This is a genomic window from Geodermatophilus maliterrae (genome assembly GCF_041018925.1).
Taxonomy (GTDB): domain Bacteria; phylum Actinomycetota; class Actinomycetes; order Mycobacteriales; family Geodermatophilaceae; genus Geodermatophilus; species Geodermatophilus maliterrae.
On record NZ_JBFNXQ010000042.1, the window covers coordinates 1 to 41,601 of the forward strand.

Annotated in this window: 39 protein-coding genes and 1 pseudogene; 23 read left to right on the plus strand and 17 right to left on the minus strand. The window is 73.9% G+C overall.

Annotation, left to right across the window (positions count from 1 at the left end):
* Positions 1-494: 494 nt before the first annotated feature.
* A complete protein-coding gene (locus tag ABQ292_RS14060; RefSeq protein WP_369207364.1) occupies positions 495-2,024 on the plus strand; it encodes an aldehyde dehydrogenase family protein in 1,530 nt (509 codons plus the stop codon).
* A gap of 385 nt (positions 2,025-2,409) precedes the next feature.
* Positions 2,410-3,708: an FUSC family protein gene (locus ABQ292_RS14065; protein ID WP_369207366.1), complete on the plus strand. Its 1,299-nt coding sequence runs from the start codon at positions 2,410-2,412 to the stop codon at positions 3,706-3,708.
* Positions 3,709-4,298: 590 nt separating this feature from the next.
* On the opposite strand, the gene ABQ292_RS14070 is transcribed toward ABQ292_RS14065, so the two are convergent.
* Entirely contained in the window at positions 4,299-4,664 is a 366-nt protein-coding gene (locus tag ABQ292_RS14070) for a nuclear transport factor 2 family protein (RefSeq protein ID WP_369207368.1), read from the minus strand.
* A gap of 545 nt (positions 4,665-5,209) precedes the next feature.
* Positions 5,210-6,376, minus strand: a complete 1,167-nt coding sequence (locus ABQ292_RS14075; protein ID WP_369207369.1) for a LacI family DNA-binding transcriptional regulator — start codon at positions 6,374-6,376, stop codon at positions 5,210-5,212.
* A gap of 227 nt (positions 6,377-6,603) precedes the next feature.
* Between ABQ292_RS14075 and ABQ292_RS14080 the strand changes: the two genes are divergently transcribed.
* From ABQ292_RS14080 to ABQ292_RS14130, 11 genes are all read left to right on the plus strand, one after another.
* Positions 6,604-7,581 (plus strand): asparaginase, encoded by a 978-nt coding sequence (locus tag ABQ292_RS14080; protein ID WP_369207439.1) that lies wholly within the window; start codon positions 6,604-6,606, stop codon positions 7,579-7,581.
* A gap of 68 nt (positions 7,582-7,649) precedes the next feature.
* Complete coding sequence (locus tag ABQ292_RS14085) at positions 7,650-8,540, plus strand: polysaccharide deacetylase family protein (RefSeq protein WP_369207371.1); 891 nt, start codon at positions 7,650-7,652, stop codon at positions 8,538-8,540.
* Positions 8,537-9,919, plus strand: a complete 1,383-nt coding sequence (locus tag ABQ292_RS14090) for an MFS transporter (protein ID WP_369207373.1) — start codon at positions 8,537-8,539, stop codon at positions 9,917-9,919. Before ABQ292_RS14085 ends, ABQ292_RS14090 begins: the two co-directional genes overlap by 4 nt.
* A 159-nt stretch (positions 9,920-10,078) precedes the next feature.
* Entirely contained in the window at positions 10,079-10,819 is a 741-nt protein-coding gene (locus ABQ292_RS14095; RefSeq protein WP_369207375.1) for an SDR family NAD(P)-dependent oxidoreductase, read from the plus strand.
* Positions 10,816-11,562 (plus strand): SDR family NAD(P)-dependent oxidoreductase, encoded by a 747-nt coding sequence (locus tag ABQ292_RS14100; protein ID WP_369207377.1) that lies wholly within the window; start codon positions 10,816-10,818, stop codon positions 11,560-11,562. The genes ABQ292_RS14095 and ABQ292_RS14100 overlap by 4 nt, the downstream gene beginning before the upstream one ends.
* A gap of 48 nt (positions 11,563-11,610) precedes the next feature.
* Positions 11,611-11,946, plus strand: a complete 336-nt coding sequence (locus ABQ292_RS14105) for a hypothetical protein (RefSeq protein ID WP_369207379.1) — start codon at positions 11,611-11,613, stop codon at positions 11,944-11,946.
* On the plus strand, positions 11,943-12,662 hold the full coding sequence (gene pxpA, locus ABQ292_RS14110; protein WP_369207381.1) for a 5-oxoprolinase subunit PxpA: 720 nt from the start codon (positions 11,943-11,945) through the stop codon (positions 12,660-12,662). Before ABQ292_RS14105 ends, pxpA begins: the two co-directional genes overlap by 4 nt.
* Positions 12,663-12,686: 24 nt before the next feature.
* Positions 12,687-12,932, plus strand: a complete 246-nt coding sequence (locus ABQ292_RS14115; RefSeq protein WP_369207383.1) for an acetyl-CoA carboxylase — start codon at positions 12,687-12,689, stop codon at positions 12,930-12,932.
* Between the two features lie 6 nt (positions 12,933-12,938).
* Complete coding sequence (locus ABQ292_RS14120; RefSeq protein WP_369207385.1) at positions 12,939-14,312, plus strand: acetyl-CoA carboxylase biotin carboxylase subunit; 1,374 nt, start codon at positions 12,939-12,941, stop codon at positions 14,310-14,312.
* Entirely contained in the window at positions 14,309-15,199 is an 891-nt protein-coding gene (locus tag ABQ292_RS14125) for a 5-oxoprolinase subunit B family protein (RefSeq protein WP_369207387.1), read from the plus strand. The genes ABQ292_RS14120 and ABQ292_RS14125 overlap by 4 nt, the downstream gene beginning before the upstream one ends.
* Positions 15,189-16,154 (plus strand): 5-oxoprolinase subunit C family protein, encoded by a 966-nt coding sequence (locus tag ABQ292_RS14130; protein WP_369207389.1) that lies wholly within the window; start codon positions 15,189-15,191, stop codon positions 16,152-16,154. Before ABQ292_RS14125 ends, ABQ292_RS14130 begins: the two co-directional genes overlap by 11 nt.
* Positions 16,155-16,497: 343 nt before the next feature.
* Here the strand turns inward: ABQ292_RS14130 and ABQ292_RS14135 are convergent, their stop codons facing one another.
* Together ABQ292_RS14135 and ABQ292_RS14140 are read right to left on the minus strand one after the other, a co-directional pair.
* Entirely contained in the window at positions 16,498-16,767 is a 270-nt protein-coding gene (locus ABQ292_RS14135; RefSeq protein ID WP_369207391.1) for an alpha/beta hydrolase family protein, read from the minus strand.
* Positions 16,736-17,521 carry an alpha/beta fold hydrolase gene (locus tag ABQ292_RS14140; protein ID WP_369207393.1) on the minus strand — a complete coding sequence of 262 codons (786 nt, stop codon included), beginning with the start codon at positions 17,519-17,521 and terminating at the stop codon, positions 16,736-16,738. The genes ABQ292_RS14135 and ABQ292_RS14140 overlap by 32 nt, the downstream gene beginning before the upstream one ends.
* A gap of 598 nt (positions 17,522-18,119) precedes the next feature.
* On the opposite strand from ABQ292_RS14140, the gene ABQ292_RS14145 reads away from it, so the two are divergent.
* On the plus strand, positions 18,120-18,893 hold the full coding sequence (locus ABQ292_RS14145) for an enoyl-CoA hydratase/isomerase family protein (protein ID WP_369207395.1): 774 nt from the start codon (positions 18,120-18,122) through the stop codon (positions 18,891-18,893).
* Positions 18,894-19,053: 160 nt separating this feature from the next.
* Here the strand turns inward: ABQ292_RS14145 and ABQ292_RS14150 are convergent, their stop codons facing one another.
* Entirely contained in the window at positions 19,054-19,503 is a 450-nt protein-coding gene (locus ABQ292_RS14150) for a PGPGW domain-containing protein (RefSeq protein ID WP_369207397.1), read from the minus strand.
* A gap of 403 nt (positions 19,504-19,906) precedes the next feature.
* Here ABQ292_RS14150 and ABQ292_RS14155 point away from each other — a divergent pair, with 403 nt between their 5' ends.
* Entirely contained in the window at positions 19,907-21,100 is a 1,194-nt protein-coding gene (locus ABQ292_RS14155) for an NAD(P)/FAD-dependent oxidoreductase (protein ID WP_369207399.1), read from the plus strand.
* 98 nt (positions 21,101-21,198) lie between these two features.
* On the opposite strand, the gene ABQ292_RS14160 is transcribed toward ABQ292_RS14155, so the two are convergent.
* The gene (locus tag ABQ292_RS14160) at positions 21,199-22,125 is read right to left on the minus strand and encodes a bifunctional helix-turn-helix transcriptional regulator/GNAT family N-acetyltransferase (protein ID WP_369207401.1); all 927 of its coding nucleotides are present in this window, start codon (positions 22,123-22,125) and stop codon (positions 21,199-21,201) included.
* Between the two features lie 139 nt (positions 22,126-22,264).
* On the opposite strand from ABQ292_RS14160, the gene ABQ292_RS14165 reads away from it, so the two are divergent.
* Positions 22,265-22,984: an SDR family NAD(P)-dependent oxidoreductase gene (locus ABQ292_RS14165; RefSeq protein WP_369207403.1), complete on the plus strand. Its 720-nt coding sequence runs from the start codon at positions 22,265-22,267 to the stop codon at positions 22,982-22,984.
* An 88-nt stretch (positions 22,985-23,072) separates the two neighbouring features.
* Here ABQ292_RS14165 and ABQ292_RS14170 read toward each other — a convergent pair.
* Both ABQ292_RS14170 and ABQ292_RS14175 read right to left on the minus strand, forming a co-directional pair.
* Positions 23,073-23,351 (minus strand): annotated as a pseudogene (locus ABQ292_RS14170) (HNH endonuclease); the annotation flags it as partial.
* Between the two features lie 851 nt (positions 23,352-24,202).
* Positions 24,203-24,640 (minus strand): TetR-like C-terminal domain-containing protein, encoded by a 438-nt coding sequence (locus tag ABQ292_RS14175; RefSeq protein WP_369207405.1) that lies wholly within the window; start codon positions 24,638-24,640, stop codon positions 24,203-24,205.
* On the opposite strand from ABQ292_RS14175, the gene ABQ292_RS14180 reads away from it, so the two are divergent.
* The 3 genes from ABQ292_RS14180 (at position 24,633) to ABQ292_RS14190 (ending at position 27,225) form a co-directional block, all read left to right on the plus strand.
* Positions 24,633-24,827, plus strand: coding sequence for a hypothetical protein (locus tag ABQ292_RS14180; RefSeq protein ID WP_369207407.1), 195 nt, complete (start codon positions 24,633-24,635; stop codon positions 24,825-24,827). The genes ABQ292_RS14175 and ABQ292_RS14180 overlap by 8 nt on opposite strands.
* A 274-nt stretch (positions 24,828-25,101) precedes the next feature.
* Positions 25,102-26,331: an aminopeptidase P family protein gene (locus ABQ292_RS14185; RefSeq protein ID WP_369207409.1), complete on the plus strand. Its 1,230-nt coding sequence runs from the start codon at positions 25,102-25,104 to the stop codon at positions 26,329-26,331.
* Between the two features lie 87 nt (positions 26,332-26,418).
* Entirely contained in the window at positions 26,419-27,225 is an 807-nt protein-coding gene (locus ABQ292_RS14190; protein WP_369207411.1) for an IclR family transcriptional regulator, read from the plus strand.
* 55 nt (positions 27,226-27,280) lie between these two features.
* On the opposite strand, the gene ABQ292_RS14195 is transcribed toward ABQ292_RS14190, so the two are convergent.
* On the minus strand, positions 27,281-28,786 hold the full coding sequence (locus tag ABQ292_RS14195) for a PucR family transcriptional regulator (protein ID WP_369207413.1): 1,506 nt from the start codon (positions 28,784-28,786) through the stop codon (positions 27,281-27,283).
* A 143-nt stretch (positions 28,787-28,929) separates the two neighbouring features.
* Between ABQ292_RS14195 and ABQ292_RS14200 the strand changes: the two genes are divergently transcribed.
* Both ABQ292_RS14200 and ABQ292_RS14205 read left to right on the plus strand, forming a co-directional pair.
* Positions 28,930-30,402: a purine-cytosine permease family protein gene (locus tag ABQ292_RS14200; RefSeq protein ID WP_369207415.1), complete on the plus strand. Its 1,473-nt coding sequence runs from the start codon at positions 28,930-28,932 to the stop codon at positions 30,400-30,402.
* Positions 30,399-31,298 carry a polysaccharide deacetylase family protein gene (locus tag ABQ292_RS14205; RefSeq protein WP_369207417.1) on the plus strand — a complete coding sequence of 300 codons (900 nt, stop codon included), beginning with the start codon at positions 30,399-30,401 and terminating at the stop codon, positions 31,296-31,298. The genes ABQ292_RS14200 and ABQ292_RS14205 overlap by 4 nt, the downstream gene beginning before the upstream one ends.
* Before the next feature lie 79 nt (positions 31,299-31,377).
* Here ABQ292_RS14205 and ABQ292_RS14210 read toward each other — a convergent pair whose 3' ends face one another.
* Entirely contained in the window at positions 31,378-31,875 is a 498-nt protein-coding gene (locus tag ABQ292_RS14210) for a nucleoside deaminase (protein ID WP_369207419.1), read from the minus strand.
* 150 nt (positions 31,876-32,025) lie between these two features.
* Between ABQ292_RS14210 and ABQ292_RS14215 the strand changes: the two genes are divergently transcribed.
* Positions 32,026-32,949 (plus strand): universal stress protein, encoded by a 924-nt coding sequence (locus tag ABQ292_RS14215; RefSeq protein ID WP_369207421.1) that lies wholly within the window; start codon positions 32,026-32,028, stop codon positions 32,947-32,949.
* 308 nt (positions 32,950-33,257) lie between these two features.
* A complete protein-coding gene (locus tag ABQ292_RS14220; RefSeq protein WP_369207423.1) occupies positions 33,258-33,509 on the plus strand; it encodes a hypothetical protein in 252 nt (83 codons plus the stop codon).
* Between the two features lie 39 nt (positions 33,510-33,548).
* Here ABQ292_RS14220 and ABQ292_RS14225 read toward each other — a convergent pair whose 3' ends face one another.
* The 7 genes from ABQ292_RS14225 to ABQ292_RS14255 all read right to left on the minus strand — a co-directional run.
* Positions 33,549-34,778: a PucR family transcriptional regulator gene (locus ABQ292_RS14225; RefSeq protein ID WP_369207425.1), complete on the minus strand. Its 1,230-nt coding sequence runs from the start codon at positions 34,776-34,778 to the stop codon at positions 33,549-33,551.
* A gap of 169 nt (positions 34,779-34,947) precedes the next feature.
* On the minus strand, positions 34,948-35,415 hold the full coding sequence (locus ABQ292_RS14230) for an STAS domain-containing protein (RefSeq protein WP_369207427.1): 468 nt from the start codon (positions 35,413-35,415) through the stop codon (positions 34,948-34,950).
* A gap of 22 nt (positions 35,416-35,437) precedes the next feature.
* Positions 35,438-36,730: an NAD(P)/FAD-dependent oxidoreductase gene (locus ABQ292_RS14235; protein ID WP_369207429.1), complete on the minus strand. Its 1,293-nt coding sequence runs from the start codon at positions 36,728-36,730 to the stop codon at positions 35,438-35,440.
* 110 nt (positions 36,731-36,840) lie between these two features.
* Entirely contained in the window at positions 36,841-37,161 is a 321-nt protein-coding gene (locus ABQ292_RS14240; protein ID WP_369207431.1) for a TraR/DksA family transcriptional regulator, read from the minus strand.
* A gap of 953 nt (positions 37,162-38,114) precedes the next feature.
* Positions 38,115-38,750, minus strand: coding sequence for a trimeric intracellular cation channel family protein (locus ABQ292_RS14245; RefSeq protein WP_369207433.1), 636 nt, complete (start codon positions 38,748-38,750; stop codon positions 38,115-38,117).
* Between the two features lie 114 nt (positions 38,751-38,864).
* Positions 38,865-40,019, minus strand: coding sequence for a flavin-containing monooxygenase (locus tag ABQ292_RS14250; RefSeq protein WP_369207435.1), 1,155 nt, complete (start codon positions 40,017-40,019; stop codon positions 38,865-38,867).
* 103 nt (positions 40,020-40,122) lie between these two features.
* A partial coding sequence (locus ABQ292_RS14255; protein WP_369207437.1) for a LuxR C-terminal-related transcriptional regulator occupies positions 40,123-41,601 on the minus strand: 1,479 nt, incomplete at its 5' end.

Here is a 41,601-nt window from a genome sequence, read left to right on the forward strand (position 1 = left end):
GTCGGCCATCCGCGAGCTGGTCGACAAGCACTTCGGCGGCACGGCGCTCCCCGGGGCCGGCGCGACCGGCCCTGGCGCCGGCCCGTCCCGGCCGAACCTCCCGCAGACACCGCTACCAGATGACACCGCACCCTGACCGATCGCAGCCGCACGGTGCAGATGGAGGCTCGCAAGGTCATCACCTCCCGCCACGACGGGAGCCCTCCGGCGCCGACGTGCTGGACGAGGCCGTCGGCGTCCGGGCGACCGGGCGACCGGAACCACCGTCGTCCCGAAGGCGCGCAGCCACGCGGCAGGGACCGACCCGCCTCCTGGCCCGGGGTGACCCCGCCGGGTCGGACTACACGAGCCAGCCGGATCGATCGGGGTGGGCGAGGTGTGCGGGTCCGGGTCGCCGACCGTGGGGTACGCGCTGAGGACGTGACACCCCGTGAACCCAGCCGGACGTCCGGTTCAGCCAGCTGATCCCTCACCACCTACGCGAGGAGAAGACCATGACCGAGCAGAGCGTCCTGAGCACACCCGCCGGCGCCGCGTCCCCTCCTACCCGGCTGATGCTCATCGGTGGGAACTGGGTCGAGGCCGTCGACGGCGAGTGGCGGGAGATCACCAGCCCGGGCCGCCGCGGCCATGCCCTCGCCCGCGTGCCGCGCGGCAACGCCACGGACGTCGACCGCGCCGTCGCCGCCGCCCGGGAGGCCTTCCCCGCCTGGCGCGACCAGCACTTCAAGGAGCGCCAGCGGGTGCTGCTGCGGATCGCCGACGCGCTCGAGGGCCGTGCCGAGGAGCTGGCCCGGGTCACCGCCGCCGACACCGGGAACGCGCTGCGCACCCAGGCGCGCCCGGAGGCGGGGTTGCTGGTGGACCTGTTCCGCTACTTCGGTGGTGTCGCGGGGGAGGTGAAGGGGACGACGCTGCCGGCCGGGGCGTCGCAGCTGCAGTACACCCGGCAGGAGCCGCTCGGGGTGGTCGGCGCGATCCTGCCGTGGAACTCGCCGCTGATGATCGCCGGCTTCAAGGTCCCGGCGGCGCTGGCCGCGGGGAACACCATCGTGCTCAAGGCCGCCGAGGACGCCCCGCTGTCCATCCTGCTGATGGCCGAGATCTGTGAGGAGTTCCTGCCCCCCGGTGTCCTCAACGTGGTCACCGGCACCGGACGGAATGCGGGCAACGCCCTGGTCGAGCACCCCGGTGTCGACAAGGTCTCCTTCACCGGCTCCACCGAGGTGGGCCGTGGCATCGCCGCCCGGGCGGGGGAGCGGCTGGCCCACGTCTCGTTGGAGCTGGGCGGCAAGAACCCCTCGATCGTGTTCCCCGGTGCGGTGACCGACGAGCTCATCGAGGGTCTGGTGCTGTCCTCGCGGATCAGCCGGCAGGGCCAGAGCTGCACCGCCGGCTCGCGGCTGTACCTGCACCGCGACGTCCACGACGAGGTGCTCGCCCGGCTGGCAGAGCGTCTGGGGTCGATGCAGGTCGGGAACCCGCTGGACGAGGCCAGCGACATCGGCGCCGTGATCAACGAGACCCAGTTCGAGTCCATCCGGGACTATCTGGAGGACGGGCTGGCCGATCCCGCGCTGCACGTCGAGGTGGGCGGGTTGCCGCCGACCAGCGGGCCGCTGGCCGAGGGGTTCTTCCACGTGCCGACGCTGTTCTCCGGCGGTGACAACAGCTTCCGCCTGGCCCGCGAGGAGATCTTCGGCCCCGTGGTCGTCGCCATCGCCTGGACCGACGTCGACGACGTCGTCCGCATGGCCAACGACACCGCCTACGGGCTGGGGGCCTACGTCTGGTGCCAGGACATCGACCTGGCGATCACCACCGCGCACCGACTGGAAGCCGGGTGGGTGCAGGTCAACCAGGGCGGTGGGCAGGTCGTGGGCCAGTCCTACGGCGGCTACAAGCAGAGCGGCATCGGCCGGGAGGTGTCCCTCGAGGGCATGATCGCCGGCTTCACCCAGACCAAGCAGGTCAACGTGCGCCTGGGCCACGGAGCCACCCCGGCTCCCCGGACAGGATCCTGAGCAGGCGTCCCACAGCACCGCCACCCAGGCCGGCGGCTCTGAGATCTGCACGCCGACTGATCAGCCGCGCCCGGGCTTCATGGCGTGGTTGGCATCTGCTCCCGACGGAGGCCCTCAGGAGTGGCTCACATGGGGCGGCTCATGCCGGCAGGGGACCGGCCGGCGCCGGCGCGACGTGACTCCGCCGGCGTCGGCTGCTCGGGACCGCCTGCGTGGGGACCGCGCACTCGCGCAGACTCGGTGACGCCGAGACCAGTCTCGGTCGTCCCGGGTGGTCCTGGTGCCAGGATCGTCCGAGGGCTCCGCCCGGCCACGGCCGGGCTCCTCGCGCAGGCGGCGACGGTGCCGAAGGTCCTTGGCCCGGTCCGGGGTGGAGGATGACGAGGTGACCCGTCGCAGCCGGGGAGCCGCGCTGCGCCTCCCGCGCCCGGCGGCGCAGTTCGTGCTCCGCGTGCGTACGCGGGGCCGGTCCGCGGCCTTCCGCGCCGGTCGGATGACCGGCGCCACGGTGGCCGCCTTCCTCATCGCCCAGCGCGTCGGGCTGCACGACCCGCCTCCGATCATCGCCGCGCTCACGGCGCTCCTCGTGGTGCAGGCCACTCTCACCAGCACCCTGCTCAACGGGCTGCAGCGCGTGGCGAGCGTCGTGGCCGGTGTCGCCCTGGCGGTCGCCGTCGTCGGCGTGGTCGGGTTGACGTGGTGGAGCCTCGGGGCGCTCGTCGCGGCGTCCATCGTCGTGGGGCAGCTGCTGAGACTGGGGCCGCACCTGGTGGAGGTGCCCATCAGCGCGATGCTGGTCCTCGGGGTCGGCTCGGCGGGGGTGGAGTCCGTCGGGGGTGGGCGGGTCGTCGAGACGCTGATCGGCGCCGCGGTCGGCATGCTCGTCAATCTGCTCTTCCCACCCGCGGTACAGACCCGGTATGCGGGGCAAGCCGTGTACAAGTTCGCCAGCGAGATCGCCGGCCTCCTCGACGATGCGGCGGCCACCCTGTCGGCCGGACCGGTGACCGCGGAGCAGTCGACGCGCTGGCTGGAGGATGCCCGGCGCCTCAACCGGCACGCGCCACGCGTGGACCGGGCGCTGGCCCATGCCCAGGAGAGCCGCCGCCTCAACGTGCGGGCGCTGCAGACCGCGCCGATCGGCCCGGGGATGCGGCGGGGACTGGACGCACTCGAGCACACCTCGGTGTCGCTGCGGACCCTCTTCCGCGCCCTCGACGACGCCACCCGGGAACGGACCGGAGTGGCGGAGGACCCCGCCTACGCCGAGGCCATCCAGCGGATCACCGTCAGCCTGCTGGCGCGCATGAGCAGCGCAGTGCGCGAGTTCGGGAGCCTGCTTCTCACCGAGGTGGGCGCCGGTGCGGGATGGGAGCGGCAACGACTCGCCGGGGCGCTCGACGCGCTGCGCAGCGGGCGGTCCTTGATGCAGGACCTCCTTCACGACCCGCGCAGCCGCGCCGGTCTGTGGGGGCTCAACTCCGCTCTACTGACGACGGTCGACCGGATGCTCGCCGAGCTCGACCCGGCCGGCCGGGCCCGGACGCCAGAGCCCCCCGCGGACTCCTTCCGCGCCCGACGCGTCGCCTTGCAGGCGTCCGACCGGTTGCGGCTCCTCCGCCGGCCGCCGACCGGAGGGGGAGCCGTCCCCCCGCCCATGCTGGGCCGCGACCCGCGCCGATGACCTGCCACCGGAGCCCGGTCAGCGGGGCGTGGTCACGGCGGGACCGCTACAGCTGGACCGACCGCAGGGCGGCAGTCTCAGCGAGGAGGCGAGGAGGAGCAGAAGCGCTCCAGGCCACGGCCGGGTCGCCCGACGCTCAGCCCTTCAGGGCGACGCCCCTGTCGTAGCCGAGCCGGTCCAGCGTCGCCGCTATGGCCGGTTGGTGCATCTCGCCGGAGCCGAACTCGCAGCGACGGGGGACGCCGGCCACTCGGATCTCGCCGACCGCCGGCGCTGGAAGACCCGCATCGAGATGGCCGACGCGATGTTGAGTACCTCGAGATCTTGCACAACCGGCGACGGCGGCACAGCCGCCTGGGGATGCTCACACCCGTAGAGTTCGAGGGCCGACAACTGATCATCGGACCTCGTGAGTCCAACGGCCCGACTCCGTCGAACCTGGGGCACACCAGAGACTCCATTGAACCCGGGGCGGTTCAGTTGTCCAGTTCGGCCCTGTGCACACTGGGCTCACCGAGGACCCGGACGCCGAGGCCGACCGGCTGCCCGTCATCCCGATCGAGGGCTGAGGCCGTCCGGCTCCACCGGGCTCAGGTCGGTAGCGGGCCGAAGAAGCCGACGATCCGGCGCAGCGTGCCCTCGCCGTCGAGCTCGCCGAAGTCGGTCCCCTCGAGTGCGACCGAGCCATCGGCTGCCAGCATCCGCCAGGCGAACCGGAGGTAGCCGTCGTGCTCGTCAATGCCGCTGACGACGTCGATGCGCGCGCCCGGGTTCTCCTCCTGGAACGACTCGATCAGCGACGACAGCCCGTCGCGGCCCTCGACGCGGTTCAGCGGGTCGCAGTAGACGCCGTCCTCAGCCCAGCACGTGTCCAGCAGCGTCCGGCGCGCGGCGGCATCGGTCTCGCGCCAGGCCGCGGCGTACCGCTCGACGGCGCTCCCGACGGTCAGCGTCACGCCGGGCACGTTACGCGGGACGACCGGCCGCAGGCAGGGGCGAACGACCTGGCACGGAGCCGCTCAGCCGGGGAGGAGCGCGTCGATCCGGCGGGTGAGTTCGAGGTCGGACTCGGTCACCTCACCAGGCGAGGACGCGACCTGGCCTTGTACGGAGCGGGCACGGCGTCCGGGGACGTGCGGCCCGCGTGGACGCCCGGCGCCGAGGCCGGCGCCAGGTCGGTGGGCGTTGTGAGCCGGCCTCCGCCGCGACGCGGCCAACTCACGACCAACGAACAGCCCTCGACAGCAGGCGACAGCTGATGACGTCCGATGAAGCAGCACCCCTTTGACCTGGACGTTCATCGTTGGCCCACTGCTGCCAACATCGTCAAGATCAACTCGCAGGGTCATTGGTTCGAGTCCCATCGGGGAGCAACACCTCAGGTCGGCGGGCTGGTGGGCGATCGGACCCCCGTCCGACGACCAGTGAGCTCCCTCCCGCACGACGCAGCCCGTCTCGGGAGTCCTGCAGGACGGCACGACGGGGCCCGAGGATGCCGCGGTCACCGGGGAGTGGGGGTGCGCGGAGCCGGACGGTCCGGGGTCGAGCCCGGTGCTCCAGCGCCGGACCCCGGCCCGACACCTCGCGCCCCGCTCCACCCCACCTCGACGCCCAGCGTCGAGGCCCGCGGGACCAGCGACGGGACGAGTCGTTCGGACTCCACCTGCTCGCCGCGCAACCGCCGCATGAGCAAGTGCGCCGCGCGGACCCCCATCTCGTGCATCGGCGAGCGCACGGTGGTGAGGCCGACCGGTAGCGAGCCGGCCAGCGGGACGTCGTTGAACCCGACGACGCCGATGTCCCGGCCGACGGCCAGGCCGGCGTCGCGCAGCACCCCCATGGCCCCGACCGCCGCGAAGTCGTTGACCGCGAACACCGCGTCGGGCACGTCCCCCCCGGCGAGGATCTCCACCATGGCCGCACGGCCACCCTCGGTGTCGAATCCGGAGTGGACCACCCGCGCCTCCGGGACCTCGACCCCGGCCTCGGCGCAGGCTGCCCGGAAGCCAGCGGTGCGGTCGATCCCGGTGCTCGCGTAGGGCTCGCCGGCGATCACCGCCAGGCGGCGGTGTCCGAGGCCCAGGAGGTGTTCGGCCGCCAGTCGGCCACCCAGGACGTCGTCGCAGGTGACCGACGGGTGTGCACCCGCACGGCGGGACACCAGCACGAAGGGCACGCCGCGACCGGCGATCTCGTCGAGGAACCCACCGTCGATGTACGCATCCCCGAAGATCATCCCATCGACCCGACGGGCGAGCACCATCTCGGTGCGCTGACGCTGGGCGACCGGATCGTCGCCGGTGTTGGCCACGAACGTGGAGAACCCGTAGGTGGCGGTGGCCTCCTCGATCCCCTCGTAGATGGTTGCCAGGACGATGTCGACCAGGCGCGGGACCAGCACCCCGACCAGGTTGCTGCGGCTGGTCCGGAGGCCGGTCGCATGCGGGTTGGGGCTGTAGCCCACCCGCTGGGCGATCCGCCGGATCCGCTCGGACGTGGTGCGGCTGGCCGAGCGGACGCCGGGGCCGCTGACCTGGTTGAGCACGCGGGACGCCGTCGAGACGTGCACTCCGGCGAGCTCGGCCACGGTGCGCAGGGTGGGCCGGCCGGCGGGGTCGGTGAAGGGCAGGTCACCACCCCCCGCGCCGCGGTGCACGCTCCCCGCCACGACCCCTCCTGCCCTCGCCGGCCGTCGTCCCCGTCAGTTCTTGGACGGTTGCCACCCCGTCCCGGTTCCGCAGGGCCGAGGGTCGTCCACACGACGAGCCCTCCGAGGCTTGACACACCCGCGACACTTGCGCAAACGTTCGGTGCAAACGTTAGCGCGACTCCGGTCACAGCCCCGCCAGGCGGAGCGACACGGAGTCGGATCAGGAGGCGGAGCCGGTGCGGACTGTGGCTGTCCTCGCGACGGGGGGGACGATCGCGACGCGGCGCGGTCCGGACGGAACGGTGAAGGCGCGGGCCGGCGTGGACGAGCTGGTGGCGGACCTGCGCGCCAGGGCCGGCGTCGCCATCACCGTCGAGGACGTCTGCCGCGTCGGCAGTTACCGGATGAACCTCGAGCTGATGGCCCACGTCGCCGTCCGGGTGAACGAGCACCTCGAGGCTCCGGCGACCGCCGGCGTGGTGGTCACCCACGGGACCGACACGCTCGAGGAGACGGCGTTCTTCCTCGACCTCTTCGTCGCCGACGACCGCCCGGTGGTGCTCACCGGCGCCCAGCGCCCCGCCGACGCGGCCGACAGTGACGGCCCGCGCAACCTCGCCGACGCCGTCGCCGTGGCCACCGCGCCGGCCGGCCGCGGCCTGGGCGCCGTGGTGGTCTTCGACGGCGCGGTGCTGCCGGCCCGCGGCATCCGCAAGAACCACACCCTGGCCTCGACCGCCTTCACCGCACCGGACGGCGGCCTGCTCGGCTGGGTCCACCAGGGCGAGGTGCACCTGTCCACCCGGCGCCGCACCCGGGCTCACCTCGACCTCACGGCCTTCGACCCGTCGCGGGCCCGGGTCGACATCGCCGCCTGCTACCCGGGTGCCGACGCCGTCGCGCTCCGGGCCTTCCGCGCGGCGGGTGCCCGGGGCCTGGTCCTGGAGGCCACCGGTGCCGGCAACGCCAACCCCGAGATCTCCGACGCCGTCGCGGAACTGTCCGCGGCGGGCCTGGTGGTGGCGCTCTCCACGCGCGTGCCCGAGGGGCCGGTCGCCGGGATCTACGGCGACGGCGGTGGCGCCGACCTGGTCGCGGCCGGAGCCGTACCCACGGGCCGGCTGCGCCCGTCGCAGGCACGGATCGCACTCGCGGCTCTGCTCGGCGTCCACGCCGACGTCGGCGCCGTGCGCGAGGCGCTCCCCGGCCTCTGCACCGACTGACCCGGGATCACGTCCGCCCACCGACACCCCGGCCACCCCGGCCGGTCACCCGAGAGAAGGAGAAGGCGTTGCCCAAGGAGATCCTCTGCGCTTTCGGCGTCGACGTCGACGCCGTCGCTGGATGGCTGGGGTCCTACGGAGGTGAGGACTCCCCTGACGACATCTCGCGCGGCATGTTCGCAGGCGAGGTCGGCACCCCGAGGCTGCTCGACCTCTTCGGCCGCCACGACCTGCGGACGACCTGGTTCGTCCCCGGTCACTCCATCGAGACCTTCCCCGACCAGTTCCGGCGCGTCGTCGACGAGGGCCACGAGGTCGGGGTGCACGGCTACAGCCACGAGAACCCGATCGCGATGAGCCGCACCCAGGAGGCGGCCGTCCTGGACCGGTGCATCGATCTGATCGAGAAGGAGGCCGGACGCCGTCCCACGGGGTACGTCGCTCCGTGGTGGGAGTTCTCCCCGGTCACCAACGAACTGCTGCTCGAGCGGGGGATCAAGTACGACCACTCGCTCATGCACAACGACTTCACCCCGTACCGGGTCCGGGTCGGCGACAGCTGGACCAAGATCGACTACTCGGCCTCGGCCGAGGACTGGATGAAGCCCCTGGTCCGCGGCGAGGAGACCGAGCTGATCGAGATCCCGGCCAACTGGTACCTCGACGACCTGCCGCCGATGATGTTCGTCAAGACCAGTCCGAACAGCCACGGCTTCGTCAACCCACGCCACCTCGAGGAGATGTGGCGCGACCAGTTCGACTGGGTCCACCGGGAGATGGACTACGCGGCCTTCACCATGACCATCCACCCGGACGTGTCCGGTCGCCCGCAGGTGCTGCTCATGCTCGAGCGGCTCATCGAGCACATCAACGGCCACGACGGCGTCCGCTGGGCCACCTTCGACGAGATCGCCGACCACTTCGCCGCCCGCGCTCCGTGGCAGGGGACCCAGCGGTGAGCGCGCCCATCCCGGGCAAGCCGGTCCCGGCCACCGAGGAGCTCGTCCACCCGGGTCTCCAGCGCCGGCAGTTCGCCCCGTTCACGCGGCGGGAGACCAACGTCGCGATGGTGCTGGCCCTGCTGGCCTGGACCGTCGCGGTCTTCGACTACGGCCTCTTCGGCACCCTGCTCCCGGCCATGCAGGACGACTTCGGCTGGGACGACTCCACCGCCTACCTGGTCAACACCCTGATCGCGATCGGCACCGCGATCGTCGCCTTCGGCGTCGGCCCGGTCATCGACCGGCTCGGCCGGCGCCGCGGGATGATGCTCACCATCGGCGGGACGGCGGTCGCCTCCGCGCTCACCGCTGCGCTGCCCACCAAGCCGGCCTGGGCGGGACTGACCTCGGTCGTGGCCGTCCGATCCCTCGGCGGCCTGGGCTTCTCCGAGCAGTCGGTGAACGCGACCTACCTCAACGAGGTCTTCGCGGTCACCGAGGACGAGCGCAAGCGGGCTCGGCCCGGGCTCTGGTACGCCTTCGTCCAGGGGGGCTGGCCGCTGGGCTTCCTGCTGTCCAGCGCGCTGGCGGTGGTGGCGCTGGAGGCGCTGGGCTGGCGGGGGATGTACCTCGTCGCCGCCGTGCCGGCCCTCGTGCTCATCGTCGTGATCGGCAAGAAGCTGCGCGAGACGCCGCAGTTCCAGCTCCAGCAGCAGCTCAGCCGGCTCAAGTCCGAGGGCAGGGCCACCGAGGCCGACCAGCTGGCCGCGGAGTACGGCGTCGACCACAGCGACGGTGCTCCGATCGCGCGGATCTTCCAGCCGGGTCTGCGACGCAACACGATCGTGCTGTCGGCGGCGTGGATCATCAACTTCTTCGGCATCAACATCTTCAGCGTGCTCGGCAGCTCCGTCCTGGCCAACGCCAAGGGGGTGGAACTGAGCACGGCGTTCTGGATGCTGATCCTGATCAACCTGGGGGCCTACTTCGGGTACCTGTTCCACGGCTGGCTGGGTGACCGGATCGGCCGCAAGCGGACGATCGTCATCGGCTGGATGATCTCGGGCCTGGCGTTCGCCGTCATGCTGGCGCCGTTCGTCGACTCCGCCGCGTTGATCGTCACGACGTACGCCGTCGGGCTGTTCTTCCTGGTGGGCCCCTACGCCGCGATCCTCTTCTACATGGGGGAGTGCTACCCGACGGACTGCCGCGGCACCGGGACGGTGATCATCGGGGCCATGAGCCAGCCGGGCACCATCATCGGTGGGTTCCTCTTCACCGCGGTGGCGGCGGCGTCGGACACCGGCACGGCCGCCCTGTGGATCGGCGCGCTCGGCACCTTCGTCTCCGGTCTGCTGATGTTGTTCGCCAAGCCCGTGGCCGAGCTGCAGCACTGACCGGACGACGTTCCCCACGACGGCATCGAGCACCGCGGAGCGGCGGTGCCGGGTGCGCGGACACCGTGTCCGCCCGGCACCGCCGCCCCGGGTGCGGAGAGGCAGGACCGAATGACGGCAGGAACTCCCGCCGACCGGAACGGACCCGCGGTCGCGGTGGTGACCGGAGCGGCCAGCGGCATCGGCCGCGCCCTCGCGGTCGGCTACGCCCAGGACGGCGGACACGTGGTCATCGGCAGCTACCCCGGTGATCCGCACGACCCACAGGAGACGCTCCGGCTGGTGGAGGCCGCCGGCGGGACCGGCACCGTGGTGGCGGTCGACGTCCGCGACACCCACCAGGTCGACGGCCTCGCGCGGGCGGCGCAGGAGGTGACCGGCCGGATCGACTCCGTCGTCGCCAATGCCGGGGTCCTCCGGCGCGCACCGCTGGAGGAGCTCTCCGACGAGGCGTGGGACGACATGCTGTCGGTGGACCTCACCGGGGTCCTCCGGACGTTCCGCTCCTGCACGCCGTTCATGCCGGAGGGGTCGGCCATGGTGGCGGTGTCCTCCATCGCCGGGGGCGTGTACGGCTGGGAGGACCACGCCCACTACGCCGCCGCCAAGGCCGGGGTGCTCGGGCTGTGCCGCAGCCTGGCGGTGGAGCTGGCACCGCGCGGGATCCGGGTGAACGCGGTGATCCCGGGGCTGATCGAGACCCCGCAGTCCTCCGACCCGGTGAACTCGCTCGGCCCCGAGGGGCTGCGGCGGGCGGGGGCGGACATCCCCTTCGGCCGGGTGGGGCGCCCCGAGGAGGTGGCCGACGTGATCCGCTTCCTCACCTCGCACCAGGCCCGCTACGTCACCGGCCAGGAGCTCGTCGTGGACGGCGGCCTGACGGTCAAGATGCGGGCATGACCACACCGGGTGCGCTCGACGGGCGGACCGCCCTGGTGACCGGCGGCGCGAGCGGGATCGGACGGGCGATCGCCGAGGCCTTCGTCGCCGCCGGCGCGCAGGTGGTCCTGCTCGACCGGGACCGCACGGCGGTGCAGCAGGCGTCAGCCGGGCTGGGTGCCGCGGCCGGCGTCGTCGCCGACGTCTCCGACGAGGCCGCCGTCCGCAGCGCCGTCGCGGAGGCCGAGCGGGCGCTCGGGCGCATCGACGTCCTGGTCAACGCGGCGGGGATCCTGACGCAGTCACCGCTGGTCGAGATGTCCCTGGCCCAGTGGCAGGAGACGATCGACGTGGACCTGACCGGGGTCTTCCTGCTCTGCCGGTACGTCGTCCCCGGCATGGTCGCGCGTGGCTCCGGCCGGGTGGTCAACATCGCCTCCCAGCTGGCCATCAAGGGGGGCACCTCGCTGACCCACTACAGCGCGGCCAAGGCCGGGGTCATCGGCCTGACCAAGGCGCTCGCGCTGGAGGTGGCCGGGGACGGCGTGCTGGTGAACGCCATCGCGCCGGGGCCGATCGAGACACCGCTGGTCGAGGGGATCTCGGCGGAGTGGAAGCTCGCGAAGCAGGCCGAGCTGCCGCTGGGCCGGTTCGGCCGCCCGGAGGAGGTCGCCCCCACGGCGGTGCTGCTCGCCAGCTCACCGGGCGGGGACCTCTACGTCGGGCAGACGCTGGGGCCCAACTCCGGCGACGTGATGCCCTGAGCGACCGGTCCCGAGGAGGACGCCGTGTGCGGAGGATGTGGACGCCAGGTGGCCACCGACGAGTGGTCCGCCTCCCTGGCCGGTCGCCGTGCCCGGTGGGAGGTCGCCCGCCTGGTGAACCAGGTGCTGGAGGACGGCGCCCACCCGGCCCGTGTCTCCTGCGGGCCGGGAGGCTTCGTCGTGCACTCCGGCACCGGGCGCAGCGTCCTCGCCGACACCGCGACCCAGCTGTGGTCGGCGTTGCTCTCGCTGCCGGGCCCTCCGCTGCACCCGCAGGCGGTCCTGGACCGATCACCCCAGACCCCGGTCGCCGCCGCCGCCGCGGCCGCGGCCGCGCGGGCCGCCGCGAAGGCCCGCACCGGAGAGGAGAGGAAGAGATCATGACGGTCAGCATCAACTCGGACATCGGCGAGTCGTACGGCATCCACTCCTTCGGCAACGACGAGGCGCTGCTGCCGCTGGTGGACGCCGTCAACGTCGCCTGCGGGTTCCACGCCGGCGACCCGGTGGGCATCCACCAGACCGTGGCCGCCGCTGCCACGGCCGGGGTCGCGGTCGGAGCCCACCCGGGGCTGCCGGACCCGGTCGGGTTCGGCCGCCGGGAGATGGCGCTCACCGCCGAGGAGGTCCGCGACCTCGTCCTCTACCAGGTCGGGGCGCTGCGCGCGTTCCTCGACGCGGAGGGCCTGGCGCTGTCGCACGTCAAGCCGCACGGCTCCCTCTACGGCATGGTGGGCCGGAGCGAGGAGCTGATGGACGCCGTCTGCGACGTCGCCGTCCGGTACGAGGTGCCGGTGTACGGGATGGTGGGAACGGCCCACGAACGGGTCGCCGCCCGACGCGGCGTGCCCTTCGTCGCCGAGTTCTACGTCGACCTCGGCTACCGGGAGGACGGATCGCTGGTCATCGCCCGGCGCCCCCATGCGACGCCCCCCGACCTCGCCGCCCGCCGGGCCCGGCTGGCGCTCACCGAAGGCGTGGCCGAGACCGACTCCGGGACGCGGATCCCGGTCCGGTTCGAGAGCATCTGCGTGCACTCGGACACCCCGAACGCCGTCGAGGTCGCCACCGCCGTCCGCGGTGTGGTCTCGACGAACTGACCCCGACCGACACCTGGAGGAAACGTGTCCGAGCACACCGTCCGCTCCCCGCTGCCCGGCGTCTTCTACCGCAGGCCCGCGCCCGACCAGCCGCCCTTCGTCGAGGAGGGCGGCACGGTGAGCGCGGACCAGACGATCGGCCTGGTCGAGATCATGAAGCAGTACCAGGAGGTGAAGGCCGGCGCGGACGGCAGCCTGTCCGCCTTCGTCGTCGAGGACCAGGCGGTCCTCGGCGCCGGGGACCCGGTCGCCACCGTCGAGGTCGGCTGAGCCCCGGTGCGGACACTCCTGGTCGCCAACCGGGGCGAGATCGCGGTCCGGATCCTGCGGGCGGCCCGCGAGCTGGGGCTGCGGACGGTCGCCGTCTGCAGCGAGGCCGATGTCGACGCCCTGCACGTGCGGATGGCCGACGAGCACCGGGTGATCGGCCCGCCGTCTGCCACCCGCAGCTACCTCGACGAGGGGGCCGTGCTCGCGGCCGCGGCCGAGAGCGGGGCCGACGCCGTCCATCCCGGGTACGGCTTCCTCTCCGAGCGGGCCTCCTTCGCACAGCGGGTCGTCGACGCCGGGCTGGCGTTCGTGGGCCCCTCTCCCGAGGCCATCCGGCTCATGGGGGACAAGGTGCTGGCCCGGCAGACCGCGGCGGAGGCCGGCGTGCCCACCGTGCCCGGATCCGACGGGCCGGTGCCCGACGTCCACGCCGCGCTCGCCGTGGCGGAGCGCACCGGCTACCCCGTGGCGATCAAGGCCGCGGCCGGGGGCGGCGGCCGCGGGATCCGGATGGTGGAGTCGGCGGAGGTGCTGCGCGAGGCGCTGCCGCGGGTCCAGGGGGAGGCGCAGTCGGCCTTCGGCAACGCCGAGGTCTACCTCGAGCGGTACGTGCCGGCGGCCCGGCACGTCGAGGTGCAGGTCTTCGGGGACGGTGAGCGCTTCGTGCACCTGGGCGAGCGGGAGTGCTCGCTGCAGCGCCGGCGGCAGAAGGTGGTGGAGGAGGCCGGCGCGCCGGACCTCCCGGCCGAGGTGCGCGAGCGGATGACCCGGTCGGCGGTCGCCCTCGCCGCGGAGGTGGGTTACCACGGTGCCGGCACCGTCGAGTTCCTCTACGACCCCCAGCGCACGGAGTTCTACTTCATCGAGATGAACACCCGGATCCAGGTCGAGCACCCGGTGACCGAGCTGATCACCCGCCGTGACCTGGTCCGCGAGCAGCTCACCGTCGCGGCGGGTGAGCCGCTGTCGTTCACGCAGGAGGAGATCCGGCCGGAGGGCCACGCGCTGGAGTTCAGGCTCACCGCCGAGGACCCGGACCTCGGCTTCTTCCCCAGCCCCGGCACGCTCACCCGGCTGAACCTGCCCGCCGGCCCGTTCGTGCGCGTCGACTCCGGGCTCGTCCAGGGCGGCGAGGTCCCGCCGTTCTACGACTCCCTGCTGGCCAAGGTCGTCGTCTGGGGGGACACCCGCGAGACGGCCCTCGCGCGTGGGCGACGCGCCCTGGACGAGGTGGAGGTCGAGGGCGTGGCCACGACCGCGCCGTTCCTGCGCAGGCTGGCCGACCATCCCGGCTTCGTGGCCGGGCAGTACCACACGACGTCACTGGAGGAGTGGATGACCGACGGCAGCGAGGACGGTCTGGTGCGGAGGAGCGCATGAGCACCCGGTGGTCCAGCCGGTACTCGTGGGGTGGTGACGAGCACCTCGTGGTCCAGCTCGACGAGGCGATGAGCCTGGAGGTCAACTTCGCGGCGATGGCCATGACGCGTGCACTCCGCAGCCGCGAGCTGCCCGGTGTCGTGGACGTCTGCCCCGCCAACGCGTCGTTCCTCGTGCGCTTCGACCCGGACGTCATCGCTCCGGACGCGCTGGAGGCGCAGGTCCGGGAGGTCGAGGGGGAGGTGGAGTCGACGCCGTCCCTGGCCCTGCAGACGCGCATCGTCGAGGTGCCGGTCTGGTACGACGACCCCTACACCAACGAGACCGCGGCGCGGTTCCGGGACCGCCACCAGCGCCCCGAGGGCAACGACCTGGAGTTCGCTGCCGCCGAGAACGGGCTGGCCTCCACCGAGGAGTTCATCGCCCGGCACTCCGGCTCCCCGTGGCTGGCCTCGATGGTGGGCTTCGTGGCCGGCCTGCCGTTCCTGTACCAGATGGTCTCCCGGGACCGGCAGCTGCAGGTGCCCAAGTACCTGCGGCCGCGGACCGACACGCCACCGCTGACCGTCGGGCACGGCGGCTGCTTCGCGTGCATCTACTCCGTCCGGGGCGCCGGCGGCTACCAGATGTTCGGCGTCACCCCCGCGCCGATCTTCGACCCGACCCAGACGCTGGCCGACTTCGCCGACTTCATGGTCTTCTTCCGGCCCGGTGACCTGGTGAAGTTCACGCCCGTCGACGAGCGCCGGTACCGGGAGATCGGCGACGAGGTGACCGCGGGCTCCTTCCGTTTCCGGCAGCACCCGGTCGAGTTCCGCCTCGACGACTTCCTCGCCTCGCCGGACGAGTACAACGCCACGCTGCTGGAGGTCCTCCATGGCCGTTGAGATCGTCGCTCCCGGCCTGGCGTCGTCCGTGCAGGACCGCGGGCGGACCGGCTACTACGACGTCGGGATCCCGCCGTCGGGAGCCGTCGACCTGTACTCCGCCGGCGTGGCCAACCTCCTCGTCGGCAACGAGCCCGGCGACGCGGTGATCGAGGCCGCCTACATGGGCCCGCAGCTGCGGTTCACCGAGCCCGGTGTCGTGGCGGTCACCGGTGCCCGCATGCCGCCCCTGCTCAACGGCGAGCCGGTTCCCCAGTGGGAGTCGGTCGCGGTGACGGCCGGTGACGAGCTCACGTTCAGCTACCTGGAGGAGGGAGCGCGGACCTACGTCGGCGTGTCGGGCGGCATCGACGTGCCCGTCGTCCTGGGCAGCCGGTCGACCTACACGCTGGGGTCCTTCGGCGGTCTGGAGGGACGTGCGCTGCGCGCGGGTGACGTCCTGCCGGTCGGGGCGAGCTCGGGCACCGCGGGCCGTTCGGTGCCCGAGCACCTGCGGCCGGTGCTGTCGAGGGAGGTCGACCTCCGCGTGGTGCTGGGGCTCTACGACTACCGGCTCACCGAGCGGGGGCTGGCCACCCTGCTGGACACCACCTGGACGCTGACGCCGGTGGCCGACCGGATCGGCTTCCGCTACAGCGGGGGAGAGCTCGAGTGGCGGGAGCGCGAGCAGCCGTTCGGCGCCGGGTCGGATCTGTCGAACATCGTCGACGCGGGCTACCCGCTGGGCTCCATCCAGGTCCCGGGCGGTGTGGAGCCGATCATCCTGCACCGCGACGCCGTCTCCGGAGGGGGCTACGCCATGGTGGCCACGGTGATCAGCGCCGATCTGGACGTGGTGGGCCAGTCCTCCCCCGGCACGAGGACCCGGTTCCGTCCGGTGTCGCTGGAGGAGGCGCTGGCGGCGCGGCACGAGGCCGCGGCCCGGTGGCGTGAGGCCCGCGACCTGCTCTCCTGAGCCCCGCCGGTCGCCGTCGCGTGAGCCCGAGGCCGGCGAGGCGGGGATGCGGGCGGGCTCCTGCGCTGCGCCCGGGTGCCCGGTGGGCGACTGCGGCTCCGCCTCGGTCGCCCACCGGCCCCGTCGCCCCGTGGTACTCGCCCGACCCGGCCGCTCCCAGCCGCGACGGACGGGGTGACGAGGGGGCCCGGACCCCGCCGTCCGTGGTCTGTCACGACCCGGTCCGGGCCGAGCGGGCCGCCGCGAGGAGTTCTCGACGGCACGTGGCCGGCACCGGGCCCGCGCCCCGGTCGACGGTCCCCGGTTCAGGCCGCATCCGGGGCCTCCCCGCTGCTGCCGGGTGTCAGCCCTCGAGCAGCTCCCGGAGCGCGGCGCCGATGAACCCCTGGTCCTCCGTGTTGAACGGGGCCAGGTGTCCCCAGATGGTCGGGATGGGCCGTGATTCCGCGCCCGGGATGTGCCGCGCCTCGTACTCGCTGTCCACAGGCGGGAAGTGCGAGTCCGTCTGCGCGTTCAGGATGACCGTCCTCGCGCGGATGGCGCCGAGCGCGGCCTCGAAGTCGCCGCCGAACGTCGGGTGGTCACCCAGGTCGTTGTGCCACCACGTCCACATCTGCGCGAGCAGGTCGTTGGCGTCGCACTTGATGAAGGTCGCACTTGATGAAGAAGGCGTCCCAGAAGTAGTCGATGAACTCCTCGACCGTGCTGGCCCCGAAGGCCCGGAACTCCTCCTGGCGGTAGAACGGCTCCGAGAAGCCCCAGCCGGCGTACAGGGCGGCCATGGCCTTGACCCCGCGGATCGGGACCTTGTCGCCGTAGAACCCGTCGTTCCAATCCGGATCCGAGGTGATCGCGCGGATGTTGCCGGCGAGGAAGACCTTGTTGAAGTCGGCCGTGCGGGCGGATCCGGAGATCGGCGCGATCGCCTGGACCATCTCCGGGTGCAGGGCGGCCCAGGCGTAGGTCTGGCAGGCGCCCATGGACCAGCTGCTGACCAGTCGGATGCGCTCGATCCCGAACTCCTCGGTCAGCAGACGGTGCTGTGCCACGACGTTGTCGTAGGTGGTGACGTGTGGGAACCGTCCCCGGTCGAACGGCGGCGGGGTGTTTCTGGGCGAGGACGACACCGCGGCCCCGAAGTGGTTCGGGACGATGATGAAGTACCGACCGGGGTCCAGAGCCCGGTCCGCGCCGGTCATCCACTGAGCGGTGTCCGATGGGGTGGCAGTGAACCACGTCGGGCACACGACGACGTTGTCGCGGGCGTCGTTCAGCTCCCCCAGGGTCGTGTAGCCCAGCTCGGCCCGGGGGAGGACCGAGCCCTTCTGCAGGGGGAAGTCACCCAGATCGAAGACCGCGTGCTCCACAGGTGTCGGCCTCTGCTCGTCGCTGGGAGGGCCGACCGTAACGGCGGTGGAGAACCTGCTCAACACGCCGCCGAGGGCCGGCCACCAGGCCTCCCGGTCGAGCGCGGCTCGGTCCCGCAGCACGTCGAGGCCCAGGAGGGGTCCGGTGGTCCTCATCGGGTGGTGGAGCGGGGATGGGACGGCTGCGGGCGCGGGACGTCCGGGACGGAGGGGCCGTCCGGGGCAGCGCTGCCCGGGGCGACGGTGGACGTGCCGGTAGCGAGGACAGGGAGACGGCGAGCACGGCGGCCACGACCAGGTGCGCGCCGTCGAGGGGGGGCTCACCGTCCTGTTCGAGCCGGGCCCCGTCGACGTGCCGGTCGAGCCCCAGCCGGACGGTCCGTCACCGGCACCCGGTCGTCGACATCCGCCGGACGCGAGCATCGACCACCATCCTGACCACCCTCGTTCCTCGCGTGCGGTCGAGCGCCACGGCCCGCTGCGCTCCGTGTGCTCACCGACCTGCGACGTGCCCTGTCGTTGCGTGGTCGCGAGCCGTACACCTCGTCATGCCGAGCCTGGCCTCTAGGGTCGGTCGACGGTGCGAAGGCGAGGGTCGATGACCGACTTCCTGCGGGTCACGGTGCGCAACCGGGTGGGCTGGATCGAGTACGACCGCCCGCCGGTCAACGCCTTCCACTGGGAGATGCTGCGGGAGGTCCCGGAGGCGTTGCAGCGGCACCTCAGCGACCCCGCCGTCCGGGTGGTGGTGTTCGCCAGCGCCCTCGACGACCACTTCAGCGTGGGCGCTGATCTGCGGGTCTTCACCGACATGGACGACGAGGGCGTGCGCCGCTGGGTCGAGGTGTGCCACGACCTGGTGCGCAGGATGCGCACGTCGCCGAAGCCGCTGCTGGCGGCGGTCCACGGCACCGCGGTCGGCGGCGGCCTGGAGATGGTGCTGCACTGCGATGTCCGGTTCGCCGCGGGCACCGCCCGACTGGGGCAGCCGGAGATCGGCATCGGGTTCATCCCACCGGTCGGCGCGACGCAGGCGCTCGCCCGCTTGCTGGGCCGGCCGGGAGCGCTGCGTCTGCTCTACGACGGCACGCTGCTGAGCGCCGAGCAGGCGCAGGCCATCGGTCTGGTCGACGTCGTGGTGGCGGCCGAGCGGCTCCGCGAGGAGGTGCAGGGCTACGCCGAGGGGCTGGCTCGGAAGCCGGCGCGGGCGCTGGCGGCGATCCGGCGCTGCATCACCGAGGGCGTCGACCTGCCCTTCGAGGAGGGTCTGGCCATCGAGCGGGAGGAGGCGGTGGCGCTCGGTGCGACGGCGGACTTCCGTGAGGGGCTGGCCGCCTTCCTCGGCAGGCGGCCACCGGTCTGGTCGGATTGACCTGGGACCCGATCCGTCGTGAGGGCGTCGGGCGCCGCGATCGGTGTCCGAGCAAGCCGAAGAGGGCGAGAGGGCGCGGGATGAGCCGGCCGTGCAGCACCGGGGACCGGACCCGACCGCCTGTTCGTGAGTGTGCCGACCTGGGATCGAGGAGCGTTGCTCAGTTGCCGTGTGGCGCGGCTCGGTAGGCGCCGGCCGTGCCACGCTCACCCGCCGGGCGGTGCGCCCGGGCCTGCTCGAGCTTCTCCTGGCGACGCGCGAAGACGACCGTCCCGACCAGGAACAGTCCGGAGAGGATGAGCACGACGGCGGTGAACGCGTTCATGAACGGCAGGTCCACTCCCATCAGGGCGAGGACACCGAGCGCGACCAGCACCAGAGCGGCCAGGATGGCTCCACCAGCGCGCCACGGGCTCTTGGCGACCTCCTCGACGCCCTCTTGCGCCTTGTCCTTGGCGTAGTCCAGCGGCTTCTTCGCCCAGGAGAACCGCGTGGCCAGTACCGCCAGTCCGGCGGCGACCAGCACGAAGCCGGGACCGGGCAGCACGAGCAGCGCGATGCCGGCGAGGGTCAGCAAGCCGCCGAGGACGGCGATGACAGCGGTTTTCACCACTGGATGGTGCCCAACTCATCGAGTCGTCATGCGGCACCGCCCCGATTGCGTCCCGGACTCCGCCCGTGGACACAGCGGGACGACCCGGCCGGCCGCGGTGGCCGGCGTGAGGACTGGCGGGTGCATTGCCGCGCGACCTCGCCGTCACCCGCTTCGAGCTGTGGTCGACCAGCTGCCGGGCTGCGGGTTCCAGAGGACGGCCCGGGTCCTGCAGTGCTCCTCCTGCGGCGTAGCGGGCAGTCACGGTCAGAGACGTCGGCGAGAACGCAGGGTCGTCGGCCCGAGTCCGATCGGGGGAGTCAGCGGGCCCCTGACCAGCGGATGACACCGGTCGGGGGCCTTCGTCGTGTCACGGTGGGGGCGCTCACCCGTGACGCGCCCACGTGGGAGGTGGACACGCATGACCCACAGCTCGGTTCCGCTGTGGCTGGACGAGCCGTACCGCCCGCGACCTCCACTGGAGGGAGAGGCGCAGGCGGACGTCTGCGTGATCGGCGCCGGCGTGGGTGGTCTCGCCACCGCCCGGCGGCTGCTCGACGCCGGCCTCTCGGTGACCGTGCTGGACGGGCACGAGGTGGCCTCCGGCGCGAGCGGCCGCAACGGCGGCTTCTTCATCGCCGGTGCCGCCCCGATGTACCACGACACCCGCGGCCTGTGGGGGCGCGAGCACGCGGCGGCCATCCACCAGGCGACGCTGACCGCCCAGCGGGAGATGCTCGAGGTGGCCGAGGACGTCGGGGCGCGCCACCACTTCCGTCTCGACGGACTCCTCAGGCTCGCCGTCGACGCGATCGAGGCGGACGACGTCCGGCTCAACGCCGCGGCGCTCGCCGAGGACGGGTTCCCGGGACAGCTGGTGGCCGGGGGAGACCTCCCGGGCCCGCTCGCCCGGCCGGAACGGGCCGGACTGTTCTTCCCCCACGACGGATCGGTGCACCCCGTCCGCTGGCTCCGGGTGCTCGCCGACGCCCTGGAGTCGCGCGGGACCCGGATCTTCGAGCACTCGCCGGTGGTCGGGCCACCGGCCGCCGACGGGGACGGCGTCCGCGTGCGCACCGCAGCCGGGGTGGTCCGGTGCGACCGGGCGGTCGTGGCGGTGGACGGCGATCTGGCGGCGTTGGTGCCGTCGGCGCGGTCCGTGCGTCCGCGGCGCCTCAACATGGTCGCCACGGCACCTCTCGGCCGGATGGTCCTCCCGTTCCCCGTGTACGCGCGCCACGGCCACGAGTACGTGCACCAGACAGCAGACGGCCGGATCGCGCTCGGTGGCTTCTCCGACCTCGACGGCGTCTCGAGCTGGACGGCCCGAGCCGAGGTCTCCGCGCCGGTCCAGGGGCGACTCGACCGGTGGCTGCACGACGAGCTCCGGGTGGGTGCACCGGTGACGCACCGGTGGGCGGGCGTCGTGGGTTTCGCCGACGACCCCCTGCCCCGGTGCGGACCGGTGCCGGGTACCGCCGGACGCGTGTGGGCGCTGGGCGGCTACAACGGCACGGGCCACGTGCAGGCATGGGTCGCCTCCCGCGTGGTGGCGGACCTCGTCGTCACCGGCGAGAGCCCGCTCGCCGGGCTCTACGCGACCGTCGACGCATGACGATCGATCGCGGCCGCACCTCCTCCCGGCCGACACCCTGCCGGCCGGCGCGGTGGCGACCGTCCACCGGCGGGGCGGGGAGCTCGGGGCCGGTGAGGTCACGCCGGGGAGCGTCCCGGTGACCTACCGGGGTCCCCGCGCTCCGCGGCCAGTTGCTTCTCGAACCAGTGGTCGGCGAAGGGCTCGTCGTTGAAGGCCGGCACCTCGCGGTAGCCGGCCGACCGGTACAGGGTGATCGCCTCGCCCAGGGCCCGGTTGGTCTCCAGCCGCAGCGTCCGGACGCCGGCGGCCGCCGCGTGCTCCTCGACCGCGGTGAGCAGCCGCCGGCCGACGCCGAGCCCGCGGACCGACTCCGCGACCCACATCCGCTTGACCTCCGCCGGCTGCGGCCCGTGCAGCTTGAGGGCGGCGCACCCGACGGGCTCGCCGTGCAGCCGGGCGAGCAGGAGCACCCCGGCCGGCGGGACCAGCTCCTCGTCGGTGGCGGGGAGGCTGCGCCCGGGGTCGAAGCCCCGGTCGAAGCGGCGGGCGAGCTCGGCGAAGTACGCCGCGAGGCAGTGGCGGGCGTCCGGGTCGCGCGGGTCGGCGGGGGCGACGTCGACCATCGAGGCCTGCAGCAGCCGGTCGACCTCGGCCATCGCGGCGAGCAACCGTGCCCGCTGTGGAGCGCTCAGCCCGGTGAGCACTGCCGCGGCCGCGTCGTCGGAGCGGGCGTCCAGCTCGGCGCGCTCGCCGGCGCCGGCTGCGGTGAGCCGGGCGACGCGCACCCGACCGTCGGCCGGGCTGGTGCCGACCTCGACCAGCCCCGCGTCCTCGAGGGCCCGCAGGACACGGCTCAGGTACCCGGAGTCCAGGTCGAGCCGGGACCGCAGCTCGCGCACGTCGGTACCGCTGTCCCCGATCTCCCACAGCACGCGGGAGTGCCCGAGGGGCCGGGACCGCGCGAGGAAGGCGTCCTCGAGGGCCCCGACCCGGTGGGTCACCGTCCGGTTGAACCGTCGGACCTGCGCCACCGCGTCGTCCATCCTCTGACCTTAGTCAGAGAGCCGGGCCGGCGGGTGCGTCCTCGCCGAGCGGGGCACTGCACCTCGCGGCCGGACAGACGCCGTCCGTGCCCGGTCCCGACACCAGGGAGTGCACGTGCCCGCAAGACCGTCATTCGTCGTGACCGGCGCCGCCCAGGGCGTCGGCCGCGCCATCGCCGAGCGCCTCGCCGAGGACGGCGCGGTGGTCGTGCTGGACACCGCCGCGCGTCTGGACTGGTCGCACGAGCAGGTCCAGCTGCTCAGCGGTGACGCGCGGGACCCCGAGGTCGCGGCCCGTGCCGCAGCCCGGGCCGAGGACGCGGGCCCGCTGGTCGGTTGGGTGAACAACGCGGCGGTGTTGCGTGACGCCGGCCTGGCCTCCGTCACCGCCGGCGAGGTGCTGGAACTCGTGAGCGCGAACCTGGCCCTGGCGGTCACCGGCTGCCACACCGCGGTCAACCACCTCCTCGCACGTGGTCGGGCCGGCGCCATCGTCAACGTCTCGTCGCACCAGGCACAGCGCCCGGTGCGCGGCGCGCTGCCGTACGCGACGGCGAAGGCCGCCGTCGAGGGCCTGACCCGTGCCGTCGCGGTCGACCACGGGCCCGACGGGATCCGGGCCAACGCGGTCGCGCTCGGGTCGATCAGCACCGCCCGGTACGAGCAGTACCGGGCCGCGCACCCCGGGAGCGACGCGCAGATGGCCGCCCTGCACCCGCTCGGCCGGGTCGGCACCGCCGCGGAGGTGGCCGACGTCGTGGCGTTCCTGCTGTCGCCGGCGGCGGGCTTCGTCACCGGCGCCGTCCTGCCCGTCGACGGCGGCCGCGCCGTCAACGGGCCCGACCCCGAGGCGCACTGACCTCAGTGCGGTGGCACCTCGACGCGGCGGTCGATCGCGCCGTTCCGGGCGTGACGGCGAGCCGCGCGGAGGCGCCTCACGGCGGACGTCAGAAGGGCGGTGGGTCGTCGTCCGGCGGTGGAGGTGGGGCGGCGGCCGCTGGTGGCGGGTCGGGTGCCGCCGGGGGTGGTGGTCGCAGGCCGGGGGGTCGGGTGGTGCGGGTGACGCCGGAGGGTGTGGTGACGTGCAGGACGCCGGCGGGGTCCATCGGGAAGCGCCAGCCGCGGGCGAAGGTCTTCAGCCGGTGGTGGCTGCGGCACAGGCAGCACAGGTCGGTGCAGTCGGTGGCCCCGCCGCGGGCGTGCGGGAGGACGTGGTCGGCGTCGGCGCCGCGGCGGGCGGCTGACGGCTCACCCGCGCCGGCGCCGCCCTCGGTGACGCCTCGTCGACCGGACGGCTGAGGGCGCGCCGACCCCACGGCGCCGTCCCGGGTGCCGCCGCCGGGGACGGAGGAGGGCGAGGACCAGCAGCCGGGACACGGGGATGCCGAAGACGGCACCGATCTGACCGCTGCTGGCGATCGAGGCGACACTGCCGACGGAGCCGATGCTGGCGACGCTCCCGAGCGAACCGATGCTAGCGAGGCTGAACGCCGAGCCGATGCTCGCGATGCTGCCGGCGGAGGCCAGCGAGGCGAGGGAGCCAGAGCTCGCCCGTGAGGCGACGCTGCCTGCTGAGGCCGTCGAGCTGATCGACCCCGCGCTGCCGACCGAGGCGATGCTCCCGGCCGACTCGGTCGAGCTGACCGATCCGGGGCCCGCGTCCGGGTCGGTACCCAGGGACGGTTCGAGTGCGGGGTCCGGCGTCATGAGCACTCCTCGGGGGTGTGGGCTGCGCTGGGTCATCGCTCCGTGTGCGCCCGCAGCAGAGCCAGGCGATCACGCGAGGGTCCCGAGCGCCTGTCGAGGGGGTGCGGTGGGGGGTCGACGACAGTGGCTCCCGCGTACTCCGGCCAGCTGCCGATCGGCTCGGCGAGCGCCTTCGGGATCCCGGCCTCCCGCCTGGGGCCGCCGGACCGTCAGCGGTGCCGTGCCACGGGGGAGCCGGCGGGTCCAGCGGGTCGGGCCGGCTCGTGCCAGGCAGCGTCGCGCGGTGCTCCTCGAGCAGCTCGCCGAACCGGCTGCGCAGCCGGTCGGTCCCGGTTCCGGTGTCGCACGCCTCCCCGTGCCGTGGCCCTGCTCAGCGCACGCCGTCGAAGAGGTGGGCAACCAGGGCATCGGCGAACTCGTCGGTCAGCGGCTGGTCGGGCAGCAGGAGGCGGTGGTAGCAGGCGCCCCAGAGCTGGTCGACGACGACCTCGGGGTCGACGTCGCGCCGGACCTGGCCGCGCTCCTGCGCACGCCGCAGTGCGGTGACGGCCAGCTCGCGGCGGGGGCCGGAGTAGCGCTCGCGGTGGACCGCGGCGAGGTCCGGGTCGACTTGGGCCTGGCCGATCAGCTCGGCGATCACCCTGCCGGCCGGGGTGTCGCGCAGCACACCCACGAACGAGCGCAGCTGGGTGGTCGGGTCCGCCCGGATGTCGCCGGTGTCGGGGACGGCGAGCGCCAGCTCCATCGCGGTGAAGTAGCCGTCCAGGGCCAGCGCGCCCTTCGACGGCCACCACTCGTAGATGGTCATCCTGCTGGATCCGGCCAGGTCGGCGACCCGCTCGATGGTGAAGCCGGCCATCCCCTCGCGAGCAGCAGCTCATCTCCAGCGTCGACTGCCGGCGGTGCAGCTCGGCGGTGATGGCGGCGTGCACGTCCGGGTCGAGCTCGCTCAGCTCGAGGTCGAGGATGTCGGCCACGGCCGTCCCCTTCTCTGACGGATCCGCCGCGACAGCGTTGCTTTTTGAGAAACGTGGATGCGGCTGCGACAACAGTCAAGAACGCGGAGCGAGCCTGTGACGGTCCCAGGTGAGCCTGATTGTGCATACGGCAGCAGGTTGACACCGGTCCGCGCAACTCCTAACGTCGCAACCACGTTGCTACAGCCGCAACCAGCGCGGCGCGGACTGCGCCGTCGGGACGCCGTCCTCCGGCACCCGGGCCCCGCTGGAACGGCACCCCGCACCGACCGTCAGCGAAGAGGAGAACCCCATGTCCGTCGCCGAGCTCGAGCGCCTGAAGGTGATCCACAACGGCGAGAAGGAGCGGCAGACCTTCTCGGCGGAGGAGATGGAGCGCCGGCTGTCGTCCCTGCGCGAGGTCATGGCCGAGGAGGGCGTCGACGTCGCGCTGCTCACCTCGTACCACAACGTGAAGTACTACTCGGACTTCCTCTACACCTCCTTCGGCCGTCCCTACGCCTTCGTGGTGACGCAGGACGACCAGTTCACCGTCTCGGCCAACATCGACGCCGGCATGCCCTGGCGCCGCACCTTCGGGGACAACGTCGTCTACACCGACTGGCACCGCGACAACTACGTCTGGGTGATCCGGGAGAGCCTGCGCAGCAGGGGCGTCGACCCCGGCGGGATCGGCGTCGAGGACGACACCCTGCCGCTGGAGATGCGCCGGAAGTTCGAGGCGGCGTTCCCCGACGCGGTCCTCGTGGACATCTCCAAGGCCACGATGCGTCAGCGCATGGTCAAGTCCGCCGAGGAGATCGAGCTCATCAAGCACGGCGCGCGCATCGGCGACCTCGGTGGCGAGGCCATCCGCGCGGCGATCACCGAGGGGGTGCCGGAGTTCGAGGTGGCCCTCGCCGGCACGAACGCGATGGTGCGCGAGATCGCCCACACCTTCCCGCACACCGAGATCCGCGACACCTGGGTGTGGTTCCAGTCCGGCATCAACACCGACGGGGCGCACAACTGGCCCACCACCCGGCGGGTGCAGCGCGGCGACATCCTCAGCCTCAACTGCTTCCCGATGACCTCGGGCTACTACACCGCCCTCGAGCGGACGCTGTTCTACGGCGAGCCCGACAAGCGGTCGCTGGAGCTCTGGAACGTCAACGTCGAGGTCCACAGCGCCGGACTGGAGCTCATCAAGCCCGGGATCTCCTGCGCCGAGATCGCGCACCGGCTCAACGAGATCTACACCGGGTACGGCCTGCTGCCCAACCGGACCTTCGGCTACGGGCACTCGTTCGGCGTCCTCTGCCACTACTACGGACGCGAGGCCGGCCTGGAGCTCCGGGAGGACATCGACACCGTCCTCGAGCCCGGCATGGTGGTGTCGATGGAGCCGATGATCATGGTGCCCGAGGGCCAGCCGGGCGCCGGCGGGTACCGCGAGCACGACATCCTGGTCGTGCACGAGGGCGGAGCGGAGAACATCACGAGGTTCCCCTTCGGGCCCGAGCACAACGTCCTGGGCGCCTGAGCCGCGCGGAGGACGGCGATGCCACGCCGTGGACCGCCGTCCGCGGCGTGGCATCGTCGGGGTCGGGAACGACGACATGGGAGCTCGATGACATCAACCGACGGCCAGTCCCTCGCCGAGGACCTCCCCGAGACCGGTGAGGGCCGCGGGATCTCGGTGCTGAAGAACGGCCTCGCCGTCCTCCGCGCCTTCACGGTGGACGAGCCCCTCCTCGGCGTCTCCGAGATCGCCGCCCGGGTGGGGCTGCACAAGAGCACGGTGTCGCGCATCCTCGCCACCCTCGAGCTCGAGGACCTCGTCGAACGGGATCCGTCCACGCGGCGCTTCCGGCTGGGCCTGGGGGTGATCGCGATGGCCGGGCCACTGCTGGCCGACCTCGACGTGCGGCGGGTGGCCCATCCCGTGCTGCGGGACCTGAGCCGGCGCACGGGTGAGACCGCGGCGCTCATGGTCTGGGACGGCGGGGAGGCGATCTGCGTGGAACAGGTGCCCAGCCAGCACCAGGTCAAGCACACGACACCGTTGGGGACCCGCTACGACACGGCCGCGAGCTCGTCGGTCCAGGTCTTCCTGGCCCAGCTCGAGCCCTTCACCGTCCGCAGCCTCGTGATGAAGGGCGCGATCGACCTCCCCGGGCTCACCGAGGCGGCCCTCGACGCCTATCTGGTCAGGCTGCGCGAGGTCGCCGACCGGGGCTGCGCGGTGAACTACGGGGAGACCTCCCTGGAGGAGGTCGGCGTGGCCGCCCCCGTGTTCGACCACCGGGGCGAGCTGGTCGCGGCCGTGCTGCTGTCGGCGCCCCGGTTCCGCATCTCCACCGAGCAGCTCGCGGTGCTCGCCGAGACGGTCAGGGCCGCCGCCGGCGAGGTCAGCTCCCGCCTCGGCGGCGTCTGACGGCGCCCGCGCCGCGGCACGGCCTCGTCCGGCGCTGCGGGAACCGGGTGCGCGGTCAGCCGCCCGGGGGCGGCTCCCGCAGCTGCTCGGAGTGGCGCAGCCGCAGGGCCAGGTGCAGGGCGAGGGCGCGGGGCGTGCCGGTCGGGTCACCGCCGAGCAGGACGAAGGCCCGCTCCAGCCGCCCGTAGAGCGACTGCCGCTGCAGGTGCAGCAGCTCGGCGGTGCGCGTCTTGGTGCAGCCGGAGTCCAGGTAGGTCTCGAGCGTGTGCATGAGCAGCTCACCCTCGTCGGCACGGAGGGCGAGCAGCATGGCGAGCTGACCGCGGACGAACCGGGCACGCCCGAGGAGCGGGTCCTCGGCGTCCAGGAGGGTCTCGACGACGAGGGTCGTCGCGTCCACGACCGAGCCCGGGCCGTAGGCGGTCCGCTGCCGCAGCGACGCCACGGCCAGCTCCATCGACGTCGACACCGCGGCCAGCCCCGGGACCACCGGGCCGACGGCGACGAGGACGGCGTCCAGCTCCCGTGCCCACTCGCCCAGGGCGCGCACCAGCTCGTAACGACGGGCGGGGGCGTTCCTGCGGCCGGCCAGCGAGAGCACGACCCGGCCCTCGGTGTCGGCGGTGTCCATCGCGACGCGGCCGTACTGGCGGAGCAGCCCGTCGAAGCCGGGCAGGCCCGCGCCCGGGGTCGCGGTCGTCACGGACAGGGCCACGACCGGGTCCTCGGGGGCGAACCCGACGATCCGGGCCAGGTGCGTCAACCGGCCCCGGTCCCGCGCACCGCGGCCGGCCAGACGGGCGAGCTCGCTGCCGGCGAAGTCGCGGGTGGACGGGGCGTGTGTCCGCAGCAGTGCGAGCCCCAGGGCCTCGGCGGCCCGCTCGCTGACGATGCCCAGGAGGTCCAGGTCGGTGTCGGCCCGGGGGTGGAAGACGAGGGTGGCCGCGTGCGCCCCGCGGACGGTGATCCGCGTGGTGACACCGTGCTGCGGCGTGGCCGAGGCCGGCTCCTCCGGTGTGGCGGCCGCGCGGACCTCGCTGATCAGCTCCCCGGCGCCGTCGAACAGTGCGGCGGGCAGTCCCGTCCGCTGCACGAGGGCGTCCAGCAGGGCCGCGACGTCGCCCCCGCCGGCGAGGACTGCCGACAGCTCGTGCGCCAGCTCCCCTCCGTGCCGCAACCGGGACACGGAGTCGTTGACCAGCTCGGCGTTGATCGCCTCGGCGACGTCGACGAAGGGGATCTGGCGGCGCAGCTGGATCACCGGGAACCCCAGGACGTCCGCCTGACCGACGAGCGCCGGCGGAACGGCCGGCAGGCGCGGTCCGGTCTCGATCGCCACCGCGGTGACGTGCCGGTCGGCCAGCTCCGTCACGTACCGGCGGAGGTCCGCCGCGGAGGCCCCGGCCAGCATCGACCCGCCGGTGAGCAGCAGCTCGCCGCCGCGGAGCAGCGACGCGATCTCGAGGACCTCGCTGGAGTGCACCCAGCGCACCCGGCGCTGCAGACCCGCGCTCCCGGTGAGCAGACGCGGCTGCCCCGGACGCAGGCTCGGGTGTCGCAACGCCCTGCCCAGGGTCAGCCGCATGACGAACTGTCAGGTAGAACGCGGCTCATGGACGACACTCTGCGTCTTGTCGCACGTGATCCACAACACCCACGATGTGACGACCCCAATCCAGGTCCCCCTGACCCCCGGAGGCCGCCATGTCTGCCGTTGCCGATCCCGAGCCGGCGTCCATCCACGACGTCGAGGAGCAGCTCCAACCGATCCCCGAGAGCTCCCGCACGACCAAGGTCTCCGGCCAGTTCTGGATCTGGTGCGGCGCCAACATCGCGCCGATCAACTGGGTGCTCGGGGCCCTCGGCATCAACCTCGGCCTGGGCCTCGTCGACACCCTCCTCGTCCTGATCCTGGGCAACCTGATCGGCATGGGCCTGTTCGGCCTGTTCGTGCTGCTGGGACAGAAGACCGGCGTGACCGGGATGGTCCTGGGCCGCGCGGCCTTCGGGCGCCGGGGCAACTACCTGCCCTCGATCATCCAGGCAGCGCTGTCCATCGGCTGGTGCGCGGTGAACACCTGGATCATCCTGGATCTGGTCATGGCGCTCCTCGGCAAGCTCGGGGTCGTCGACCCGGCCGCCGAGAACTACGCGGCCAAGATCGGCGTCGCGGCCTTCCTCATGGCCATCCAGGTGGCGATCTCCTGGCTCGGGTACCGGGCGATCTCGGCGTTCGAGCGGTGGACCGTTCCGCCCACCATCGCCGTCCTCGTCCTCATGTCGGTCGTCGCCTGGTTCTTCCTCGACGTCGACTGGTCCTACGCCGGCCCCGAGGGCGCCGTCCTGTCCGGCGGCGAGCGGATCGCGGCGATGACCGCGATCATGACCGCCATCGGCATCGGCTGGGGGATCACCTGGTTCACCTACGCGGCCGACTACTCGCGCTTCGTCAGCACGCGCATGCCCCGGCGCAAGCTCTACCTGGCCAGCACGCTGGGCCAGTTCATCCCGGTCGTGTGGCTCGGCGTGCTCGGCGCGACGCTGGCGACCAAGAACGGTTCGGTGGACCCGGGCCAGCTGATCGTCGAGAACTTCGGCGCGCTGGCCATCCCGGTGCTGCTGCTGGTCCTGCACGGCCCGATCGCCACCAACATCCTCAACATCTACACCTTCTCGGTGGCGACCCAGGCGCTGGACATCAAGATCCCGCGCCGCAGTCTCAGCGTCCTGGTCGGGGTTCTCTCGATGGGCGTCGTCGTCTTCTTCATCTACCAGGAGGACTTCGCGACGGTCCTGGACACCTGGCTGATCGGGCTGGTCGCCTGGGTGGCCACGTGGGGCGGCATCATGCTCGTCCACTACTACCGGATCGAGCGCGACACCGTCCGCGTCGACCGGCTCTTCGACCCCGTCGGGTCGTCGCGTCTGGCCGACGTGAACTGGGCCGGCTTCACCGCCTTCTTCGCGGGCATCTTCGCCACCTGGCTGTTCATGTACGGACTCGTCCCGTTCCTGCAGGGTCCGGTCGCGGTGGCCTTGGGCGGCGTCGACCTCAGCTGGCTGGCCGGCGGGCTCACCAGTGCCCTGGTGTACGCGGTCCTCGGGCCGATCGCGGCGGCGCGGTACAACGGCGTCGCCGAGCCGCGCAGCGACCGGGCATCGGAGGTGTCGGCGTGAGCCTCACCTGGCCGGGTGGCCACCGTGCCGCGGCGGCCTTCACCTTCGACGTCGATGCCGAGTCCTGCCTGCTGGCACACGACCCGTCGGCCTCCTCCCGCATGTCCCTGATGACCCACCAGGCCTACGGGCCCCGGGTCGGCGTGCCGCGGCTCCTGCGGCTGCTGGAGCGGCAGGAGGTGACGGCCACCTTCTTCGTGCCCGGCTTCACCGCGGACACCTACCCGGACACGGTCCGGCAGATCGTCGACGCCAGCCACGAGATCGCCCACCACGGCTACCTGCACGAGCCGATGCAGGGCATCTCGGCCGAGCAGGAGGCCGAGTACATCGACCGCGGCCTGGAGGCGCTCGACCGGCTCGGTGTGCGGCCGGTCGGGTACCGGGCCCCCTGGTGGGAGATGAACTGGCACTCCGCCGACCTGCTCATCGAACGCGGCTTCCGGTACGACTCCAGCCTGCTCGACGGCGACGTCCCCTACCGGTTCTCGGGCGAGAGCGGCCGGGGCAGCCTCGTGGAGATCCCGGTCGACTGGACCCTCGACGACTGGGAGCAGTACGCCTTCTACCCCGGCTGGACCGGCAGCGGCGTCATCGAGAGCCCCGCCAAGGTGCACGAGATGTGGCTGCTGGAGGCGCAGGCGCACCACGCCGAAGGGGGGTGCTTCGTCCTGACCAACCACCCGTTCATCTCCGGGCGCCCGTCGAAGGCCGTCGCGCTGGAGCGGCTGATCGAGGACGTGCGCGCGCTCGACGGCATGTGGGTCGCCACGCTGGGGGAGATCGCCGAGCACGCCGCGGCGACAGTGGAGGAGGTCCGGCGCATCCGGCGGGTCGAGTGCCCCGAGGGCTACTTCGACCGCACCGGACGACCGGGTGCGGTCCCCGCGCACTGACCCGGCCGGCACCCCGAGGGCCCTGATCCGCGGCGACGCGGGTCGGGGCCCTCGGGGTGCCGGTGTCGCCGGGGCCGTCTCACGGCTCCTCGCCGATGTCCTCCCGCCACAGCTCCGGGCGCTCGGTGAGCATCCGCTGCATCAGCTCGGTGCAGGCCGGGTCGTCCAGGACGTCGAGCCGGACGCCGTGCGACCGCAGCAGCTCCTCGGACTGGGAGAAGCTGCGGTTCTCGCCGATGACGATCCGCGGGATCTCGTACAGCAGCGCCGTCCCCGCACACATGAAGCACGGCGAGAGCGTGGTGTAGAGGACGCTGCTGCGGTACACGGACGCCGGCAGCCGGCCCGCGCGCTCCACGCAGTCGGTCTCGCCGTGGCGGATCGCGCTGCCCATCTGGACCCGTCGGTTGCGCCCCACCGCCAGCACGCGGCCGTCGTGGACGAGGGCCGCGCCGATCGGGACGCCGCCCTCCTCCCAGCCGATCCTGGCCTGGTCCACCGCGAGACCGAGGAAGAAGCGGTCCCGCTCGTCGGGTGCGAGGTCCGGGGGCACGGCGGGTGGCTGGTCGGCGGTCACGTGTCTCCTCGGGGTGCTGCCGGGGGCGGGGCGTGACGCAGCATGCACCGCCGACCGGTCGGGCAGGGGATCGGGCCGGGTCGATGGGTAGGGGCCGGTCAGCGGGACCGCGGATCGAGGGCCCGGGAGTGGCCCGGGGAGGGAGCACCGATGGACGAGGCAGCGACGACCACCGAGGTCGTGGTCGGACTGGACGGTTCGGCCGGCGCGCGCACCGCCCTGGCGTGGGGCCTGCAGGAGGCGCGGCTGCGCGGAGGAGCGGTCCGGCCGGTCACCGTCTGGCCGCAGGACCGGCCGCCGCACGTCCACGACGCGGGGATCGGCCGGCCGGACGTCGCCGACCTCGAGCGGGACGTGCGGTCGAGGATGGGCACCGAGGCCGCAGAGGTCGCTGCGGCCACGGGGTGCGAGGCCGTCCCGGTCCGTCCCGAGATGCGGTACGGGCAGCCGGCCCAGCAGCTGATCGACGCCGCTGAGCCCGACGGCCTGCTGGTGGTCGGCTCCCGTGGTCGAGGCCCGGTGCGCGGTGCGGTGCTGGGCTCGGTCAGCCAGCAGTGCGCGCAGCACGCCCGCGGACCAGTGGTCGTCGTGCGCGACGACGACTCCACGCACGGCGCCGTCCTGTGGCAGCAACCCGCCAGCCGGGTGGTGGTCGGGGTCGACGGCTCGGCCGGGTCCGCCGCCGCGCTGCGCTTCGCCGAGGCAGAGGCGCGGCTGCGCGGTGGCGAGCTGCACGTCGTGCACGCCTGGACCGACACCGTTTCCGGTTACGGCGGCCCGCCGTGGGAGCGGCCGGTCACCACCCTGCGGGAGCAGGCCGACGGCGTCCTCCGGGAGAGCCTGCAGAGCGCGTGGCAGAGCGGGTCGCCCGGTGTCCAGGTCCGCGCGGAGACCGTGGAGGGCGTCGAGTGGGACGTCCTGACCGAGGTGGCCGAGGCGGCCGACCTGCTCGTGGTCGGGTCGCGCGGGCGGAGCGGCTGGTCGAGCCTCCTCCTGGGGTCGGTCGGCCTGCGCTGCATCGCCTACTCCCCGTGTCCCGTGGCGGTGGTCCGCCCGTCCCCGGTCGCGGGGTGACCTGCCGGATCCAGGGCCACCGGGGCTCGTGGCGCCCCTGTCCCGGTGCGGCGCGGGGGATGATCGCCGGGTCGTTGCCCGCGGTTGCCGGATCCCGGCAACGACGGGCTGCTGCTCCTGGCCGGTCGGCCCCCTCGTGCACCCGCCCGGTTCTCGTCAGGCTGGGGAGCGGCAGGAGGTGGACGGTGCTCGGTCACGACGAACAGGGAGCCTGGGACGAGATCCGGCGTCGGTATGCGGAGGAGGCCCGGGAACCCTCCCGTCCGGTCCTCGACCCGACGGTCCGCGGACCACGCTCCTCGAGGCCGGTGGACCTCACCGCCGCGGTGGTCGCCGGCAGCCTGCTCGCCATCCTGCTGGTCGTCCTCGGAGCCCCGGTCGCCGGCCTGGCCATCGCCGTCGCCGTCGCGCCCCGGTGGCTGCTGTGGCGTTACTGGTCACTGCTGGACGGCGGCGGCCGGCCGCCCGCACCGTCGACGACCCGCGACGTCCCCCTCGACGGTGCGGGGCACCCGTCGTCGGGCGAGCCCCGGGACCGGCGCACCCCGGGGACGACGTGACGGTGCTCGACGCCGCTCCTCGCCGCCCCGGCCCGGCGGTCACGGGTCGGTCGGCAGTGGCCTCGCCGGCCACTCGAGCAGCCGGGCGCCGAGCACGGCGGCGTGGAGGGAGAACCGCTGGTCCGGGACGGCGACGCTGTGGGCGGTGAGCTGGGCGATCCGGGCCAGCCGGTAGGTGACCGTGCGGACGGAGACGTGCAGCCGCCGGGCGGCCTCGGTCGCGACGTCGCCGGCGGCGAAGTACGCCTGCAGGGTGTCGAGCAGCACCTCCGCGCCGCCGCGACTCCGGCTGAGGGGTCCCAGGACGTCGCGCACCAGGTCGACGAGGGCTGCCCGATCCCGCCCCAGCACCCGGTACACGAGCAGGTCGCGCGCGTGCACGACGTCGGCGTCGAGGTCCAGCCGGTCGGCGAAGGTGAGCGCCTCGCGGGCCTCCTCGTAGGAGCGGGCGACGCCGTAGGCGCCGGGGAAGGGGCGTCCGGCCGCCACCCGCCAGCGCTGACCGCTCCTCAACCGGCCCAGCTCCTGGTGGAGCACCGGACCGATGTCGGCACCGGGCGCGGGCGAGCCGGCCACGGCCGAGCGGGACGGCACGACGACGACCACGCGGCCGTCCTTGGTGGCGACCAGCACGTCCCGGTCACCGAAGCGGTCCACCACGACCCGCTCGAGGACGACGGCCGCGCGGTCCGTGGCGCCACCGGCAGCGCGTGGCGCCGCGAGCGCCACCTGGTGGGACTTGCCCAGGTCGATCCCGAACGGCTCGGCGCGCGCGACCATCCGCGACACGTCGGCGTCCCCGCGGAGCAGGTCGTCGACGAACTCGCGGCGCAGTGCCTCCTCGTGGCGGATCATCTCCCGCCGCTCGGACTGGTGGCCGTCGACGAGTGCACCGACGGCGTCGTCGAGCACACGGAGGACCGCCTCGGCGGCGCTGCGCACCTTCTCCGGGTCGGCCGACCGCTCGACCGTCGGCAGTTCCCGCCACAGGCGCCACGCCGCCGACAGGTAGAGCTCCACCGCGCGGCGGGCCCCCACACCCTGGGCGGCGGCGTGCCCGCCCAGCTCCCGTACCGCGTCGAGCTCCCAGGCGTCGGGGCGGCGCCCGTGGATGGCGGCGTCGGCCAGCATCGGGAGGTACGTCCCGAGCAGGTCGACGGGAGCCTGGCAGGCGGCCGCCGCCGACCCCGCGACCGAGTCGAGCCAGCCGTCGGCTGCTGACGGCCGGTCGGCCCCTCCGGTGGGTGCGCGGTGCCCGCTGGGCGTCATCTGTCCCCTTGGCGCCGGGCGGGTCCGCCGCGCGGCCGATGGCTCGACCGAGTGTTCCGCGCCGACGGTCGGCAGCACCAGGGCACGAGCCGGCCGGACCGGCCCCCGGCCGGCTGCCGAGGCGTCGTCGGCCGAGGAGCCGGCGGTGGCGGTGACCGGCTGTCGCCGCTCACCGGCACAGTGCTCCCCGGCGTCGCGCCGCGGTCCGGTGCGCACGGGCCGGCGACGGCGACCCCGTGCGCGCGACGCGGCTGTCCGCCCTCCCCGCAGCCCCCGGCTCGGAGGGCAGGACGTCCGTGAGCCCGCAGAGCTGGATCGGGCGCTGTACGCTGCGCCGGCCGCCGCGGACGACCACGAGACGTGCTCCGCGCATCCGGCACCGGCGCTGCGCCCGGGCCAGGGCGGAGACCCCGGCGACGCCCAGGAACGTCACCTGCTCCATGTCGACGGTCAGCTCGGAGACACCGCGTCGGCGGGTCTGCGTGGTCAGGCAGGCGTCGAGCAGGGGAGCGGTGTACGTGTCGACCTCGCCCGCCACCTCGACGACCACGTGACCCGGCCGGGTGGGCGGGAGTGCGGTGACGGACAGCAGTTCGGTGCGGTCGGGGGTCGGAGGGCGGTCGGGGGAGTGCGGCACGGGGAGCTCCTTCGCGCAGGCGTCAGGGGGTCTGGCGCAGTGGGTCGAACGGCGTCAGCTCCGGCGGAGCCTCGCCCTTGACGACGGCCTGGGCCAGCAGCTGGCCGGTGGCCGGGCCGAGCGCGATGCCCCACATGCCGTGGCCGCCGGCGACGAACACCCGCGGGGAGGCGGTGGCACCCAGCAGCGGCAGCCCGTCGGGCGTGCACGGGCGGGATCCGACCCACTCGTCGCGCCGGTCGTCGAGGTGCACCCCGCGCAGGAACGGGCGGACGGCGTCGACGACGGCGGTGATCCGCCGTGGGTCCAGCGGCTCGCCGGGGCGGCGGAACTCCATCATCCCAGCCACCCGCAGCCGGTCGCCCAGCGGCGTGCAGGCCACCCGCTGGGCCGGGAAGTACAGCGGGCCGCGGGGGAGCTGCTCCACGGGGACGCTGAAGCTGTAGCCGCGCCCGGCCTGCACCGGCTGCCGGACGCCGTGGCGGCGGGCCAGCTCGCCGAGGTGGGCGCCGGTGGCGACGACGACCGCGTCGTGCCGCTGCCGTCCTCCGGTGCTGGTGACGACGGTGACGCCGCCCGGCTCGTCTCGGACGTCGGTCACGCCGGTGCCCTCGAGCAGCTCGCCGCCGCGGGTGCGCACCGCGTGGGCGAGGGAGGCGAGGAACTCCGGCGGGTGCAGGTACCGCTGGCCGTGGATCTGCACCGCGGCCTCGACCCGGTCGGTCAGCGCCGGCTCCAGGTCCCGTGCCCGTCGGCCGGTCACCGGGGAGGCGTCCACGTCCTGGCCGGTGGCGCGGATCGCCTCCAGCTCGGTGAGCAGCGGCTCGACGTCGCGCTCGCGGCGGAAGCAGGCCAGGAGGGGCCGGGCCGGCTGCGTCCGCGCCTCCACCCCGCCGGCGGCGAGCACGTCGAACGCCTCCAGGGCCCGCCGGTTGAGCGGCACGAAGGCGGCCATGCCGCGCCGCCACCGGCGGGCGGTGCTGTGCAGGACGAAGGAGCCGAGGAAGCGCAGCAGTGACCCGTCGGCGCGCAGGGGGACGTACACCGGCGACCGCGGGCTGGTCACCGCGCGCAGGCCGTAGCGCAGCACGGCCGGCTCCGGCAGCGGCGCGACCAGCCCCGGGGTCAGCCAGCCGGCGTTGCCCCAGGAGGCGCCGGCGGCCACGTGGTCCCGCTCGTAGACGGTGACCGCCACGCCGGCCTCCTGCAGGAACCAGGCGGTGGCCAGGCCGACCATCCCGGCTCCGACCACGGCCACCTGCCGGGGGGATCCGGGCACCAAGGCGGGGCCGTGCCGGGGCTGGTCGGCGGGCATGCGAGCTCCTTCACCGGCGATGGCGCCGCCGGACTCGGTACGACCGGCGGCTGTCTGGCAGGGGCGACCGGGGTGGACGCCTCGGCCGGGTGGCGCTGGGTGTCCCGGGCTCAGGTCGCCTGCTGGCAGGAGACGCAGGCGGCCGCGAACGGACGGGACTCCAGACGCTCGCGGGGGATGGCGGACCCGCAGTGCACGCAGGTGCCGTACGTGCCGGCGTCGAGCCGGTCCAGGGCCGCGTCGATCTCCTCGACCGTGCGCAGCAGCGTGGCGGCCCGGCTGGTCGCCACGGGGTCCGGGACCGACGTGGCGGTCTCGGCCAGGGCCAGTTCCCGCTGCTGGAGGCAGTCGGCCCGCTGGGTCTGCAGCAGGGCCCGGAACGGCTCGAAGGCCGTCGCGGTGGGAGCGGACGGGGTGGTGGTCGTGGACACGGGTCCCTCCTGGGGGATACGACGAGAACGCGTCCCGGGGCGGGACGCGTTGGGGGGGCGGAGCCGAGGGGGTCGGAGGGACCGCGGAGGCGCCCGGCCCCGACCGCGCCGCAGCACGTCCAGGCCGCGCGGACCGCGAGCGCCGGGCGCGGGGACGCGGGTGCCGGAGGGGAGGAGCGTGCGCGCGGTCATCCGTCGTCCCCTCCCGTCGTCGGGGGCGTCGGCGCTCCCCTGGTCCTGTCCCGACCATGCCCGGCTCCCGGCTGCCGGGGAAGGGCAGCGGTCGGTGAAATCGGACCCGGGGACCTTGCCCGTGCCCGGCAACCCGGACGGCCGGCGACCCGGTCGGGTCGACGCACGTCGGCATACTGCCGGTGCAGGGATCCTCGGTGGGAACGGACGTGGCCATGACGTCGGAGTCGACTGCTGCCTCGCAGGTCCTGGCCGGTCTGGACGACTGCCGGCCCTGGCAGGAGGAGCTGTACCGGGAGGTCCACCGGCACCCCGAGCTCTCGCACCAGGAAAACCGGACGGCGGCCCTCGTCGCCGACCGGCTCCGCGCGGCCGGCTACGAGGTGCACGAGCGGGTGGGCGGCACCGGCGTCGTCGGTGTGCTGCGCAACGGCGACGGCCCGGTGGTGCTGCTCCGGGCCGACATGGACGCGCTCCCGGTACGGGAGGCGACCGGGCTGCCCTACGCCAGCGAGGTGACCGTTCCCGGCGACATCCCGACCGCGCTGGGCGTCCCCTACACGTACTGGTTCATCGGTGGGACCGACGCCGACCGCTACGGGGAGGCGGCACGCGCCGGCCGGGTCCTCCAGGACGTCCCGGTGAACCACTCCGCCGCCTTCGCGCCGGTCGTCCAGCCGACGCTGGACACCGGCACCCAGGCGCTCGTGGTCGCCGCGCTGGCCTGGCTGGCCGCCAGAGGCAGACCGGGACGGCGCGGGTCACCCGTCCTCGGGCGGGGGGCTGCCCGGCGGGACGGGCGCGTTCACGTCGAAGTGGACCCCCACCATGCGGATGACGAAGCACAGGACCGCAGCGCCGACCGTGGCGACCGACCCGCGCGCCCCGAGCAGCTCGGCGACGACGACGGCGGTGGCGCCGACGAGCGCCGGAACGGCGTAGAGGCCACTGCTGAGCACCGACGGGACACGGCGGATGAGCACGTCGCGGATGGTGCCGCCGCCGACCGCGGTGATCGCGCCGACGATGACGGCCTGGGCGGGGCCGAAGCCGAGTCCGGTCGCCTTGAGCGCGCCGGTGACGGCGAAGAGGCTCAACCCGGCGGCGTCGAGGACGTTGATCGTCCCGTTGATGCGTTCCAGGTGGTGACCGGAGGCGAAGGCGATCAGGCCGCCCCCGGCGGCCACGGCCAGGTAGCGCCAGTCGAGGAAGGTGGCGGGGGGCAGGCTGTCCAGGAACAGGTCACGGATGGTGCCGCCCCCGAGCGCGGTGATCATGCCGAGGGTGACCACACCGACGATGTCGAGTCGGGTGGCGCGCAGGGCGGTCAGGGCGCCGTTGAGGGCGAAGGCGAACGTGCCGCCCAGGTCGAGGACCACCAGCGCCGTGGTTGCCATGGGGTCGGTCCGCTCCTGCCTGCCGTGGCGCTCGGGTCGCTCGGTGCGGGTGGTCGGCCGCAGGCACGGGGACGGTGTGCCCCCGTCCACCCCGACGGACCCTCCGTGCGGCCGTCACCCTGCCAGGAGGGGATCCCGCCGGGACGGCACGGCGGCCGCTCCTGCCAGGTGGCCCCGGCGGGCGTCGGCGGCCATGCGGTCGGAGAGGGCGGCCGCGTCGGCGCCGACGAACCCGAGCAGCGCCGAGCCGCGACACGTCTGCCAGGGCAGCCCGAGGAAGTACAGCCCGGGCACGTCGGTCACGCCGGCCTCGTGGCGGACCTGCCCGTCGACGACGACCCCGGGCACGTGCAGCCAGGAGTGGTCGGGTCGGTAGCCGGTGGCCCACACCACGGCGTCGACCTCGGCCGTGCCGCTGTCGGCGAAGGCGGCGGTGCGGCCGGTGAACCCGGCGAGCCGCGGCCGGAAGTCGATCCCGCGGCGGCGCAGCGTGCGGGTGCGGCTGCCGATGACCAGGTCGCCGCGGCGACGCAGCCGGCGGGCGAGGCGGGTGTGCGACGGCACGGTGAAGAACCGCAAGCGGGTCAGCCAGGAGAACAGGTCGCGGCCGAGGACCCGCTGGGGCAGCTCCAGCGGCCGGGAGCCGGCCGCCACGGTCACCGGCCGGGTGGCCGCCAGCTCCGCGGCGATCTGCAGGCCCGAGTTGGCGGCGCCGACGACGAGCACGCGGCCGGCGCCGGGCACCAGGGTCGGGTTGCGGTACCCGGCGCTGTGCAGCTGCGGCACCGCCGGGTCCAGCCGGTCGGCGACCGCGGGGACGGACGGGACCTGGAACGGGCCGGTGGCGACGACGACCTGCCGGGCGCGCAGCGTGCCGGAGGGCGAGGTGGCCGCGAAGACGCCGTCGTCGTCGCGGTGCAGCCGCAGCACCGGCGAGTCCAGCCGGACCGGCAGCGCGAAGTGCCGGGCGTAGTCGGCGAGGTAGTCGGCGACGTCGTCCTTGCCGGGGTGGGTGTCGGCCGGGGCGGGGAACGGCATCCCGGGCAGCGAGTCGTACTGGGCGGGGCTGAACAGCCGCAGCGAGTCCCAGCGGGACCGCCAGGAGTGGCCGACCTCGGGCCCGGCGTCGAGCAGCAGGAAGTCGGCGTCGCGGCGCGCGAGGTGGTGGCCGAGGGCGAGGCCGGCCTGGCCGGCGCCGATCACGATCACGTCGAGGACCTCGCGGTCGCCGGCGGGCGGCGTGTGGGCGTGGGACACGGTGCTGGTCATCGCGGCTCCTCCGTCGGTGCTTGCTCCTGCACCGGACGCTAGGAGCGGGGGACGGGCGTCACGCCGGGAGAACCGCCGGGTCCGCCCCGGCGGGTGGCCGGCCTCAGCGGTCGAGCGGGAGTGCGGCGAGCTCGGCGCGGGAGGTGACGCCGAGCTTGCTGAACACGTTGCGCAGGTGGAAGTCGACGGTGCGGGGGCTGACGAACAGTCGCGCGGCGGCGTCCCGGTTGGACAGCCCCTGCCGGACCAGGGCGGCCACCTGCCGCTCCTGCGGGGTGAGCGCGGTCGCGGTGGAGACGTCGCGGCGGCGGGCGGTCTCGCCCGAGGCGCGCAGCTCCTGCGCGGCGCGCTCGGACCAGGGGGCGGCCCCGAGGTCGTCGAAGGCGGCGAGGGCGGCCCGCAGGTGCTCGCGGGCGTCGACCCGGCGGCGGGCGCGGCGCAGGTGCTCCCCGAGGGCGAGGTGGGTGCGGGCCCGGTCGGGCAGACGCAGTGACGTCCCGTGCGCCTGCAGGGCGCGCCGGAGGTGCTCCTCGGCGGCGTCGTCCCCGGCGAGCAGAGCACGGCCGTGCTCGACGACGGCCAGGGCGGCCGGAGCGCCGGTACCCGTGGCGAACGCATCGAGCTCGTCCAGCCAGGCGCGGGCGAGGTCGGCCCGGTCGGCCCGGACGGCGGCCTCGAGGCGGTCGAGCGCGGCCATGCGGCGGAGCCCGGGTGAGCTGATCTGCTCCAGGTGGTGCAGCGCGGACGCCGGCTGCCCGGCACGGAGCCCTCGCGCCCAGCGCGCCAGGTCGACGACGAGGAGATCGCCGAGCCCGACCGGGTGCGCCTCCCGGATCGCCGCCACCTCGGCCAGGTGGCGCTCGGCGTCGTCCCCGCGCAGGGCGGCCAGCACCGCGAGCTCGGCGGTCGGCAACGCGGTCAGGCCGGGATGGCCGGTGCTGGCGGTCAGCGCCAATGCCTCGGCCGCGGCGCCGGCCGCCTGCGTCCAGGCCCCGGTGGCGAGCTGGAACAGCGCGCCGCGGGTGAGCGCGTGCTCGACCATGCTCAGCGCGCCGGCGCGGCGGGCGGCGGTCAGCTGCTCCGCGTGCAGCCGCAGCCCGCGCTCGTCGTCGTCGACCAGCATGGCCGCGACCCCCAGGTTGGGCTGCAGCACGTGGTCGTCGACCGGGTCGGCGTCGGTGAGGGCGAAGGCGTCGCGGAAGCAGTCGGCGCTGGTGGTCCAGTCCTGGCGGGCGGCGGCGCGGAACCCGTGCAGCAGGGCGTGGGCGGCCCGGACGCGGGGTGCGGCGTCCGGTGCCGGAGCCGGTACCAGCGCGGCCGGGTCGAAGGAGCGGGGTGACCGGGCGCCCCAGGCGGCCAGGGAGGCGGCGAGCATCGCCAGCTGCTGGGCCAGTGCCTCGTCGACGCCGGCGGCGACCTGCGCGGCGTGCACGACGTGGTCGTAGCCGGCGTCGAGCGAGCGGGTGTTCCACTCGATCCGCCCCTGCAGCGTGAGCAGCCGGGCACGCGGCAGCGGCTCGGTCACGTCGGCCGCGGCGGCGGTCGCCAGCGCCGCCGCCCGCGACGGCTGCGCGCCCAGCCA

What these genes read in the sequence shown, in the direction of transcription:
- ABQ292_RS14060 (WP_369207364.1), top strand. Translation starts at nt 495, where the DNA reads ATGACCGAGCAGAGCGTCCTGAGCACACCCGCCGGCGCCGCGTCCCCT.
- ABQ292_RS14100 (WP_369207377.1), top strand. Translation starts at nt 10,816, where the DNA reads ATGACCACACCGGGTGCGCTCGACGGGCGGACCGCCCTGGTGACCGGC.
- pxpA (WP_369207381.1), top strand. Translation starts at nt 11,943, where the DNA reads ATGACGGTCAGCATCAACTCGGACATCGGCGAGTCGTACGGCATCCAC.
- ABQ292_RS14125 (WP_369207387.1), top strand. Translation starts at nt 14,309, where the DNA reads ATGAGCACCCGGTGGTCCAGCCGGTACTCGTGGGGTGGTGACGAGCAC.
- ABQ292_RS14130 (WP_369207389.1), top strand. Translation starts at nt 15,189, where the DNA reads ATGGCCGTTGAGATCGTCGCTCCCGGCCTGGCGTCGTCCGTGCAGGAC.
- ABQ292_RS14135 (WP_369207391.1), bottom strand. Translation starts at nt 16,767, where the DNA reads ATGTGGACGTGGTGGCACAACGACCTGGGTGACCACCCGACGTTCGGC.
- ABQ292_RS14145 (WP_369207395.1), top strand. Translation starts at nt 18,120, where the DNA reads ATGACCGACTTCCTGCGGGTCACGGTGCGCAACCGGGTGGGCTGGATC.
- ABQ292_RS14155 (WP_369207399.1), top strand. Translation starts at nt 19,907, where the DNA reads ATGACCCACAGCTCGGTTCCGCTGTGGCTGGACGAGCCGTACCGCCCG.
- ABQ292_RS14160 (WP_369207401.1), bottom strand. Translation starts at nt 22,125, where the DNA reads ATGGACGACGCGGTGGCGCAGGTCCGACGGTTCAACCGGACGGTGACC.
- ABQ292_RS14180 (WP_369207407.1), top strand. Translation starts at nt 24,633, where the DNA reads ATGGTCATCCTGCTGGATCCGGCCAGGTCGGCGACCCGCTCGATGGTG.
- ABQ292_RS14175 (WP_369207405.1), bottom strand. Translation starts at nt 24,640, where the DNA reads ATGACCATCTACGAGTGGTGGCCGTCGAAGGGCGCGCTGGCCCTGGAC.
- ABQ292_RS14185 (WP_369207409.1), top strand. Translation starts at nt 25,102, where the DNA reads ATGTCCGTCGCCGAGCTCGAGCGCCTGAAGGTGATCCACAACGGCGAG.
- ABQ292_RS14190 (WP_369207411.1), top strand. Translation starts at nt 26,419, where the DNA reads ATGACATCAACCGACGGCCAGTCCCTCGCCGAGGACCTCCCCGAGACC.
- ABQ292_RS14200 (WP_369207415.1), top strand. Translation starts at nt 28,930, where the DNA reads ATGTCTGCCGTTGCCGATCCCGAGCCGGCGTCCATCCACGACGTCGAG.
- ABQ292_RS14215 (WP_369207421.1), top strand. Translation starts at nt 32,026, where the DNA reads ATGGACGAGGCAGCGACGACCACCGAGGTCGTGGTCGGACTGGACGGT.
- ABQ292_RS14225 (WP_369207425.1), bottom strand. Translation starts at nt 34,778, where the DNA reads ATGACGCCCAGCGGGCACCGCGCACCCACCGGAGGGGCCGACCGGCCG.
- ABQ292_RS14235 (WP_369207429.1), bottom strand. Translation starts at nt 36,730, where the DNA reads ATGCCCGCCGACCAGCCCCGGCACGGCCCCGCCTTGGTGCCCGGATCC.
- ABQ292_RS14245 (WP_369207433.1), bottom strand. Translation starts at nt 38,750, where the DNA reads ATGGCAACCACGGCGCTGGTGGTCCTCGACCTGGGCGGCACGTTCGCC.
- ABQ292_RS14250 (WP_369207435.1), bottom strand. Translation starts at nt 40,019, where the DNA reads ATGACCAGCACCGTGTCCCACGCCCACACGCCGCCCGCCGGCGACCGC.